Source organism: Bernardetia sp. MNP-M8, from assembly GCF_037126285.1.
In the GTDB taxonomy this organism is placed as follows: Bacteria; Bacteroidota; Bacteroidia; order Cytophagales; family Bernardetiaceae; genus Bernardetia.
In genome coordinates, this window is record NZ_CP147012.1 from 346,028 (window position 1) to 403,698 (window position 57,671).

Here is a 57,671-nt window from a genome sequence, read left to right on the forward strand (position 1 = left end):
ATTTTGTGTGATGTTTCAATTTTTAAGACAACTACCATTTGAATGGAAGGGCGATAATATAGAATTTAATACAATAAAATATGTTCGTGAAAAATTTCCTGATGCATCTATTCTTTGTCAGCAAGTAAAAAAGAGGAAGACAAAAGAGCGAAACTTTGAATTAGATGTAGAGTTTGAGTATGAAAGCTACAATTACATTACACACAATCATATGCAATCAGACAAAAATTGTGATTTAATCATTTGTTGGGTTGATAATGCAAAAACAGATAAAAGACTAAATCAAATGGAAGCAATAAAAAATATGCCTCCAGTTTTGAGTCTCAAAAATTGCTTTGAGACAGGTAAAATTGAAATAATACATTAAAAAATATAGACTTAGTATATATTAAGTTAGCAATTTCCTTTAGATTATGGATTATGACAAAATTTAACGAAGATTCAAGAGTAAAAATACCTTCTATTTTGCATTTATGCAGACTAGGTTATGAGTATGTTTCACTAAAAAATGCTGTTTGGGACATTAATACAAATATTTTCACAGACATATTTAAAGAAGCTATTTGTAAAATAAATCCTGAACTTGATACAGACCAAGCAGAAAGACTTTTAGTTGATACTTCTCTCCTACTTGATAATGAAGATTTGGGAAGAGCTTTTTATGAAAAACTTATTAGTGATTCAGGAACAAAATTAATTGATTTTGAAAATTTTGAAAATAATTCATTCCATGTTGTGACTGAATTACCTTATAAAAATGGGGATGAAGAGTTTAGACCTGATATTATTCTTTTAGTCAATGGAATGCCTTTAGTATTTATTGAGGTAAAAAAACCAAATAATCGTGATGGAGTTATTGCTGAACGAGAACGTATTAATAAACGCTTTCAGAATAAGAAATTCAGAAAGTTTGTAAATATTACTCAAATGATGGTTTTCTCCAATAATATGGAGTATAACAATGAAGAAGTTGAACCATTGAAAGGTGCTTTTTATGCATCTCCGTCTTATCATCAGCCCATTTTTAATTATTTCCGAGAAGAGCATAATTTAGACTTATCAAAGTTATTAGCAGATGAAAACGATGACCTTGAAAACTTTGTCTTGAAAGATAATAATCTTACTGTAGTCAAAAATTCTCCTGAGTTTTTAACTAATAAGAACCCCAATACACCAACAAATCGTGTATCTACTTCTCTATTCAGTAAAGACAGACTAGCATTTATGCTTAAATATGCGATTGCTTATGTGGACGAAAGTAAAGGAATTGAGAAACACATTATGCGTTACCCTCAAATTTTTGCTACTAAAGCTATTGAAAATAAACTAGAGAATGGAATTAGAAAAGGTATTATTTGGCATACACAAGGAAGTGGAAAAACAGCTTTAGCATATTATAATGTACGCTATCTAACAGATTATTTTCAAAATAAAAAGGTAATCCCTAAATTCTATTTTATTGTCGACCGTATAGATTTATTAGTACAAGCCAAAAGAGAATTTACAGCTAGAGGGCTTATAGTACATATTGTAAATTCAAAAAATGATTTTACAAAGTCTATCAAAACTACTACTGCTCTTCACAATCATTCAGGCAGAGCCGAAATAACAGTCGTAAACATCCAAAAATTTAGTGATGAAGCCAATGTAGTCGAAACAAAAGACTATGATATTAAGATACAACGTATTTACTTTTTGGATGAAGTACACAGAAGCTACAATCCAAAAGGTAGTTTTTTAGCAAACCTAACACAATCTGACCCCAACTCTATTAAGATTGGACTAACAGGAACGCCACTCATTACTAAAGATTACTACTCTAAAGATTTATTTGGCGATTATATCCATAAATATTATTACAATGCTTCTATTGCTGATGGATATACTTTGCGATTAATTCGTGAAGAGATAGCCAGCGATTATAAAGTGGTACTTCAAGATGCTTTAGAAAAAATTAAGGTACTTAAAGGCGATATAGAGAAGAAAAAAGTGTTTTCTCATCCAAACTTTGTAGAGCCTATGCTTGATTATATTGTCAATGATTTTGAAAAAAGTCGATTGACATTTACTGATGCTTCTATTGGAGGTATGGTAGTTTGCGATAGTTCGGAGCAAGCAAAAGCCATGTTTGAAATTTTTAATCAAAAATATGCTAATGGCAACAAAGGACAAGATGAGCAGACCAAGCGACATGAAACTTACAGAGTGAAAACAGCAGCTCTTATTTTACATGATATAGGCACGAAAGAAGAGCGAAAAGATTTGGTAGAAGAGTTTAAAGAAGGAAAAATAGACTTTCTCTTTGTGTATAATATGCTTTTGACTGGATTTGATGCCAAACGATTAAAAAAGCTATACATTGGGCGAGTTATTAAGCGTCATAACCTACTACAAGCTCTTACAAGGGTAAATCGTACCTACAAAAATTTCAAATATGGTTTTGTAGTAGATTTCGCAGACATAAAAGCAGAGTTTGATGCAACCAACAAAGCCTATTTTGATGAGCTACAAGCCGAACTAGGCGACGAAATGGAGTTTTACTCTGATTTATTCAAGTCAAAAGAAGATATTGAACAAGAAATAGCAGAGATAAAAGATATTTTATTCCATTTTAATACTACCAATGCTGAATTATTCTCGCAACAAATTACTCAAATTCAAGACCGAGAACAAGTATTACAAATCAGAAAAGCGTTAGGTAATGCTAAGAGTTTATACAATCTAATACGCTTGTTTGGGCATTATGATTTGCTTGATAAGATTGATTTTAAGAAATTAGGACAACTTTACAGAGAAGTAGATAATCATATAGCTTTATTAAATACACAGGAAGCCTTAAAAAATAATATTGACAATACTAACTTGCTCAATGTTGCTTTAGAAGATGTATTGTTTCATTTTACCAAAATATCAGAAGAGGAGCTGGTTTTAGCAGACCAACTCAAAGATATTCTAAGAAAAACTAGAGAAACTTTAGCAAATAATTTCGACAAAAAAGACCCAGAATTTGTTTCTTTGTATGAAGAATTGAAACGTCTTTTCGATAAGAAAAACCTTGATGAAGTTACGCAAGACGAAATGCGACAAAACATTGGCGCACTTTCTAAGATTTATGATAAAATCAAAGAACTAAATCGACAAAACAACTTACTAAAAGATAAATACAATAGCGACCCTAAATATGCTCGCATTCATAAAAGGTTGGTAGAAAAAGGGAGCTTAAATGCAAAAGAAAGCCAAATTTTTGAAGCTCTGATAAACGTAAAGAATGATGCTGATGTACATGTACTGCAAAATACACGTTTATTGGAAAATGAAAGCTACTTTAGTACCGAAATGATGCGATTGGTAATTGACCAATTCAAAAATAAAAATAAAATTAATTTGAATCCAGACTCTACCAAGTATATCAATAACTTGGTTGTGAATGAATACATTAACGAATTCTACGGAAGAATATGACCGACTTAGATTTTAAAGAAAAAACAACAAATCTCATTGATAGCCTAAAAAGCATTAGTGCTAATTATGGTTTAGGAAATGATGGCAATGAGTTTAAAATTATTACGCAAATCTTTTTATATAAGTTTTTGAATGATAAGTTTGCTTTTGAGCTAAAAAAGCTTGACCCAAAATTACAAGAAGCTAATAATTGGGAAGAGACATTAAAATCCTATTCAGAAGATGAGTATGAAATGTTGGTAATGCAGTTGAGAGCTGATGTAGCCAAGCTGAAACCAGAACATTTTATATCTGAACTATTTAGCCGACAAAATGAAAGCGATTTTGCTAAACTTCTTGATGATACCTTATTAGATATTGCTATTAGTAATAATGATATTTTTTCAGTAAAAACTGATGGAGGAGCTAAGGTAGTGCTTTTTGAGCGTATTACCCAATATATTAGTGATAGTGGTAAGCGTGATGATTTTGCGAAGGCTATCATCAATAAATTAGTAGGTGTGAACTTTGAGCATATCTTTAATCAGAAGTTCGACTTCTATGCTACTATTTTTGAGTATCTAATCAAAGACTACAATACCAATAGTGGAGGGAAATATGCCGAGTATTTTACGCCTCATGCAGTAGCCAAAATTATGGCTGCTATTTTGGTAAATGAACCTGACCAAAACGTAACAGTATATGACCCTTCGGCTGGTTCAGGTACGCTCTTGATGAATATTGCTCACGCCATAGGAGAAAGTAAATGTACCATATATTCACAAGATATAAGTCAAAAATCATCAAGTCTTTTGCGCTTGAATCTAGTTCTAAATGACTTAGTACATTCTATTCAGAATATTATACAAGGTAATACCATTTCTCATCCTTACCATAAAGATAAGGGGGGTAACCTAGAAAAGTTTGACTATATCGTTTCTAATCCACCTTTCAAACTTGATTTCTCGGATTATAGAGATGATTTAGATAGTAAGGAGAATAACGAACGCTTTTTTGCTGGCATTCCTAAAATACGAAAAAAGGAAAAAGATAAAATGGCTATTTACACGTTATTTCTGCAACATATCATGTATTCTTTGAGTAAAAAAGGAAAAGCAGCTATTGTAGTACCTACAGGCTTTATTACTGCACAGAGTGGTATCGATAAAAAAATTCGTGAGAAGATGGTAGAAAGCAAAATGTTAGCAGGGGTAGTACGTATGCCAAGCAATATTTTTGCGACTACTGGTACAAATGTAAGTATCATTTTTTTAGATAAAAGTAATAATGATAAAGTTGTTTTGATAGATGCTTCTAATTTGGGTGAAACCATTAAAGAAGGTAAAAATCAAAAAACTGTACTCACTTCTTATGAAGAACAGCAAATTATTGACACCTTCAATCAGAAAAAAGTAGTGGATAATTTCTCAGTTGTGGTAAGCTATGACGAAATCAAACAAAAAAACTACTCCCTAAGTGCTGGACAGTATTTTGAGATAAAAATTGAATATGTGGATATCACAACAGAAGAGTTTGAAGCTAAAATGAAAGGTTTTGAAAATAACTTAAGTAAACTCTTTTCTGAGGGTAAAGAATTAGAATTGGAAATTATGAATAATTTAAATCGTTTGAGTTATGAGAGTTAAACTGAAACAAGTAATTACTGACTTTATTGTCCCTATGAGAGACAAACCTAAAGTATTTGGTGGAAATATACCATGGTGTAGAATAGAGGATGTTGATGGTAAGTATTTATCAGAAAGTTTATCTAATCAAAATGTTTCCACAGAGACAATTAAGGAAATGAATCTTCGAGTTTATCCTATTAACACTCTTTTATTTACTTGTAGTGCATCTATTGGTACAACAGCTATAACAAAAAAGCCTTTATGTACTAATCAAACGTTCATAGGACTTGTGGGTTCAAATAAAATAGATATAGAATATTTATATTATTACCTAAATAAAGTTGGTTCTATGTTGCAAAGAGCTGCGTCAATTACAACAATTCCCTATCTATCTCGTAGATTCTTTGAAGAACTAGTAATTGACATTCCTTCCACCTTATCTATTCAAAATAATATAGCTAATACTCTGTCCTTATTAGATGCAAAAATCGAACTTAATAACAAAATCAACCAAGAATTAGAAGCGATGACAAAAACGTTATACAATTATTGGTTTGTGCAGTTTGATTTTCCAAATGAACAAGGTAAACCTTACAAAAGTAGTGGAGGAAAGATGGTGTACAATAAAGAACTAAAGAGAGTGATTCCTGAAAGATGGAAAACTGAGAGAATTACTGAATGTTGTAGGATAGTGGATTGTTTGCATTCTAAGAAGCCAGATTATAATTTTGAAGATGAAAGATATTATTTACTTCAATTAGAAAATCTAAGAGATGATGGGCTAATTGATTTAAGTAATAGATATTTTGTTTCAAAAAATGACTACGAGAAATGGACGAGTAGAATTGAAGTTACAACAAATGATGTTGTCATAACAAATGCAGGAAGAGTTGGAGCAACAGCACAAATTCCAAATAAATTAGTTTCAGGTATTGGAAGAAATATTACTGCTATCAGACCTTTATCAATTTCTCCAACTTATTTTTTTATGACATTCGATGGAATTGACATGAAACGTCAAATTGCTTGGAATACAGACCAAGGGGCATTCTTCACAAGTTTAAATGTAAAGGGAATTAAAAAATTATTTGTTGTTAGACCAGAAAGGTTGATTGAAACAAAATTCGAGAATATTGTTACACCAATTAGAAATAAAAGAGAGTTATTACAAAGTCAAAACCAACAACTCACTGACCTACGAGACTGGTTACTGCCTATGCTGATGAATGAACAAATAACAGTAAAAGAAACAGAGCTTGAAGAAAAAGAGTAATTTTATGAAACACAAAACCCACACTATGGAAGGTGTGGGTTTTTCTATGCTCAATACTCCACAGGCACACCGTCCAAATGCTCCCTAATAATTTTTAGTTCTGGTGTGCAGAACATTCTTCTATTTTTTCCCTCTATTTTGTCTTTGATAGGCAATAGCCATTTTTTGAGCGTTGCATAGCTTTCTATTCCATAATGTAACATTACCTCTTTTCTGTTGAGTGGTTTACACACAGGTAATGTACCTTGTAAATTTATTTTTTGCGCTTGCGTGTGTGTTTTGGTGCAAGGGATTGCAGAAGCACAAGCAGAACTGTCCATAATTTAAAAATCTAAATAAAAATAGTAAGTGGTTTATTTATGTTCTTTATTCTTATGCTAAGATACGGACTTTCAACGGTTTAGGCTACATTTTTAATTATCATTAATTGATAGAAATTGATAGTAATTATCATTCATAGTCAAAAAGTAACATAAAATGATAGAAAGTGATAGAAATTGATAAGCAGGTTTGGCAACTCTCGTAAGTTTGTATAGCAATAAAGGATAAAACTATCTTATTTATTTTTCATCAAACCACTTATTTTATTATGAGAAATCTTATTATTTTCACTCTTCTGCTCTTTCTTGTCGCAAGCATTTCATTAGATGCTTTTGCTGACAACTCCCCCACTCCAGACCACGATATTGTACTTATTGGTAATCCCCATGTTGGTACTGATTTGATAACTTCTTTTGGAGTTAATCATACAGTAATTCTAATCATTACTGATACCGAAATTTTCAATAGGGATAGTAGTCCAAGTATTCCAATTTTATCTACGATTGATTTTGTATTGCCCACGAGGAACGATACAAATATAAATAGGTCAGATTGCAATTACCCTACTACTTCTTTTGTACAGGTTATCGTACAACGGTCATTTTCGGAACTATCCACAAAAGATTATTCACAAAGGAATACCAATGTAGTCCCCATTGAGAAAGTCAATAGTCTACGAAATATAAAGGCAAGTTAGGAGCAAACACAAGCCAATAGAAAATATATACTTATAAAAATCTCCTATTCTTTACAGAAAGGGGTAGGAGATTTTTTTCATTTCTCATTTAAGTTCACTTACTATTTACTTTACATATCATGTCTATTCAAAATACACTTTCAACCGTTCATACGGAAGCCTTTTTCGGTAATTTAGGTGCATTTGCCAATACTGTTGGCACAGCACTTCAAGACAAAAAAATTACTCTAACCGAGGGTATGGGAATTGCTATTGCTTTAGTTCCTTTTGGCGAATCTGTCCAAAACTTCAAAGGAATGACTGTTCCAGAGCTTAAAGATTTATACCGTAGCGAGGTAGAAAACGTAGCTCAATCTTTTGCAAAACGTTTTGATTTACAAGACGATGAAGTAGAAGAGTTTATCGAAGATTGTGTACGCTATGTTCTTGCAACAGCAGCTTTATACAACTCTGGTAGCCGTTTATTCGGCAACAAAGCAGCCTAACGATTCAAAACACCAATTACAATGGAACAATTAGATAAAATTGTAATTGGTTGGGTTACACTTCAAAGTTTGGGAATTGGTGGCTTGATTTGGCGTTTTATTAATCTATTTTTTGATGTAAAAGAGCATAAAAAAAAGATACTAGAACTAGAAAATAAAATCAAACTACTTGAAGACAGTATCGATAAAAAGTTTGAAACACTTAAAACAACGTGAACTCGGTATTATTTAGGTACAAATATTCTAGGTTTTTCTGGGTAGAAATGATAAGCTACTATTGTAGCTGCCATATGCGTAAATGCGTTTATAGGCTTCCTATGTCTAGAATGTTCTACGTCAAAAACGGAAATTAAAATATCATTTACAGATTCAATAATGGCTCTTTTTCTAAGTGTGTATTTTTCTTTCAATGTGATGAGTTGATTCTTCATATTTTTTTTTGTTTTAGTTATCATTTTAAGTCCCTTTTCATAGAGTTGTTCCCAAAGTTTTGTCAAATATCCTTTATCACCAAAGCAATTTCCTTTCAAATTTTTTAATAAATTTTTGAGTAGATTGTGGTTATTATCAGCCTTATTTGCTGCTGTAATTTCAAAAGCCATTACCTCTCCTAAATGATTGATGACTAAGTGAAGTTTAAATCCAAAAAACCACCCCATTGACCCTTTTCCTCGTTTTGCAATGTCTTTGAACACTTTATGAGAGTGAATACGACGATTATCAGAAACAACTATTTTCTTAGAATCAATGAAGTAAGTACCTGTTTCTTCACTTTTAGCACACAGGAGTTTGGCGAGTACATACATAGGTAAACTTACCCTTTCTATTAATTCTAAAAATCGGTTATAGGAGCAAAGTTTAGGAAAATAAGGGACTAAATCGTTACACACAAAACGTTGATAATAGTATTGAAAATTCTTATAACCTGAGTAATTATAATATACTAAAATAGTCATTATTTCACTAGCTGATAACTGGGGAAGACGAGTAGGAGAAGGGGTGAAAGTGGAACTGCTTTTTGTTCCCACCCATTTACTAGATACATAAGATTGAGCTTGTAAACAGAACTCATCTACTAAATAAAAAATACCGATTAGGTGGTCTTCGTCGAATTTTATAGTTTTGTCAAACATAAGGCTAAAGAGGTTAAAGTTGAGTAGAGCTATTCAAAAATAACCTTTTTTAGCCTTTTTTGACAAAAATAACTGAAATAAGTAAATAAAACACTGAAAGTCAATTAGTTAAAATCCGAGTTCACGTTAAAACAAGCATTGATAAAGAGTTTGAACGTCTTGAAACAAGTATCGATAAAGAATTTGCAACACTTAAAACAAGTATTGATAATGATTTTACAAGCCTTGAAACAAGTATTGATAAAAAATTCGATAAACTAGAACAAAGAGAAACCAAGTTTGAAAGTAAGTTTGAGGAAATTTCTAAAACGCATCAAGAGATGCGAGAATCTCAACTTTTACAACAAGCTAGTTTAGACGAAATCAAAAAAACTTTGTCTATGCTTACCAACCAATTATTAGAAAAGAAAACGGATAGTATTAGTCAATAAATTAGTAGATAGATAATTTTAGAAAGATGCAAAGGAACGACACTACCTCTCTCATTTATGAAGACGACCATTTAGATTTAGAAGGATTAGATGGAAAGAAACGAAAAGCTAAAAAAGCAGCCAAAAAAAACAAGCGCAAGGCTAAAAAAGCCAAACGAAAAAAAAGGCGTAGGAAGATTTGGGGTTTTTTAAAACGTTTTAATCCTGCCTTATCTGCCATCCGAAATGGACTTTATGCAGCAGCAAAAATTGACATGAAAAAGATGTCTAGTCGTCTTCGTTACGGTTACCTCAGTCCCCAAGAAGCTCAAAAATTAGGAGTTGATTTGAACAAACTAGGCAAAATCAAAAAAACACTCACAAAATTAGAGCGCACAGTTGAGAAGTTAGGAGGGAAAAAGAAAAACCTCAAAAAAGCAATCTTGAAAGGACGTGGAAACAAAGACCGTAAAGTGCCTTTAAACGGTGTCGTTCCTTATCTATCTGAATTTGATTCTTACGAAAATGAAGTAAACGGATTAGGAGAAGTTGCTACAGCTACGGTAATAGCAGCAGCAACACCTATCATTCTGGCTACTTTAAACATGATGAAAAAAAGTGGAGTAGATACTGAAGAAGAAATGTATGATAGCTCACAAACCGATTACGACCCAGATGAAGAAGAATTACCAGAGGAATAATTATGAATACAGGTGCAAAAATAGCAGGAACAGCAGGAGCAGTAGGGGTGATATTTGGTACTTATTACTTAGCCAATCTAAAGAATACAGGTGATAAAATCGTACTCAAAACGAAGCCTACTGTATCTAAGGGCGTGGTTTACGTGGATGTAACTGTTCAGAACCCAAGCCAAACGAGTTTAAAAATTTCGCATCCTTTTGTAAAAGTCTATAAAAGTGCAGAAGATGTAAAAATCAATGAGCCGTTTTTATCCTCTCAAGTTGAAAGCCAAATACACACTATACAACCGAGTGCAGAAACACCTTTTCGTATTCGCATTGGTGGAATTACAGAGATTATTACAGCCGTTGCGACATCAGCCATTAGTATCATCAAAGATATTATAAAAGGTGGATTGAAAAACATGAAGGAAGTAAAAATATATCTTGTAACAGAGCTTACTGTAAATGGTCGTATTCCCTACAAAACCCAAGACGAATTTACAATTTCGCCACCTCCAAAAAAGTAAACAATGGCTTATAGACCACTACCCGATGAAGCAGTAGAGTACATAATGATTCATACGAGCGCATCACCACAAGAATACACATGGGAATGGTTACGCTACTACTTCTTAAAAATCCTCAAATGGACAGTAGAAGGCTACCATATTATTGTAGAAGACACAGGATTAGTAAAACGACTTGCACCACACGGTAGTCAGTCAAACGGAGTAAAAGCATTCCGAGCAAAGGATATTTATATCCACAATGGAAATACGATACACCTTTGTTGGGAAGGTGGAATGAATGGAGAGGATAACCGAACCGAAATGCAAGAAAAGGAGCTAATACGCACCTTAGAATGGTATTTATGGAAATATCCAAATGCTAAAATATTAGGACACAATCAAGTAGCCGTCAAGTTATGCCCTTGTTTTAATGTTATTGAATGGGCAAGAAAGATTGAGTACACAGATTTACACACTAACAAACGTCGTGTAGGCATTCCAGAAGAACGCATTTACAAAGGCGATAATTTTAAAGTTTTAAGTTACCATTTCGGCTATGACATCAAAAAACAAAAGGTCGCTTAAAAACGGCTATCAGTATGATTCCCTCATTGCCAAAGCTGATTTAAAAACACTCAAATTATCCAATTTTATCAATGTGGACGAAACCGTACAATCAATGAAAATGATTGTACAACAACGTCATAAAGATACGGCTCAACTCGCTCAACAGCTTAAAAGAAACACTATCCAAGATACGTGTAAAGCTATTTTTGATTTTGTTTATCAACACATTCAATATACCAAAGATAGAGCAGGATTTGAGGAAATACGCACACCAGCTCGCACATGGGCAGACCGTGTACACGGTGTTGATTGCGATTGCTACTCAGTCTTCATTGGCTCAATCCTCTATAATTTAGGGATTCCCTTTGCCTTCCGAGTAACGAAATATTCAGCCGATTGGCAACACGTTTATCCGATTGCTTACGATAGAGATGCACCCAATTATCAAGAGTTTCAAACTGACGAAAATGGAAGGGAAGTTCTTGTACGCACCAAAAAACCAAAATCCTACAATATCATTGATTGTGTAGTTGATGATAATGATTATGAAGTACCTTATACCGATAACAAAGACTACAAGATGAGTACATTAATGCTTAGTGGAATAGACACAGAAACTCAATATAATACAGAAACTTCTGTGATGGAAGATTTAGCAGGTTTGGGACGTGCAAAAAAGAAAGCAAAAGCCAAGAAGAAGGCAAAAAAAGCTACAAAGAGTAGTTCAAAAAAGGCAAAAAGAAAAACGGCGAAAGCAACTAAAAAAGCAGCCAAAAAACAGAAAAGAGCAACCAAAAAAGCAGCCAAGAAACAGAAAAAAACTACTAAAAAGAAAAAAGGACTTTTTTCTAAGGTCAAATCAAAGCTCAAAAAAGGAAAGGAAAAACGAAAAGTAAAACGAGCTGCCAAAAAAGAAAAAAAGGCAGCCAATCCAAAGAAAAAAGGACTTTTCTCAAAAATAAGAGCCAAGAAAAAAGCTAAAAAAGAAGCTAAAGCAGCCGAAAAACTCAAAAAAGCTACACCCATTCAAACGAGCAGTCCTACTATAAAAACGAGTACGCCTACTATAAAAATAGCTACTCCTCAAAAGCAAGTGATTGAAAAAGATGAGTTTGATATGCCAGAAGTTGATACACCAGAAGTAATTGAAAAACCTCAAGAGTGGATTTCAGACGATGGGGAAACGTACAACAATCAAGGTAGTTGGGGTGGCGATACAAAAACAGCTACTACAACAGCAGAACAAGACCCATTCTTTGATACTGCAAAGTTAGACAATGAACTCAAAGATGATTTTGCAGACGAAATGGAAACAACTGCAAATCAAATCAAGGAAACAGGTCTTACTATCAGTAAAGGAGCAGCTATGATTAAACTGCCAAATGATGAAGAGGACTATGATGATGAAGGCAATCCTCCAGTAAATTTAGATTTAGATGAAGATGAACCAGAGGAAGGCGAAGAAGCTGATAAAAAAGGTTTGCCAAAAGTCTTAGACCAAGCTCTTACTTATACCAAAGAAAACCCAGCTATTGTTGCAGGGGTAGCCGTTGGTGTTCCTGTTGGAATTTGGGGAGTGAGTAAAATAGTGAAAATGATAACAGGCTCTAAAGCTGTTGCACCACGTAGTCGCACAATGAACGGAGTTGATGGATTAGACGGATTAGATGGAACGAAAAAGAAAGGCAAAAAGAAGTCTAAAAAGTCAAAATCAAAGTCAAAAACTACCACTACCTCTGCACCCAAAACCCACTCTAAAGCACACCGAAAACACGGTAGAGCTAGTTTTAATGGATTAAAATAAAATCAACAATCTTTCAATTATGAGCAATATTTTAACAGCACAAAGCAAAGGGAAACTAAAAGAAAGTGGCGTTCAAACAGCCGTAACTCTTATGGCTACGATTGTAGGTGCTTTCACAGGACAGGCAATTGGTAGAACAGGTTTTTTAGCTTCTATGCCAGTCATTTTTGCAGGAGAATACTTTGACCAACCCTATGTAACAGCCGTAGGTGCAGGTATGGCAAGTTCATTAACTGCACCAAGTAGTGTAAACGGAATGGACGGATTAGATGGCACAAAGCTATTTAATTTAAAAGCAGCCGAAACACGAGTAAAAAACCACGCTAAAGCACTTCAAAGAGCCGTTTTTTTAGGCGAAGTAGAGCCAACAGGCGAATCTTACACCTACTATTTATCTGATAACGATATGGGTAAAAGTGTAGGTACTATTGAAAATCAATACCAACAATTAGAAGCTAGAGAAACTATGAGCAAAATATCCCCCTTCATTGAAGAATTAGGCGAAGCGTTAGCCGAATACGACGACTTTTTAGACGGTTATGAGGACATAGACCTCATGGAAACATTCGGTAAAATACGACACAACTTAGAAGGAATCAGCGAAGCTGTTATGAACAACCCAGAACTCATGGGAATTGATGACGGATTAGATGAGGAAACTATGGAGCAGATAGATGCTGTAATCGGAATGCTACACGGTGCATCTATGCAAGGCTTATCTGGAGATGATGAAGAATTTATCGAAAACATCTCTTATGAAATAGGCGCATTAGAAGGACTTTTAGGTATGGAAGATGATGAAGACGATGACGATGAGCTGAACGGTAGTGATGATGATGATGAGTTTGATTCTAATCTCAATGGTTCTGATGAGTTTTCAGAAAGTTCCATTTTATTTGGTCTAAATGACTATGAGGACGATGAAGACGATATTATGGACGGTTTATTTTAAGCTATAAAAAGCTATTCAATCAAAGAAAAACAACAAAAACAATTTTAATTTTCATTTAAAAACAGTTGCTCCCAACAGTAGCAACAACAACAATTTTCAATTATGGAAGAACTATTAGGTGTTCAAGGAAAAAAAGCTAGAGATGGTGGAAACAAAGGTTCTGCAATTGGTATAGCAACAAAAAAAGCTGTTCAGTTTGCTATGTCAAACTCAAGTTCAAGAGTTGCCTTTATGCAGTTCATGGAATCATCAGAATTTGATGCAAGTTTACGTGAGAAAATCCTCAAAAATGATGCTCGTTTGGCTGACAGTATGATTTATTCAGTACAGAAATTAGAATCTGTAACAAAAATGTTCCTTTCGTCTGACGTAAAAAGTATTGGTCTTACCAATTTGGATAATAATCGTTTGCCAAAAGGAGAAGCCTTTGTAGTTGATGGTATTACACTTTTACGTTTGCCAGTAACAGCATCAGGAGCAACTCCAACAGCCGACGAAATCAAAAAAGCAACATCAATCGCATGGAAAGGTATCACAGGCGATGCAACAGCCGTATTGACACTAAAAGCACACAAAAGAGAAATCGTATCTGATTTACCTTGTTATGCTTTTATCAATGCTGACAATGTACAAGTTTCTCACTACTCATTAGAGAATCCACGTCTTATAAAAGATGAAGGCGAAATTGAAGCAGAGCTTATGATGCCTACAATGAGTGGTGTACCTGCAAATACGTATGTTATGCTAATCTTGACAGGTACTCGTGTAATTCCTAAGTAGTAGGAAAAAGTTATTTAAGACCGTTTTGGTGCTAATAGGGAAAAAAAGGCACACGCACCGTAATTCGTGTGTGTGTAGCCTTTTTTTGATTAGCTCATTTATCAACTACTTACTTATTTATTACCATGAAAGTATCTTATAAACAATATTCCTTTGATGTTACTGACTCACGAATTGACAAACAATTTGATTTGCCTAGTGAAGCCAAAAAAGTAACAGGAATTAGGCTTGATAGTCCAGAAGAAACATTATTGAGCAACCGAGGAAGCGCACGAATTGAAGTCTCTAATCGTGAAATCTTTCCAGAAAATTTTCCTGCAAAATTCATCATGTTTGGCGAAGAAGTGCCAGCAAGTGAGAGGATACATTTGCTAGATGAACCTATCACAGCGCATACTATCAAAATTCGTTTTCAAGACGAACCAAGTCCAAGCAGTCCAACAACAACCGTTTATCCAGTTACTCTAATTGTCCGTTATGAAACCCTCTAAAACCTACGAACCAGTCAAATACATTGTACACCGTGTACAAATGGATTTGGACAAAGTAATAAAATCATCCTTCAGGATGCCAAGTGATGCCACAAAAATTGTAGGCATTACAGCAACATGCAATGAAACGAATGAATATTACAAAGTAGATTTGAGAACGATAGCAGAAATTAGTGTAAATCTTAACACAGAAGTTTCCTCTTTTTTTAGAGTGAATGTAAAACTTCCAAAAGGCAAATTAAAGAGAAAATTAGAACTTAATCGTCTTGTATTACCTGTTAAAGCAGGAGATATAATAAAAGTTATCAGTACAGATAAATTGAGTACAAAATACTATTGTCATGATGCTTTTAGTAATGGTTTTTCAAATGGTTTTGGTTCAATAGATAAATTTTGTCCAGACCCTAAATATACAGTTACACTTGTTTTAATGTATCAATAAAATGATAGACTACATAGAAAAGCGTTGCAAAGAAGTTGGCATGACCAATTACGCAGTAGATGTAAGATTGATGATTCTTGAACCAGAAGAGACAATAACCAAAGAACTACATTATGGCGAGTTTTGGGTTATCGATAATCCAAAAACAGATTTTGGAATACTCGTATTCTCTGGAGATGGATATTTTGGCGAATTTGGAAAACAAACCAACGAAGCTACACTTCAACATTCTGGAACTGTGAAAATTACAAACATTACGTACAACCGTCAAACGCTGCAATTTTGGCAAGTCGTAGATTTAGCCAAACAATAAAAGAAATTCCCTAAAAACCACCCAAAACGAAAAAAAACTATGGCTAGTTCAGTAGTAAACAAACCGTACTCCGACAAAACTCTTGAAATGTTACTAAAAGTAATAGAGCAAGGAAATAAAGAATATTCAATTACCATAGACAAAATGCCTATTGTTACACGCACAAATGACCCAGAATTATTTTATGATTTCATGGATTATTTAGAGCCTACAACGCAATTTGTAACTGTTAAAATTTATCAAGGCACAAGCAGACATTCTGATGCTACTTGTTTAATTATGCCACAAAATTCTTTAAATGGAACACCCCAAAAAGCAGCAGAAGAAGCAAATGAACCAAAATTAAATATTGCTAAAGCCAAATCAGATTGGGAAAAAGACAGAAGAATTGAAGATTTAGAGGAAGAAGTAGAGTATCTGACAAAAAAAGTCAAAACAATAAAGCGAAAAGCTGAAGAAAAAATTCAAGAAGTAAAGGACAAGCAAAATAGCCTTAGTGGTGTTTTAGAAACATTTGCACCAGCAGCAGCACAAATATTAGCTACTTCTAAACTCTCACAAGCGTACCCAGCACTAGGAATGCTAGGAAGTTTGAACCAAGAGCAACCAGAACAAGAAACACATTATAATCCTCCACCAATTAGTGAGGTGAAATTTTCAGCAGCGAGTGAACCATCACTCACAGAAAAACAACAAAAACAATTACAATTTTTTAAGCAACTAGAGAAGAATTTTGAAGAGGTTGAATTAGTAACCATTTTTGATTTTCTCAAACGAGCTGCACACGATAAAGAACTTTTAGAAAACCTTATTCCAAACGATAACGAAAACGAATTTTAAGCTATGACAACCTATAATTTTAATCAGTTCAATGCTACTTTTCAAGCTACATCTGACGAACAAGCATTACAATTAATTAACGCTTTTCATCAAATGCTCAACAAAAATGTAGATAATTTGGACGGACTTCTCACAATAGCACATCATATTAATTCTGAATCTAAACAATTCAAAATGATAAAAGCCTTAGCTATGAAAACCACAAAAACGAAGAAATAGCCTATGAACCCATTAGAAAATATAAAATCTTTCATGGAAGACCTAAAAAACCATGAAATAGAAAGTCTTAATCCTTCTTTTATTGAAGAGCATAAATCAGACATTCTTTTGACTGCACTTATAATAGGGATGCAGACTACCATTGATACAATTATAAATCAAACGGTATCTCATTGTAGAAGAGAAACTAACAGGCTTATCGAAAAAGAACACGAAAAAATGGTAAATGACAAAGACTATTTTGAAGGTATCAAAGAAGAAGTTGCTTGTCGTGAGAATCTTGATAATATAAATCCTGATTGGATTAAAAAATCGGAATTAGGATAGTAAAAAACTGAATAACGAAAAAAAGCTATGAATCCACTACTTGCAATAAAAGCAGCCGAAATATTACCTAAACTAGCCACATTAGCCTTTGTCATTGGAGTTCCTGTTACAACTGTTATTTTGGTTCGTAAGAGTGTACGTAAAGCACAGGAAAATAATAATTTTGGACAAGCTACTGATGCTGAAAAACCAGAATTTTATGCTATACAGTTCTATAATGCTCTTTTTACGGATTGGACTGACTGGAATGTAGATGAGGAAGAGTGTTATCGATTGTTGAAATTAATGCCTTCTAAGCGTTTTTTCAATGACGTAAACAAATCGTATCAGAAAATGGCAAAAGGAATACCACTAACAAAAGATTTAGTAAAAGTAGGTAGCGATGATTATAAAATTGTTGCACGACTAATTGAGCAAATTCCAAACTAGAAAAAATTATGAAAACAGGAGTTATTTTGGCGATTACAGCCGTAGCAGCAATAGGAGGAGGATATGCAGTAGCAACTTCCGAAAATGAAAAAATTAAAAAACTGATAGGGAAAGGAAAAATAGAGCCAGTAAAGACAATTCCACCAAGAACAAATACGAGTTACAATAGTGGATCATCTTATAGTTCAGCAAGTGGCATCACTTCAAGAAGTCCAAAAGCTGATATTATTCGTTTGCAACAGGCTCTTATTGCAGCAGGTCATTTACCAGCTACACAAAAGACAAAAAGTGGTGCAACAGTATCAAGTGCTGACGGAATTTGGGGGACTATGACCAGTACAGCATTAGCAAAAGCAGGATTAAGTTCTCCAGTAACAGAAGCTCAACTCAATTCTATCAAAAAAGGGAGCAGCTCATCAAGTTCTGTAAATGAATCACACGCTGATATTGCTTCTTACATTGCTAAAGAAATGAGGTCTTTCACAACAAACTATGATGGTATCTTATCTAAATTAAAAGATAAAACCTCTAGTGAAATTAAATCTATTGATGCAGCTTATCGTCAGTATAGTTCGAAAGGATTGAAGAAAGATTTTGAAACAACTGATAAAGGTGGAAAAGTATCATGGGACACGCTCAACTCACAGGCTATCCGTGATATTTTAAATGATTCTGGATTATCTGGAGTAGGTTATGGAATGGTACGTACAAGAAAAACCTGTACAATCCAAGACCCAAAAGGAAATGTAGTCGTAGGCAAAGATGTTATTTTGGGTAAAGTGATTGCAAAAGAAAAACACCCAAACGGCAAAGTATATATTCAAACTATCAACGGAGGACAAGTAATTGCTAATCCGAATGACCTTATAGACCATAATTAAAAATGGAAAAGAAACACACAAAAACGGACACCGTTTTAGAAATTTTATCTTATGCTATTCCAGTAGGACTAGGAATAAGACTGATTAAAATAGCTTTATCGCCTAAAAAATAATTGTATGCTTCTTCCTACATTTTTAAAAAAGTCTAAATGGAAAGTAAACGAAAGACCGTATGAATTGAATTTGGTCGGTTTTCGTTCTACGAACACCAAGGCAAACCGTTTTGATGATACGTTTGTGTGTTTTTTTAAAAATAGAAATGGATTTTGGGAAATAAACAGATACGACTGTACAACTGATACAGGAACATATTGGTTGAAAAATCCTATGACAGAAGGAGGAACAGCAATGCTTCAAGCAGGACAATATGTAAATGCTTATCAACTCGGTTCGCATCGTGGTAAATATGAAGCTCTTGTTCAGCGTGGCGAGGTTCTAATCCGAAGAGATTATAATAAAGATAATCGTTTGGATTTTATGAATGGTAAGTTGATGAAAGGTTATTACGGCATCAACATTCATAGAGCGAGTAGCAACGGTACAACAAAGTTTGTAGATGAGTATAGTGCAGGTTGCCAAGTTCTAGCAAATGCCAATGATTTCAATGAACTTATCTCACTTGCAAGGAATCATGCAAATATGTATGGTAATCAATTTACTTATGGACTGATTGATAACCGAATGCAACAACGTACAATACTAAGAAGAACGGCATATGCTACTAGCCTTTTTGCATTAGGAGCTGTCGGTTTGAGTATCTACGAAAAGCAAAAATTAGTAGCTTAAAAATCCCTCCCCAAAGCACTAAAAGATAACTTCCTATAAATGAAATTTTGGGTGAAGTGTTTAGAGAAATTCAACTTATTTTTTATTAAAAAAACTATCAAAATCATGTCATATTCAGAAAGACAAATTATTTCTATTGAAGAGTTAGGAAGAAGATATAATCCAAATAACAATCTTTTAGATTCGGTTATTCAAACAGGTATTTCTCAAAAGTTATTGCCAGACAATTTTCGAAGTATAATTGGTAGAAATACTGATACTTCGGTATGGCGAGCATCATATAGCAGAGCTGAAGATAATGGATTCGTGTTTGCGAAATATGGCGAGCCAGATACAGACTTCTACAAAAGTTTTTCCAAAAGAACTGATACACAGATTATGAATACAAATATTTCTATTTGGAAAAATAAGATGTATAGAAGTTTTTATTCGCAAGCTATTGTTTCTTTAAATAAAGTAAGAGAATCTGCACCTTCTCTAATTCCTACTTTCTCAAAAATATTTATGTACATACTTCGCAATAAAATTGGTATTTCTGAGAAGATACAGAAAGTTGTCATGCAGAATAGTGGATTAAGTGGTCTTAGTGGTGGACAAATCGCACCAAAGGATAATAAGTGGGTGAAACCAGTTGCAGTCGTAGCGATTGTAGGAACTGTTCTTGGTGTTGGCGTTTGGAAAAAAGACGAAATCATGGCAGCCGTGAGTGGTAAAAAATCAAAATCTGTAAATGGTCTTGATGGATTAGACGGAACGAAAAAGAAAGGCAAAAAAGCTACTTCAAGAAAAGGAAAAAAAGGAAAAGGCTTAGGCAATGCAGGAATGACAAAAATAAAAGCCATTCAAGCAAGAGCTAGAAAACTGCAAAAAGAAAGTGGCTACACCATGAAAAATGTGAAGGAAATAGAATTTAAAAACACTAGACAGAGCCGTCCAAAATTGTCATGGCAAGATGCCTTGAAACGTGCAGCTAGAGAATTAAGATAATGGAATACAACGAAGGAAAACGAACAGGCAAACAGAAGCTAAACGCATTTTTTACTCCAGAACAAATCTGTGAACAAATGTGGGAATTGGCAAAAGTTCATGGGTATGATGGTGGTTCTGTCTTAGAGCCGTCCGTCGGAACAGGAAATATGATTGTTCATGCTCTAGATAAAAGTAAAGTAGTAGGTTTGGAAACCGAAATAGAATATTTTGAAACAGTAACAAAACGTTTCCCTACCTCTACTTTTCATAATCTGTTCTTCGAACAACTTTTTTTACAACCTCCACGCTATCGTAGCGATTATGCAGGAAATACGACATGGCTTGCAGGTTATCCTTTCTCGCTCATAATCGGAAATCCTCCTTATGGAAAATTTACAGGTCGTTGGGCATCGTATTTTCCACGCAAAGGAGAGCCAAAGATGTCCAGTTATGAATTTTTCTTTATTTGGTACGGATTGAAACTACTCAAAAAAGAGGGTTTGTTAGTGTATATCGTTCCTCAAAACCTTCTCAATACAGGTTTTACAGCCTACAAAAAAGAAAAAGAAGCTATCCTAAAAGTAGCCAACATTATAGATGGTTATGAAATGGGAAGCCTTTTCAAAGACACTAAAGTTCCTACTCATATTATCGTACTCAAAAAGAAATAAATTTTATGGAACGTGAAGTCCGAATAGCAATAAAAAACGCATTAGACAAATGCAATGAAACAAAAACACCTAAAATCTGTGAGTTAAAAAGCACCCAAAAAGGCTATCTAAAAGTAGAATCTGACATTTTGGGCATCATGCTCAAAAATAATCTTAGTCCTTCCGAAGCTATTGCTCATGTTGAAAACTACTTAAATGATGTCGTCTAATTATTATAGTGAACGTATTGGTCTTATCAATCATATTTCTGCAAAAATGCAACGATATGGACAACATAAGGATAAAGAAACAGCACAGGACTATAAAGCATTGCAGTACGGTTTTATATCTGATTTTGTTCGTTCACAGTACAAAAAAGAGTTAGAAGAACTAGAATCAAAATATGATAAATCGGTAGAGCCTACACCAGAAGAGTTGTGCAGTTATGGAAACTTCTTTATAAAAAATCCCAATAAAACAGTAGGCAAAAAATTCCTTTCTACTTCATTTTACTTCTCTGTTCAGTCAAAGGCTACTTTACAGGAAAGTGTAGAAATGCTAAAGAGAAATATAGCGATTGAAAAATTAAAACTCATACAAGGCAAAAAAGGTACAGTTTCGCAACGAAACATAGACCTTTTTATGAATAAAAAGCCAGAAGACGATAATCAGCAAAAAATAAAACTCAAAATGAAAGCAAAAGCCTTACAGTTACGTCGTAAACGTGCCTTAGCATTACTCAAAATGGAATCAAAAGGATTGAGTGGTTTGGACGGTATTTTAGGTTGTTTAGGAGAAGTAGATAAAAAAGGTATTGAAAGTAATAGGAGCAAATTGGCTCAACTTATAGCAAAAGAAACGGATAGTAAAAAACTGATAAATACCTTTGAGGATAATTTTAAAAGGTATAATCAAGGAATTACCTTATCAGAAATCAAAGCATGGGTTTGGTACAAACAAAGTCAAGGCAGTCCGATGCGTGGTTGGGAAAAATACTTTATCAAAACAACTGGAAAAGTAGAAGAGGTACTCGTAACTACTCAACCTACACGTATCAAAGACAACCGTTTTGTTGATGAAACAACTGTTCCATCTGGGTCAATTTTAGGGAAACCTACTCGTTTCAAAAATCAATACGGTAAAGATAATTATGTAATTTTCACGGATAAAGAAGGTAGTTTAAAATGGGTAAACAAATCGCATGTTAAAGTAGAGCGTACACAAGCTACGGCAGACCCAAAAGAAATAGATAAATTAATTAAAGAAGGTGTCCTGTTTTTTGGAGAAGCTGACCTTTTGCCTTTGCCACTTTACACCTTTGGCAATATCTATGATAAAATACTCGCACTTGAAACGCATAAAGAAAAGATTGTATCTGAATATGGACAAGCTATATATGATAACCATGTTCGTGTTTTAGAAGAAGCAAAACCTCGCTCTTTATCTGTACTCAACCCAGATTCAACCAAACGTTTAAAAATTCTACCTTTTTCAGAGTTTGCACTCAAATACACCGTAGAAGAAGATAAAGACGGAAATCCAGTAGAAAAAAACCTAAATGAGTTTTTTAAAACGTGGTTAAACAGAAATGCTAATCTGATAGAAGTTGATGGTATTTCAGTAAGAAATATTATAGATATTTATTTAGATGGAGGAAGAAAGCCAAAAGAAGAAAAAGAGTTTTTAGAAAAATACACACGAGAAGAAGGGGATAGGTTATTTGATATTTTCCTAAACAAAGGAATATCTATCAATGACCAAAAACGTTTAGATATGTCTTGGAACAGACAATACAACGGTTTTGCAAAACTCAATTATAAAAGAGTTCCTATTGGATTAGCTACCTGTGCATTATTTAAAGGAATGCCTTTAACTTTCATGGACGCTCAACGAGAAGCGATTGCATTTATTGATGCAACAGGTTCTGGGTGTTTAGGGTATGATGTAGGTGTTGGTAAAACAATGGCTGCGATTCTTATTGCAGCACAAAATATTCAGAATGGAACGTATTTACGCCCTTTAATCGTAGTTCCTAAGCCTACGTATCAAAAATGGATAAATGAAATTGTTGGATATACTGACAAAAAAGGAAACTTCATTGAGGGCATTCTTTCTCATTTAGACATAAAAATCAATTCACTTGGAAACATGGGAAAAGGATATATCAATCCAAAAACCATAAACAAACAAGTAGAAGAAGGTAGTGTATCAATCGTTACGTATGAAGGACTAGCAAAAATTGGTTTTTCTGAAAGTTTAGAAGAAGAATTATTTAGCTCACTCGCTAAAATTCTACTTCATGTTGATGATAACGATACTGAAACCGAACGAGAAAAAGAAAAACAATTCGAAAGGTTGCGTTATCTAATTGGACGTAGTGCAAAAGGTACTATTGCTGATATAGATGTGATGGGTTTTGATTCTATTTTTGTAGATGAAGCACACAATTTCAGAAATGTTTTTGCTTATGTTCCAGCACAGGAAGGTACAAAACGATATAGTGTAAGTGGACAAGTATCTGGTAGAGCGCAATCATTATTCATGATATGTAATTACATACAGAATAAATTTGGTGGAAATATAATTTTACTTACTGCTACACCATTTAATAACAGTCCTTTAGAAGTGTATAGTATGCTTTCTTTAATTGCACTCAATAAAATGCAAAAGGCAGGGATAGGTTCTATAACGGAGTTTATGGAAACATTTATTCAAGAAACTAGCGAATATGTAGTTTCTTCTACAAATAGTTTGAAGCAACGACCTGTTGTAAAATCATTTCAAAATAAGCGTTCATTACAGTCTTTAGTTTTCAATTATATCAACTTTAAGACTGGAGAAGATGCAGGTGTTCGTCGTCCTGTTAAGATAAATTTACCTAGACTTTCCTACAAAGATACAAATGGAAATGTAGTTCAGTTAGCACCAAAAGACCAAATAACAACCTATTTGGAAATGACTGAACTTCAAAAGATTTATCAAGAGCAAGCCATAAGAATTGCAGAGAGTGGAAGTGGACTGAAAGAACGTGGTGCAAATACGCTAATCGGAATGAGTTTGAGCCGTAAAAACGCTTTCAGTCCGTTTATGATAAGTAAAGACAAGCCAGAAGATTATCAAGACTTTGTTGATAATAGTCCAAAGATAAAATACACCATGGAGTGTATTAAATCAATCCAAGAACATCATAAAAAGACCAATACGCCTATGTCTGGTCAAATTATTTATTCCAACATAGGCAAAGATTTTTTCCCTTTTATCAAAGAATATTTAGAGAAAAAATTAGGATTCAAAACTGGTGTTACCTTAAATAACCGAAAATTTGATGAAGTAGAAATAATTACTTCAGACGGAACAGCAGATAGAAAGGAAGCTATAAAAGAAGCGTTTCTAAATGGTACTGTAAAAGTGATCATCGGTTCTGCTACGATTAGAGAAGGGATAGATTTGCAAAGAAAAGGAACAACTATATTTAATCTTTACCCAGATTTTAATCCTACTGATTTACGTCAATTAGAAGGTCGTATATGGCGACAAGGCAATGAATTTGGCTATGTTCGTGTTGTTATGCCACTTGTTCAAAACTCTATGGACGTGTTTATTTTCCAAAAGCTAGAGGAAAAGTCAGCACGTATAAATGATATTTGGTCTAAAGCTGATGACGATAGCAATGTTCTTGACCAAGAGAGCCTAAACCCAAGTGCAATCAAATACGCATTATTCACAGACTTAAAAAAATTGACTGTATTGCGATTAGAGGAAATACAAAAGGATATATCAAAATCTAAGATAAAAATAGAAAATGAACTAAGTACCCTTTCTAAAATTGAAGCAGCACAAAAAGTAGCTAATTCTTCTAAAAGTAGAGTTATTGATAAGGTTGATTCTTTCAAAACAAAAGTAGTAAATTTTCTTGAACTTCATAAAGACACCAAAAAAGAGGAAAACGAACTCAATAAAACGATAACAAAATATAAATCTATTTTAGATTTAATTAATGTTTTTGATAAAGAAGACGATAAAGCTCTTGTCAAGTTGGGTGTCAAAATTCAACAAATAGACGATTATAGGTCATACAATTATTTTAGAGAGGACGGTAATGACCAATTAGGCTTGTTTAGGGCAGCTTTGACGATTATCTCACAATCTAAGGATATAATTTTGAGATATGAGAGCTTAGAAAAAGCCATTGAAACTATCCAAAAGTCTTTAGATAATCAAAATGAGGAACTTAAAAAACTCAATACGGCTGAATTTAAAAATGAAATTTTGAATGAAATAGTAGAAGAGAAAAAGAAACTCAATATTGAGGGACGTTCCCCACAAGATGCAGCGAAATACTTTGTTAGTCTAAATTATCTACTAGACTACAAAATGGCTGATGTAAATGATATAAATGGAAACCCACTTCCTACTGACAAACCAAAATCTACTCCTGTAAAATTGCTACACGATGGTAGCAAAGACAAACTAAAAATTAAACTAAAACTGAAAGCAAAAGCACTTCAATTACGTCGTAAACGTGCCTTAGCCTTACTCAAATTTGCAGCCTAATGACTTATCAAAACTACTTAGACAAATATAAAAGTGTCAATTTTAGTACAGCTAATTTTGATAAAGAAATTATAGAGGTGTTCAATGATGGACATGCTATGATTACCGAATTAGCAGAAAATGGATTGTTAGAAGATGAGGAACTTCAACAGGACATCAATGAGCATTATGATTTTTTTAATGAAATGCTTAAAAAACTAGGTTCTTCTACAAAAACGAAAAAAGAGAATCCACCAAAAAAATCTTCAGTAAAAAAGGGAGCTGCACCAAAAAAGACTCCAGTAAAAAAAACACCTGTTCAGAAGGAAAAAAAAGAAAAAAAAGCAACTACTCGTAAACCAAAACAAGAAGCTACACCAAAAAAACAGTTTCCTTCTCCAAAAAATGAATCTGAAAGTCAGCTCGCAATTACATTTGTAAAATCGTTTTTGTTGATGTTAGGAAAAGAAAAAGAACGTAAAAATGTACAAAATTTACTTAATCGTATTAATAAAGCTGCAAGTTCACAACAAATACGAGCAAAAAGTGTGCATTCCGAACCTATCAATTATATAGCTAAAAGTTTAGTTGATGCCTTAAATTCTGATTACAACAGGTTTAGATTTTCTTTAGATAAAGTAGGAAGTGAAGTTTTAGAGCCGTATATGAATGCAAAAGAAGCATTACCAAATGTTCTACTTCGTTCTTTCTACAACTCTCAAAACAAAAAATTTAGTAAAACACAGGCTAATCTTCTAAAACGATTAGAGAAAATTGAGGACACAGATAATCCGTTTTCGAAAGAAATTACTGAAGCTATAAAAGTTCTCAAAAAAGCAGAACAAAACAATTCTACTATCCAAGCTACAAAAACTACATTACGAGGTTTAGAAGGCATTTGTAAAAAAAAAGCTAGTCTAAACGGTTTTGAAAAAGTAAGTAGAAAAGCTGTCATAGCAGGAGCAGCTTCTGGAGCAATTGGTGGAATGATAGGAACAGTTTTGCAACAAAGTTTAGCAGGTGTTGATGAATATCAAGATAAGTTTCTATCTGGAGAAGAAATTTTAGCAAGCAAATATACGATTGTTCCGATGTCGAAAGAGTTTGTAAAATCAGGGTATGATGGAATACCAACCGATGCAACAATATTTGTATATGGAAAGCCTAAAAATGGCAAATCTACCTACTGCATGATATTGGCAAAGGCTCTTTCTATGAATGGTAAAGTTTTATATGTTGGAAACGAACAAATACGAAAAGGAAAAGCTGTAAAATCGTTTAAAGATTTGGTACAAATTGTTGGTACTAATCCTAACATAACCTATTCTCAACACATACCTTCAAATCTTAAAGGTTTTCCTTTTGTGATTTTAGATTCAGTCAATACATTGGATATTAGCTATGAAGAATGGTTACAATTAAGAAAAGAGAATCCAGACACTTTCTTTGTTTTAGTTTCTCATGTTTCTGCTTCTGGTAGGTTTAGAGGAACAGAACAAATGGCACATGATGTAGATGTTTTAGTGGAAGTGAAGAACGGTAGAGCTTATGTTACCCAAGGAAGATATGGAACAGGTGAGTTCCAAATTTTTGAAGAGAGAGAGGGAAAAAATGAAGAAAATGAATATGAATTTGAGAGAAATGAAAACTACTTAGTATTATGAAAATCTATCAAAAAAACGGCTTAGTCATCGTAGAAGATAAAGGAAGAATTGTAGATGTTCTACCAGCAGCCGATATAAGAATGACACCAGCTACAACAGGTATTTTAATTACTTCCGTACAACATAATTTTTACAGAAATGTAGAAAAAGTAAGCGATGAAGAGGGCAACGAATATCCTACTGTTGAATTAGCTATCCAATATCTAACTGAAAATTTAGGACTTTCTAAAACAGAAGAATCAAGAGAATTTTCAGACGAATTCTCTGATGAATTCGCTTAAAAAAACAACTATTAAAAACCACTTACTTAAAAAATATTATGGGACAAATCACAACCCTATCAAACGATTCTTTACTAGATAATGTCAAAAAAGGCGTTACAGCAGCTAAATTAAAAGCTATTCATACGCTTATTGATACTGAAATTACAAATAAAACAACTGAAATTTTACGACCTGTTTCAGTTGTTGGAACTTCTACAAGTTCTATTTTGAATGTTGCTAATCCTTATCCTTCAAATACGCTTTCAAAAATAGCTATCTACAAACAAATCTATGTCAATGGAGTGGACACAGAAATAGGATATGAGGAAAAAATACCTACAAAAATCACTAAAAATGTAGCACTTCAAAATGATAGTTACAAAATTGAAGGACTTGATGATGGAAAATATCATGTTGTATTCAATCCAGCAGCTACATTTATTCCTTATACGGTTTAATTAACCAATAAAGAATAATTAAAAAAAATACTTACTTAAAAATAATCGAAACAATGGGAGCAATAAAAGTAATATCCGACCAAGTCATACTTGATAATGACAAAGAACTTATCACACCAGCAGTAGTAAGACAAGTAAATGATGTGATTGATGCACAAGTAGAAGCTGCAAATACTTCTATCACTACAATCAACGAAAGTATTAATACTTTAAATAGTGGAGTTATTCCGAATGGGGGAACAACAGGACAGTTACTAGCAAAGGCATCAAATACGGATAAAGATACAACTTGGATAGACCCTACTGGTGGTGGAGCTAGTGGCGATTTTCTACCCATAATTGGAGGAGTAATGACTGGAGATATTGACATGAGTGGTAATTATATTTCAAGAGTAAATGGAATCTCAACGAATGATGAAACACTAGATGCCGTAGCTATTAATTTACAACAACGTCTTTTTCATTGTGCCAATGGCGTTCCTTTTGGTTATCACAGTGATTACTCTGCAAATTATACAGCAAGAAGTATTGTTGATAAAGCCTATGTAGATTCAAAAACTAAAACAGTATTTGCAGATATAGTAGCTGGAGTAATTGAAGTAGATTGTCCGTTTGCTGATTCACAAGGCATTTCTTCTAACATTGCTCATCTTGATATTTATCTCATGAATTTAGCAGGAAACCAAATTCTTTCACTTTCACATTTGAGTAAGTTTGCTTCTTTTACTCGTTCGGTAGGTCTTAATCCAATTTATACTATTACACTAGAAAATGACCAACCTCAAACTGGCACATGTCAAATTGTATTTACAGCAGCACCTTTCCTAATCATAGATGATTCTGGAGGGAATCAACCTCCACAGGAAGCAGGTTAATTTTAATTCAAATTCAAATCTTTGTGCTTTAGTATTTTATTCACTTATTTATTTCAATCAAAAAAAATGACAACAACAACAACAACCACCACAACTATTACTACTGTAGTAGAAGAGTGTTGCAACGAGCAAAACAAAACAGTAATAGGCGAATGTGTAAATAATGTAATTTACTTACCATGCCCTTTCACAGATGAAAATGGAGTATGTGATACTCTTTCTATTATCTCTGTGTATAAACAAAACTACACAGCTCAAAGTCCGAACGCCATGGTCTCCATGACAGAGCAAAAAATCTGTGCAATTGAGCGTGGTGTTGGATTGAATCTTGGTTATCGCATTGAGCTAGAAAATGTAGAAGATGGAAAGTACCAAGTCGTATTTGCTTCAGCTAAATATGTACCTCATGACCCTCCTGCTGGATTTGGAGGAGCGCAACCTATTGGTGATATAGGTTAGAACTAAAAAAAGGTAATTATACAAAAAGCTATGTTTGAAAAAATGTAGCTTTTTTTGTGTTTGCTTACGTGCTAAAAAAATGAAGCTGCGAGCTGGAGCAGCTCAACAGGCGAAAACACAATCTATCTTTAAAGTATCAAAAACAAAGATTTTAGAAAATTAAGGGTTTTATAAAATTTTTATTTTGTTTTATTAGAGAATGGAACTTACATAATAACAAGGGGATAAGTAAGTCCTATAAGTTTACTTATGGCTTAACTTTTACCTTTCTTAAAAAGTGGCGCAATTTCACGAGCTACACGGCTTTTTTTAATCTTAATGTAAGCTGTTTCTGTTATTCTAGTTGTTTTGTGTCCATAGGTATTGCTAATCGTTTCACTAGAAACTCCTTGCTCTGATAAAATATCTCCGTAGGATTTTCTAAAAAGATGACTTGTTACGTCTTTTTCTATTCCCAATCTACAAATTATAGCACGAATATTAGCATTATAATCGTTATTATGGAATTTTTTAATTTTGTAATCATGCTTTTCAAGAATTGCCTTTGCCTTTGGATTCAATGGAATTACACAAGGTTTCGGCTGTCGTTTTTCGGTCTTCTTTCGTGGCATGATAATCCACTCATTCCAGTCCAAATTTGGGTCATCGTCTATTGAAACATATTTTCTTTCCATTCTTGTTAATTCGGCATGTGCAAATCCAGTATAGGCTTGTAAAAGTATTCCATCTTTTGTCCTCTGCAAAATTTCAGATTCATTGCTTAAATCTAAATTTTCAATCATTTCTATTTCCTTTAATGTTAGAGTAGGTTTGTTAGCATTTTCAGAAGGCAGTTTTTTAATAGAGTAATCTACTAATTGATACTTAAAATAGCCTTTATCTTTTGCATATTTAAAAACCCTACATACATCAGCGATAATTCTACTAGCGTGATTTGTTCCACCAACAAAATCATAAATATAGGCTTCTAGTTCCTGCGCTACACCATTATTCCAAAATGAAGGGTTTTTATACTTATTCTTTCCGTAAGCAACAAAATCATTTACATGTCGGATTCTTGACACATCATTTTTATAAGTATCTTCTTCTATTCGTCCTATTTTTTTATTTATATCTTCATTATTATAAAGTCTTATCATTGATTTACGTAAGGCTAACCATTCGTTAGCTAAAACTTCAAAAGATTCAATCGGACTTTCTACTTCATCTATAATTTCAGAAACTAACTGTTCTGCACTATGAGGAATAGCAAAAGGATTATTCTTATTTAAAATTAATAATTCATAATGTCTTTCTGTTAGTTTGGCTTCTAAATCAGCCAAATGAGCATTAAAAATAGGGTTTTTTGTCCTTTTGGTTATTATATTCCACTCTTTACGAGGACAAGATATACCTAAAGGACGATTTGCTTTTACTCCATTAACTGTAACTCTACAATTAATATTTTTTCCATCTCGTAACCAAAACAGAATATTTATTTTCATTTTTTTTAAACATATTTTTTTCAAAATTAAATAATAAGAGAGAGTAAAAGTACAAACGTAACCATTAAAAAAAAACGTAAACTTGTACGTAACCATTCTTTTAAAAAACCTCTTATTTACATAAAAGCCCAAACAAAATACATTGTTTGGGTTTGATTTTTCCATTTCAAAACTATAAAATATGCTTAATTTGTTTTTTTTTTGACTACTTGCCAAGTGGGTAGGATTCGAACCTACGACTTTCGGGTTGGAATTTTAGAAGTAAGCCTAATTTGACCTTTTACAAGATAATTTTTAAGCTAAAAGACCGATGCTCTAACCACTGAGCTACCACTTGGATATTTTTCTAAAAAACTATATAAAAATTAGGTAATCTGACAACTTGTTTTTTTTTCGTAAAAAATAAGAAGTAAGTTATCATTGACCTGAATATTTTAAAACATCTTTACAAAATCAATTAAAGAAAAAAAGGTAATCATACGACTGATTTCAACCAAAGAATTTAGAAGTAAGTCGTATTTGACCTTTAGATTTTAAATATATCCAAAAAACAAAATTTGGAGAGCAGGTAGGATTCGAACCTACGACCCACGGCACCCAAAGCGTAGAAGTAAATTTTATTTGACCGATTTCAAATAAAAACGATAATTATAAAATTAACGTTGCTCTACCAACTGAGCTACTGCTCTCATATATCATAAAAAAATACAGATAATTTTCAGACAGTAAGGACTCGAACCTAAACCCTCCATAGGAGAGCTCAACCAATAGAAGTATATCTGAATTGACCTAGTATTTTTTTGATTGTAATAACTTTTTAATTACAAAAAAGTGGGTCAGACAGGAATCGAACCTGTGTACATAAGTGCAGTAAACTTTATTTGACCGATAAAGCGATAATTATAAAACTTCTATTGCCTATCCTCTTGGCTACTGACCCTTTTTTAATTTATAGAAACACTACGCATAAAAAATGAAAATAGTTTCCTTGAAGTAGAAAAAATAAAAAAACCTACTCTATTCTTGTATAGAGCAGGTGTTATAAGTTGCAATATATGTTTGCAGTTTTACTTTCTACTTACCAAAAAAACCCCAAAAAATATACACGCTGCCCAAATGAGCTTTGTAGTGGTAAGAGAATCTTTATCTAAAGCTATCGCTATAAAAGTAGCCAAAACAGGCTGTAAGTAAATATAAATTCCGACTACACTAGAGGAAACACTTCGCAATGCCCACGCATTTAATAGATAAGCCAAAAAAGTAGTAAAAAGTACAATATAGCCTAAACCTACATAAATCATTGGTAGCATTTCTGTAAAATTAGTTGTTCCCAAATCGGAAAAACCAAAAGGCAAAACAAAGGGCAAAGCAAGTGTAAACATCCATTTACTAATTGAGAGTGCAGAATATTTCTTCAAAAGTGGCTTTGCAATCACTAAATAAACGGCATAAGAAGTGGCGTTGAGAAGAATAAATAAATCACCCAAATTAAAGTCAAAAGCAAGTGCAAAAGGAAGTGTAGAATCAGAAACTGTTTTACTACTAATCAGCATAGCAGCTCCTAAAAGTCCCAAAGCAACTCCCAAACCTTTCAGAAAAGTAAATTTTTCACCTCCACTTATTGCCGAGACTACCAAAACCAGCAAAGGTGTAGTGGTCATAATTAAGGCTGCATTAATAGGTGTAGTTCGTGCTAATCCTTCAAAAAATAAAAGTTGATTTACGACCACTCCAAAAATAGCACTCAAAAGTAAAATGATTTTTTCCTTTCTATTAGATAGAATAAGTTTTTTTCCTCCTACCAAAATCCAAAATAAAAAAGCTGCTCCCAAAACACGCATTAAAATAGTCGCCGAAGGAGAAATATAAAGAGGCATTACTTCTTTTGCAATGGTATAATTTGCACCATAAATCAGTGCAACACCAAAAAGAGCCAAATGAACAAGGATAGTTTTATCTATCTTGGGGAGTTGTATTTTCATACGACAAAAGTAGTAAATTGTAATCTAGCTTTTGAGAAAGTGATTATGAAATAACCTATTTTTTACTTTAAAAAATCAAAAAACACCATAAAATCCGTTCCAATTTTGAAAAAAAGCGAAAAATTTTTAAATTTATCTAAACGACTTTGTCTTTTTTTCGTTTATAGAATATATAAAGTAGAATTGAATTCAGAATTTTACATAAAAAGACTTTTAATTATTTGAATACACTTTAAATAATGACTTAATACACTCACTTTTTCAACTTTTCTATCCCTATGCAAAAATTAACAGTAAAACAATCACTTAGTCAGAAATTATCGCCTCAACAGATACAGTTTATAAAATTATTACAAATTCCGACAGCAGAATTAGACTCAAGAGTGGAGGAGGAGCTAGAAAGCAATCCTGCTTTAGAAGAAGGTAGAGAAAAAGAGAAAGAAAAAGAAGACGATAATAGTGATGATTATGATGAAATGGATTATTCAGAAACTTCTTTGGAGTCTCTTAAAGATTCGACGACAGATATAAATATCAATGATTATTTAAGTCAGGATGATGTAGCAGGTTACAAAATGCAAGGTGACGGAAACTATCAAGAAGAAGATAGAGATATGCCTATTTCTTCTATGACTTCGCTTATTGATGAACTTACTCGCCAACTTGGATATTTGCGCCTAGATGAGCGTATGCACACTATCGGAATGCAACTCATTGGCAGTATTGATGATGATGGCTATATTCGAAGAGATGTAGATGCAATTGTTAATGATCTTGCTTTTATACAAAATATTCAAACAGACAGACCAGAAGTAGAAAAGCTATTACGTAGAATTCAGCAATTTGACCCCGCAGGAATAGGAGCTAGAGATTTACAAGAATGTTTATTAATTCAGCTAAAAAGACAAGAAAGAGTAAAAAAAGAAGACGAACCACTAACAGACGAAAACAAAGGAGAGTTTAAGGTTTTAGAAGATGCTATTCATATTATTTCGATGTGTTTTGAAGAATTTAAGAAAAAACATTTTAAGAAAATTCAGCGCAAACTCAATCTTTCAGAAGATGAATTAAGAGCTGCAATGAATGTTGTATTAAAATTAAACCCAAAACCAGGTGGTTCAGGTTCTGGAATGGTAAAAGTGCAATATGTAATTCCAGATTTTACGATAAAATATAATAATGGAGACCTAGAACTTTCACTCAACTCTAGAAATGCGCCACAGCTTCATGTTAGTAGAAATTATACTAATATGCTAGAAGGTTATGATAAAAGTGATAAGAAAGATAAAAAACTAAAACAAGAAGTTTCTTTTGTAAAGCAAAAATTGGATGCTGCAAAATGGTTTATTGATGCTATCAAACAACGTCAGCATACATTATTAAAAACAATGAGTGCAATTATGGAATATCAAAGAGAATTCTTTTTGGAAGGAGAAGATTCAAAACTCCGTCCAATGATTTTGAAAGATATTGCAAATGAAATTGGGATGGATATTTCAACAGTTTCTAGGGTTGCAAATAGTAAAGCTGTTCAGACGGACTTTGGAGTTTTTCCATTAAAATATTTCTTTTCTGAAAGTATTCAGACCGATTCGGGTGAAGATGTAAGTAGCAAAGAAGTGAAAGCCATTTTGAAAGAACTCATTGAAGACGAGAGCAAACGCAAACCCTATTCAGATGACAAGCTAGAAAAATTATTGCGTGCTAGAGGGTATCAAATTGCAAGAAGAACAGTTGCCAAATACAGAGAACAACTTAATATTCCAGTTGCTAGACTTAGAAAAGAGGTTTAACATCTGATGGTTGTCTGTGAGGACACCGACAACGGCTATAACTTGCTGTTGTTGGTGTCCCATCAACGACATAGTACAAAAATTGTCAGAGAACCATAAAAATTTTATCAGTAGTTTTTGGTAATTCAAAATAACTCTGACAATAGTTTAATAAAAATTCTTATTTTCCCTTAACCTTCCAAAACAGCCTCTTTAAGCACTTTTTTTGCTTCACGAGCCTTAATAGAACGGTAATGTTGATGAAGCATATAATAAATCATACACTCGTGTTTTCTCTGACTTGCTCTAAAAAATCTATTCAAAAACATGTGGATATAACTGGCTATCAAATCCTCTAAAGGTAATTCTAGTTCTGAATTTTTACGTAATTCTTTAATTGCCAAAATTACATTTTTTATACTTTCACTCCTTTCCTCATAAATCTGAATATATAGAGTAGAAGTATTTTTATCTAAAATATTTTCAATTGACTTTCTATTATCTCTATATTTTTTGGCAAGTAGTTTTATTTTTGAAGAACCTTCGATAGCAAATTCTTTTAAAAATGCGACAGATAAAAATTCCATAATTGATTTTTTCTGACTAACTGTAAGTCCAAAATCATTTAACAGAAAATCAACACCTTGCATTCCTACTTTCCAACGCAAATTATCATCATTGATAGTATTCAAAATCTCAGAAATAGCTACACTATCTCTAAAGAATAGATATTCACTATTGATAATATTTTTAGTTCCGTACCTTTCTATTTCACGTTGATAGGTGTCAATCTGAACTTTCCAAACCAATTCATTTTTGATGTAAGCATCCAAATTTTGATACATCGTGCTTATCAAACTTTCATAGAAATTGCCAGTGCCTTTAAATCGTACTCGTATATGATGTTCAGGGTCAGCATATCTGATAAAGAACCATTCTTTTATTTTTCCTTCTTGTACTAGTTTTTCTGATAGAGGATAAATAATAGTTGTCAGAATTTCCTCAGCTGTTTTTACTCCTGTATAGATTTTGAAATACAACCATTCTGAACCTACACAAAAATCTCTTTGTACATCAGAACTTTCGTTAGTTTTACTTATAACTAGATTCGTACTTTCTGCTACTTTTTTATTTTCAATTTCATTCTCAAATGGAATAATAAATTCATTAGTATAACCATTTCCTTTTTCGTCTTTGATAAACAAATTATCTGAAGTATAGAGCATTTCCTCTACCGTGACTTCTGTTTTTTTTCTTAATTCTTGCCAAAAAACAGCTATATTTTCATCGTTTTCTGTAAAGAGTGGCAAAATATTATCTCCATCACCAAAAGTTAGGTATTGAGGAATTTGTTTATCTTTAAAATAATCTCGCAATTTTAAGACAGCTTCTTCAACAGAACTTTTCTTGCTCAAACCAACGTGTTTCAAATTGATTTTCCATTGAGCAGAACAAAGTATGACCTTTCCAAATTCTACTCTAGGCAAATAGGATTCTGAGGCTAATTCTCCCCAATCAAAAGTCAAATCATTGGTTGTTCCCTGCGCCTGCAAATCACACAAAAAACGATAAACAGGAACTTCTCCAAAACTATAATTATGAGCATTTGCCATTCTAGGCTCTATTTCTTTATTGTATTTTTTCGAACGAAGTTTTATTTTCTCTTCTGAAATAGAAACTAAAATATCATTTAAATAAATAGGAATTGCCTTTTCAGATGGTAAAACGCCAATCGGAATTTCATAGTTTCGCAGTTGAGGACGAGCAATAATATTTCCTGTACGAGATTCTGGCAAATGAATTATCTCGGCAAGAATTTTATCTTTTACTAATTCTTGTTCTCTTTTTGCCATCTCTAAAACTTGCTTCTCTGTATTTTCATCAGCATAACAAAAACGTCCTAACAAATTTATGGCAGAAGAACCTGAAGTAGCTACATGTTTTATTTTGTACTCTCCATTTTCTATTTCCTTCTGAGAAGAAGCGAGTATATTTACTAATGAGGAATAAGTCAGAGGTCTATTATTTCCTTTTTCATTGGCATCAATTCCCAATATTTTTAAGTCACTATTTTGTATCTGAATAAAATTACTTTTGTTCTTGAGAGCTTCAATAAATTTTTTCCTTAATACAGCAGCCCATTTATTATTTTTATTTTCTTGATTTACAATTGTCATTCTACGCAAAGGCATTCCTTCCAATAAAGGTGCAGCATCATTTTGAGATTGTGTTCTGACAGGATAACCCAAGCCATTTTCTGGGTCAAGTACCTGCATCAAAGGAACTTCTCTTTCTTCATATCTTTGTAAAAAAGCATCTTTAAAACTTTCTAAAAGTTGTTGTTCTTTAAAAATTTCTACTTTACTTAAAAGATTTGTAGCTTTTGCAATCTCTCTTTTGATAGAATAATTTAATTTGGATTCTTGAATAGCCAAAACAGTATCTACTTGAAATAAGGTATTAATTTCAAATGGAATTTCTAATGCTTTTACTCTTTTTGAAAAGGCTACTAAATCTGTAGGTTCAAGTTTGTTTTCTTTATAATACCTATTCAAATCTATCAATAAGGCTTCTGATTGTCTCAAAAACTCTATTTCTTTTAGGTGTGGATGTAAAGAAAAAAGATGTGTAAGACTAGTTCTGATAATTTTTTCAAAAGAATCTCCTGTAACTTTCAAATCTAGCTCAGTAATCAAGATTTGTTCTCTTACTAATTCTTGGATAAACTCTGTAGATTCTTCTAAAGTAATATCAAACTTCAAAAGCATTTCAGCAATTTGATGTATTTGCTTTCCTTCTTCACAGAAATTGATTATTTTATCTAAAAACTCATCCCATTCTACTTTTGTAATGGCATATTTTCTATGAGTTGAATTTGTTTTATAATGCTCTATAAATCTAAAATCTTCGGCTTGTCGGTATAATGTCGTGTTTGGATATAATTTTAATAGTGCAACTAATTCAGGAATTTGATGTAGTTTTTCCACCCAATTTGACAACACAGACATATCCAAAGAAATATGATATTTCTTCACTCCTTGATGAACAAAATCTCCTGTTTTGTCACTCAATTCTCCTGCATGTATTCCTGAAAAAGCACCAAAAGGCGTACAACGAAAACGAGAACGCAAATCATATTTGGTTTTAGAAATTTGATACTTTTCTAACTTATCTTTTTTTATATTCCCTTTTTTATACTCTTGAATAGTAGAATGAAATTCTGGAGAAGACAAAAATATAGCATTCTCATCGGCTTCTTGTTTGCTAAATAAAGGGTTGAGAGGGGAACGTAAAAAATAATAATTCATTTTGACTATTTTATAAAACTAAGTTATTTTATTTAAGTATCAAGAATTGTGTTTTGTAGAAATAAGTATTTCTTGAAACAGACTAGGAAGTGTGTTATACATTTGGAAAATCAGTTAAGAAAAGACTATCCCAACCTTTTTGTATTTTATTGTCAAGATGCACTAACAGAACACCAGAAAGTCCTTCTAAAAGAGAAAAATCACTTTGCCAAACTATTTCATTTTCTTGATTAGGAATAGGTAGTTTTGTATCAAATTTATCTTTTTCTAAAACTTTGGTAATTTCATTTTCAAGTCTTTCTATTTCAGTTTGTAATTCTTTTTTAGGAAATACTTCATTGATTCTCTTAAAAATTAGACAATTTCCAGCCAAGCCATGACACAAACCCAAATCAAAAGTAATATTGTCTACATCAGTATTATTGACTAGATAATTTCTTTGGTTATCTTTCAAAGATATAGCATTATCTAATGTATCTGAAAGAACTGATTTTATTTTTTCATTTTCAGGAAATACTAATAAAGACCAAGTTAATGCAATAGAAACAGACAAATCGCCATAACACCAAGCTAATCTACTATATTCTTGTTCTGTATTCATGGGAAAACAGTAATGATTATTTTCTAATTTATGTGCTAAAACATGTTCAGTCAATAAAGCAATAGTAGTTTCAATGTCTTCTTTTTCTTTTATCTTTAGAGAATCTTTAAGATAAAGAAATCCCTTACAAAGTCCTGCAATAATTCCACAAATTCCATGTGCTAAACCAAAATCATTTAATTTATCATTTTGATAAAGTTGTAAGGAAATAGTTTGAAGTAAAAATAAAGTTTGATATGTTTTTTGTTTTTGTTCAGAAGCAATAAAAAAATTGAGAACTGAAACAAGACCTTCAAATGTATCATAATTTAGCTCTTTACTCATTTGAAGTGCATTATCATAAATATCATCAGCAAAATCAGCTACAAATTCTGTCTTGTGAGAATTGAAAACAGATGGGTTTACTTTATCTAAATAAGTGAGTAAAAGTCCAATTCCAGAGAGTCCATAAATATTTGAAGGAACAAAAGATGCGTTTTGTACTTCTACATAAAATTTTTCTAATAACTCCTCTGTTTTTGTTGAATCTATATTTGAGAGGAGATATAAACTTCCTAGATTTCCTATAAGGCTTGTGTTTTGAAAAAAAATATCACTTTGAATATCAAAATAATTTAAAATATCATTATTATCCATATACTTCATTTTCTATTAATTTGCTTAAATGATGTAGATTTTCTTCTTTCAAAGAAGCATGTGATAAATCACAGAACACAAAATTTTCTACTCCAGAATCTTTAGTTATTTTTTCAAATTCTTCGTGACACTTTTCGTAAGAACCTGTAATATTTGGTTTCCAAGTTGAGCCATTCCCTAAAAAATTATTCAATTTCAATTCTGCATTTTCATTCGTATCGCTACAAACTCCTGCACATGCAATAACTACATTAGGAATACGCTCATTTTTTTCATAAAAAACATCTCTAAATTTTTTGATAGCCTCTGCTAATTCTTGACTCCACTCATTTCCATGAAATAAAGATATACAATAATCAAGATTATGTTTGATGGCACTTTGCATTCCTCCAGTGCCACTACTTAATGTCCAAAGCACTGGATTTTGAGTTCCATAGGGAGGAACTGGGATTTGAGTATGCTGATTTCGTGCAAACAATATCAAATCTTCATATTTTTTTTCTAAATCAACATCTTTAATATCTATATCTAATAAATGCTTGGCATAAGTTTCTGTAACAGAACCTCTTGCTAATCCTAATTCTATTCTATCACTATAAAGAGCAGAAGCCAAACGAAAATTACTTGCGACTCTATACGAATTATTTACAGATATAATAACACCTGCCGAACCTACTTTTATTTTTTCTGTAAAGCCAGCAGCCATAGCGACCATTAAATCTGTATTTCTCCAAGCTGTATCAGGCGCATGATGCTCAGCTAACCAATACCTCTCAAAACCTAATTCTTCAGCAAGTTGAACAGCAGAAAAAGTATTATTCAATACATCAGCAGAACTTTCTGTTTCTAGTGAAATGAGTCCTAAATCAAGAATTCCTAGTTTCATATTATTTTGCTTTATATTTTGTATAAGGTTGGCAATTATTGAGAAAAATAACAGCATCACATACTTCTTGTATCTCCATTTCTGTATCTTGATGTCCAAGTATCCTTGAATTAATTTTATCTTTCTGTTCTGTTTGAGGAATATCAAGCTGTGAAGAAAAATTCATTAAATAGGATTCTGTTTTTTCTTCTTTGCTTTTTTGTAATGCTACATATTCTAATGTATTTTCTTTGGGAGCATCAATCTTTGCATTTCCTATACCTACATATCTTTTTCCAGAAAAAGCAGAATAAGCTACAAAAAAGTATTTTTCTTGGTACTTTTCTTTAAGTCTTACACCAATATTTACGAAACTACTATCTTGATAAGATGAGTAATATATTTTTTTTGGTTCTTTCAAAAGGTGTCCAGAAGCTCCCCATAAAATCATTTTTTGGTTTGGATATTCTTTTTTCAGAAATTCTATATTATTAAGCATATAATAATCTCTTCTATTCCAAAATCCCATACTGTTTTTATCTTCTCTATTATCACGTAGTTGAATAATATTATATAACTGTTGCAGTAAAAAACGTTCGTCTTGTGTTTTATTATTTTTTGCTTCTAAAGAAGCTACTATTTTTTTTGTTGGAGGAAGAAGTTCTGAAATAACTTTATTTCCATTAATAAATAATACTTTCAGATTAGCAATATTTGACTTTTCTAAATTAGTGTAATACTTTTCTTTTTCTTTTTTAGGTAATAGCTCTTCATTAACAAGATAGTTATCTAAAGCTGGAAGAAGATATTCCATTGTTGTTTTGCCTGAGTAATTACTATCAAAACCAGTAATGATAATAGAATCTCCTTTTGCATTTTGCTCTTCTACAAAATCAAATAATGCTACTAATTCTTGACATTCAAAATTCGCATACATACCATTAAATAAATCTTGTGGTTTTTTCGATTGTAAAAATCTTTTATAAGAATGATACATTTCAAATGTATTGGATTCAAAGGCAATGACTTTAAAGTCTTTTTTCTTAACTAATTCTTTTATCAAATCTATACGATGTGTATTGATAGTTCCCTCATAATGATTTGGATCACCTAATGCTACTATTTCAATTTCTTCACTAAGATTATCTGCAATTTTTTCATTTATTTGAGCTTGGCTCATTTGGTTATATAATAATAAATTCAATACTAACAATACCAGTATTTTATACCACATAAAAATTATTTTGATTCTATACTAAAAATTTAATTCAAAAAAGAAGATAAATTTCTTGTCTAGCTTCTTTTTTTTATTCCGACTAAACAGGAGTGCAAAGAACAAATTTACATGAATTTAAAGAAAGCACTCACCCTCATTTATAGAACCACAAACTAATTAAATTAAATAACTTCTTCTTAAAGCTAATTCTTCTCCACTATTTAACAGATACTTTACTTATTTTTCGCCTGTCAAAACAAGTTTTTTTTATTTAAAATAAAATAAACAGTAAGGCAACCACACCAAAATTAACAAAGGCTCTTTAATGAAAATAGAAATTATTTTTTAAAGTTAAAAACTTCATTTAAAGCTCAATAACAAGGGGGAGAAAATTTTGGTACAGTTGTCTTAAATTTAGAGAAGCCAAATGAGAATCAGCTTCTATCAGATTACAAAGGAATACAAACAATTGCTTTACATGAATGAGAGCAAACTTTTCTAGATCCACAATGGATTAAACGACTTCCTGTCAAAGCTAATTCTGCAGGTGCTTGTCCACCGTTGATAGATGCTTGTTGCTCGTCTGTCAAAACAACAATTTTTTCTTTTTTTAATTTCAACTTCATCTTTAAATAGATTAATAAGGTTAGTTAATTTTCCTACTCTTTTAAAGGCTTTTCGGATTTCGCCATTCATCAAAATTAAATAAATTATATTTCTGATATGGCAAATGTAAAAATCATTTTCTTAAAACACAAATAAAAGACTATTTATTTTAATAAAAAATCACTTGAAAAATAAATTAATCATAGTTCAGTCACTACAGTTATTTTAGTACTTTATATCTTTTTTTAACAAAAAAACACTCTTTCATTAGTTAATCAGTCAAAAAATACGTTTTATTTATAAAAAATATAAATTATCACTGTTAATTATCACTCTTTTTTACGTTAAAAATAAATCAAATATTTCACGACTAGTTTAAAAATCAAATTTTACTTATACAAAAAACACAATTAATTTATATCAAAAATATTATATTTATTTTTCTTGTAAAAAAGGTCAAAAAAAAAGCCTATACTTTTGCATAGACTGTTTTTTGAACTGTATGTATTTTTTTTAGAAAATATTTTCTAAATCTTCTTTTTTATACTTTAGATTTCGTTCTACAAAGACAGAATTATGATCTTCTTTTTTGAGCTGCAACATATTCTTAGAAAAAAGCCTGTTTATAAAAGCAATTGGAGTAAGGAAGACAAAAAAGACAATAGAAAGTAAAATTTTTCCATTTATCACTCCTAAAACACCTGCAAACTTGAGCCATACCCAAGCTATTTTTTCAGCAAGCCAATTCCAAAAGAGCGCAATCACTCCAATTCCAAAAGGAATATACAACAAAACATCTATCTTAAAGACAAAATAAAATACCATAAAACCAACCATAATGGCTAATAAGGCTTCGACTACTTTTACTCTTTGCATAATTTAATTTTTAAAATAAGGTATAAATAAAAGGAGCAATAGCAGAACCACCACCAATAACAATAAGAACGCCCAAAAGCATCAAAATAATAATCATTGGAGCAAGCCAAAACTTTTTACGTTGCATCATAAATGCCCATAAATCTTTTAAAAAATCCATATTCTTTCTATTTTTAAATGAGTTTATTTTTAGTGTAAATCAAATTTTCAGTACAAAACACTCTAAAGAGTATTTTACAGAAATTATAATTAGTCTAATGCAAATTCTGTACGCCAATCATCTTTTTCAGCCCATTCAGGTTGAAGTTTTTTATCAAAAATAAAATCTCCAATTACTAAATAATCCATTTCTGTACGCATCAAACATTTATAAGCATCTTCTGGTGTACAAACGATAGGTTCTCCACGTACATTAAAACTTGTATTGACTACCAAAGCATATCCTGTTTGCTCTTCAAAAGCACTAATGAGTTTCCAGTATCTTGGGTTTGTTTCCTTATGAACAGTCTGAATACGAGCCGAATAATCAATATGGGTAATAGAAGGCAAATCACTTCTGAGAAAATACAACTTTTCCATTAAAGGCAATGAATTGTAATTATCTGGAAATTTATTTTGACGAGATTCTTTGACAGGCTGCACCAAAAGCATATATGGAGAAGGTGTTGTTTGCTCAAAATACTCTTCTACTTTTTCAGCCAAAACTGAAGGTGCAAAAGGTCTAAATCCCTCTCTATATTTAATTTTCAAGTTTAATTTTTTCTGCATTTCTGGGTTACGTGCATCTCCTAAGATACTTCTACCTCCCAAAGCTCTAGGACCAAACTCCATTCTTCCTTGAAACCAACCAATTACATTTCCTTCTGCTAAAAGAGAAGCTGTTTTTCTAGCTAAATCATCAAAATTAGCATACTTTTCTGAAACAGCATTGTATTTTTTGCCCATCTTCTGAATATCTAATTCTGAATATTGAGGTCCTAAATAACTACCCTGCATTTGGTCTAAAGTATCAGTAATCTCTCTTTCTTGTCCGAAATAAATATGATAAGCTGCTTGTGCGGCTCCCAAAGCACCACCAGCATCACCTGCTGCTGGCTGAATAAAAATATTCTCAAAAATATTCTCTTTTTCTAGTTTTCCATTTGCGACACAATTTAGAGCAACACCACCAGCCATACAAAGATTTTTTGAACCTGTCAGGCGTTTTGCTTCATGTGCCATCAAAATAACTACTTCTTCTGTCACTTGCTGAATAGCCAAAGCCAAATCACAATGCACTTGATCGATTGGAGTTTCTGACTTTCTTGTGGGCACACCAAAAAGCTGTTCCCATTTTTTTTCTTGAATCATGCGTAATCCTGTCGCATAATTGAAATACGATTGGTCTAACCAAATAGAACCATCAGGATAAACATGACAAAGAGTTTCTTTTATTTTTCTTACAAATTCTTTGGTTTGGTCTGCTTCTGGATTTCCATAAGGAGCAAGTCCCATCAATTTATATTCTCCTGAATTGACTTTAAAACCTGTATAATAGGTAAAAGCAGAATACAAAAGACCTAAAGAATGAGGAAATTGTAGTTCTTTTAGAATTGTAATATCTTTTCCTTTTCCATGACAAATAGAAACAGTTGCCCATTCTCCAACACCGTCAATTGTAAGAATGGCTGCATCTTCATAATTTGAAGGATAGAAAGCACTTGCAGCATGTGATAAGTGATGTTCGGGAAAGAGAAGTTTAAAACTTTTTTTGTCGTAGTCTTCTATTTCTTTTAGCTCTTGATAAATCATGCGTTTCAAAAACATTTTTTCTTTTAGCCAAACAGGAATTGCCGTCAAAAAAGAAAGTAAGCCTTTTGGAGAAAAAGCATAATAGGTTTCTAAAAGGCGTTCAAATTTGAGAAGAGGTTTGTCATAAAAAACAATCGCATCTAGTTTATCAAGTGTAAGTCCAGATTCTTCCAAACAGTATTTTATAGCCTGTGTAGGAAAATTTGGATCATGTTTTATTCGTGTAAAACGTTCTTCTTGAGCTGCTGCAATTATTTTTCCGTCTTGGAGAAGTGCTGCTGCCGAATCGTGATAAAATGCTGAAATGCCGAGAATATTCATTTGCTAATAGTAATGTAGAAATGTATGAACTGCAAAATTAGGATTTATTATTAGAACTACATACTTTTGAATAGAGTTTTTACTACAAAAACAAATTTCTACTGAAAAAACTAAATCTATAAAATGTTTAAAAAATTAAACCCTAGCCTTTCCTTTTTACTTATTGCAGTGCTTCTTTGGCTCTTACAATACGGATTTGATATAGCTATAGGAGATGGTGACGGGAAAATCATATTTTGGGGTACTTATGTTTTTGTAGGTTTCATGCAAGTATTTTTGATTCTCTCAGCATTGCTTTGGTTACCCGAAGTAATACGAAGGCTGAAAGGAAATTTTGCTTCTACTTCTAAAGATTTTTTGAAACGAAATGCAGGAAGTGTATTTATTTGTTTTATTCTATTTTTTGTAATTCTGATAGACTTTTTTGGGTTTGCATTCTTTAATGAAAAAGAAGTAGAAAGAATCTATAAAGCGAGTCATTACAGAACACCACACCCTTGCTTTCATCACGGACTTGTACAAAATATGGCAGTAGAAGGAGTTTGGGGAGATATTAAATATCCTCTTTACACAAATTCTTTTGCCTTTAAAGACTCTTCTGTTTTTGAAGCAAAACAGAATTTGGATAAAAAACAAGTTGTCTTTATTGGAGATTCTTTTACAGAAGGAGTAGGAGTAATTTATCAAAATACTTTTTTTGGACGAATGAGACAAGAGTTTTCAACCAATAATCAAATAGAACTTTGGAATGCTGGCTGTGTTTCTTATTCTCCTCTTGTTTATTACAACAAAATAAAATATTATACCGAAGTAGAAAACTTTAAGATTGATTATTTATGGGTTTTCATAGATGGCTCAGATATTCAAGATGAAATAAATTATAAAGACTTTGAACCTAATTGCAATGAAAAATTTGTCCCTAAAGCAGGAACAATAGAGTATTACCGTTATAATAAAAAAGATGACAATTCTCTTTTGGATATTTATAAAAATCACTCATTATTGGTGAGATTAGTTTCTAATACTTATAATAAGTTTTTTGCTGACCCAGAAGCAGATGAAAAAATAAAGTATATAAGCAATAGACTATCTTGGATAGATAACGATGCTGTTTATCAAGAATGGGGAAAAGAAGGAATTAAGCTTGCTGAAAACCACATGCAAAAACTAGTAGAACTGTGTAAAGAAAAAAACATCAAACTTACTATTGCTGTTTATCCGTGGGCTACTATGATAAATAATCATAAAAGACAGTTAGAAACATGGGAAAGGTTTACACAGAAAAATAATATTCATTTCATCAATTTATTTCCAGTTTTTGAAGAAAAGGTAAAAGAAACTTCTTTTGAGCAAGTAAATAAAAAATATTTCATACAAGGAGACGGACATTGGAATGCAGAAGGACACAAATTAGTAAAAGAAGCCATAAAAACTCCTTTTGAAAAAATCGTTTTAGGAATAGAAGAGATTGATAGCTTAAGTACAATTACGAATTAAAAATTACGAATTACGACCTGTCAAAGCAGCAAAGCTAATTTAAACTACTGATTATTAGTTGATTAAAAAACAGTATTTAATTTCAATCCCTTAGAAAGTGTAATACAATAGCAATTCTTATTTTTTATCTTGATTTAATTTTCATTTGGTAGGTTTTTGGTTCAATTAAAATTTTTAGAAAAAAAGGCTTTTCTTACCTTTGCGTATGCAAGAAAAAATTATTATCCTAGATTTTGGTTCACAATATGCACTTTAGGATGCCCAATAAATAGTAATCACTTACTAGTAAGCAATGACTGTGAAAATATACTTTTTGAATTTATCTAAATAATATGGGCTTAGAAAAACAAATTTTATTCTTCTTTAGTGCTTTAGGAGCTTTCAATGGGTTTTTGTTAGCAGCTTATTTTGTTTTTTTTTCCAAGAAAAAAAATTCTGATTATTTTTTAGGAGGTCTTCTTTTTGTTATCAGTGTTCGGATTACTAAATCCATATTTTTATTCTTTAATGATAAAATTTTTGATATTTTTATACAGATTGGGCTTTCGGCTTGTCTTTTAATTGGTGTTTTTCTTTACTTTTATATAAAGGCAAGTAGTGATAATGATTCAAAAAAAATAGAAAATAAAAATAAATCAACTTATTGGTGGATTCACGTATTGCTTTGGCTTATTTGCATCTCTATTTTCAATTATTTCTATTCCTACTCCGAAAACCGTTTGCTTTGGAATTATTTTGTCAAAATGATTTACCTACAATGGTTTGTTTATATTTTGCTTAGTGCTTGGGAGTTGAGAAATGAGCTTAAAAAATTATTTACAAAAAACACAAAACTTAGTGAAAGCCAAATTTGGCAAGTAAATATTTTCTTTGGGGTGTTGTGTATTTGGACTGCTTATGTTTTTGGTTCGTATGCCTCTTATATTGTAGGAGCTTTATCTTTTTCTTTTGTTTTTTATATTTTAGGACTGTTTTGGTTTTTAAAACGCTCTAATTCAACAGAAGTAAAAAATAAAATCAGTAAAGACCAACAATTACATAATTTAGAAAGTAACAAAGAAAAAGCTACTCCAAAACCTATTGAAAAATATGCGAATAAAAAAATAGATGAGCAAGAAGCAAATCAACTGAAAACAAGGATAGAAAGAATAATTGCAGAAGAAGAATTATTCAGAGATCCAAACCTCAAGCTCCCTGATTTAGCCGAAAAAATCAACGTCTTGCCTCATTATTTATCACAATTTCTGAATGATAATCTAAACAAAAGTTTTCCTCTTTACATAAATGAACATCGAATTGAGGCTGCAAAAAAGCTTTTACTCTTAAATGATTCATATACACTAGAAGCCATTGGCTACGAATGTGGATTTAATTCAAAATCTACGTTCTTCTCTACTTTCAAAAAGATAACTAACTACACACCAGATAGTTACAAGAAAAAGTATAAAAAATAATTCTCCTTTTCTTCCTATCAAAATGTCCTAATTTATAAACTCGTACTACAGATTTATAAACTAAAACCTATGTCTGATTTTTAATTTCTATTCTTGTGTCAAATCTAATTTAAGAATCTAAAAATTAAACTTTTGACATTATGAGTACAGTAAAATTTGTATTATTCGTCTTGCTATGCTTCAAACTGACTAGCACTTTTGCACAGCAAAAAATTCTCTTTGTTACTTCAAATCAACATTATTATGGAGATACAAATATCAAAACTTCCAATCACTTTGGAGAAATCGTCGTTCCTTACGATATATTTACAAAAGCAGGTTTTATGATTGACTTTGTTAGTCCTGAAGGAGGAGCTATTCCTATAGGTTATATCAACACATCTGATAGTATTCAGGAAAAATATTTGTATGATGGTTTTTTTATGAATAAACTCAAAAACACGGTAACACCAAATGAAATTAGGACTGAGGACTATGTAGCCATTTTTTATAGTGGAGGAGGAGCAGCGATGTATGGCGTGGCAGAAAATAAAACTCTGCAGAACATTGCCCAAGAAATCTATACTAATAATGGAATCATCTCAACAATATGTCATGGAAGTGCAGGCATTGCTTATTTAAAAGATAAAAACGGCAAATCACTTTATGCAGGAAGAAAAATAACAGGTTATCCAGATAGTTTTGAGAAAAAAGAAAAGGAGTATTACAAAACTTTTCCTTTTGCCATAGATGAAGCTATAAAAAACAATGAAGGAGTTTTTATTTATTCTGATAAAGGAAATGATGAGTTTTATAGTGTTGATGAAAGATTTGTAACAGGGCAAGACCCAAGTTCAGCTACAAAAATCGCAGAAGAAGTGATAAAACTAATAAACCAAAACTTCAAAAACAAGAATAGAATAGTGCAAAAGAGTGAGCTAGAGCAAATTAGAGCCACCTTAATAGATTATATCGAAGGAACAGGAAACGGAGAACCAGAAAGACTTCGAAGAGCATTCCATCCAGACTTTAATCTCTATACAGTAGCTGAAGATACTTTATGGATTCGCTCGGGAGAAAAATATATTTCTGCAATAAAAGAGGGCAAAAAAACGAGTCGAATAGGACGTATTATTTCCGTCGATGTAGAGAAAGATGCTGCCATAGCGAAAGCCGAAATAGTAATTCCAAACTGGAGAATTTTTACTGACTACTTTCTACTACTCAAATATGAAGGTACTTGGAAAATTGTACATAAGAGTTACTCTTGGCAAGAAATAGTTGAAAAAGAAAATTAATATACTATTCAAATATAATTCAAAACCATTAGTTTCAATTAAATTAAAAAAACTATGAAATATTTATCATTTTTTATTCTTCTCGTTATCTGTAATAATAAATTATTTGCTCAAACAGAATCAAAACTTGAAACTCAAATAGATTCTCTTTTTTCAGAATATAGTGGAAATACAGCAGGTGTAGCAGTAGCTGTTGTACAAGATGGAAAAACAATTTTTCAGAAGGGATATGGTTTAGCCAATCTTGAATACAATCTTCCAATAAATATAAATACTCTTTTTAATATCGGTTCGGTTTCAAAACAGTTTACTGCCTTTGCTATTTATTTACTTCAAGAAGAAGGTAAGATTTCTTTAGAAGACGATGTAAGAAAATATATTCCAGAACTTCCTCAATATGATAAAATAATCAAAATAAAACACCTCTTGGCACATACGAGTGGACTAAGAGACCAATGGGCTTTGCTTACCTTAGCAGGCTGGAGACTGGAGGATGTAATTACAGAAAATCAGATTTTGAAACTTGTCAGTAAACAGAAGAAACTCAATTTTGAAACTGGAACTCAATTTATGTACAGCAATACAGGTTATACACTTGCAGCAGTAATAATAGAACGAGTTTCAGGGAAGAGTTTTGCACAGTATTGCCAAGAAAATATTTTTAATCCTTTAAAAATGACCAATACCCTATTTTATGATGATTATAATAAATTAATAAAAAATAGAGCTTATTCCTATGAAAAAGTAGAGGGGAATTTTAATAAGCGTACACTCAGTTATACTACAGTCGGTGCAACCAGTCTTTTTACAACAGTTGAGGATTTAGCTAAATGGGTTTCGAATTTTCATAACCCTCTAGTAGGAAATGCGAAGTTAATAAAAAAATTTAATGAAATATCTTATCTTGATGACAATAGTCCTGTTATTTGGGCGCACACACCAGAACAAGATTTGTATTATGCTAAAGGTCAGTTAAGTTATGAGTATAAAGGTCTGAAAGTTCTTAGCCATGGAGGACATGATGCAGGCTTTAGAGCAGTACTGACGAGGTTTCCAAAAAAAGAATTTGCAGTCATTACGCTGAGCAATAATGAACATTATACTACGATAGAAAAGAGTTATCCTTTAGCTGAAATATTTTTAAAAGATTACCTCAAAGAAACAAAAAAAGATACTTCTAAGACAAATCCAGATAATACAGAAGAGAAGCCCTACTCTAATCAACTCAATTCTTATGAAGGAATTTATTATAACGAAGAATTAGCTACTCAATATCAAGTCAAACTAAAAGATGGACAGTTAGTAATGACGCACCCAAGATTAGATGATATTTCATTAACAGAAACAGGAAAAAATAAATTTGATGGAATAAATAGTTTTGCTTTTGAACTTGAATTTTTTGAAGCAAATGATAAAATAGAAGGCTTCTATATTTCTAATTTTGGGGCAAAAAATATGCAATTTGACAAAGTAAAACCTACAATAAAAGAAGTAACTAGTATTGATCAGCAACTAAAAGCATATAACAACAGAGATATAAATGCTTTTTTAGATACTTACCACGAAGATATTGCCATTTATAACTTTCCAAATCAATTATTAGGAAAAGGAAAAGAGTTTTTAAGAACTACCTACCAAGATTTATTTCAAAAATCTCCTAATTTGAATTGCCTAGTTACAAGTAGAGAAGTGCTAGGAAATACTATCATTGACCAAGAATTAGTTACTGGTTTTTATGGAGACCAATCATTAGAAGCTATTGCTATTTATAAAATGAAGGAAGGAAAAATAGCAGAAGTCTATTTTATTAAAAAGGAAGAATAAAGTTTTCAGAAAAAAACGCTTTTCTTACCTTTGCGTATGCAAGAAAAAATTATTATCCTAGATTTTGGTTCACAATATACACAGCTTATCGCTCGTCGTGTTCGTGAACTCAACGTATTTTGTGAAATACACCCTTTTAATAACATCCCTCAACTTGACCTTTCATCTGGTGAAATTAAAGGAATTATTCTTTCAGGGAGTCCGTATTCGGTGCATCAAGAAGATTCGCCTAGAGTACCACAAATTTCAGAATGGCGCAAAAAACTACCTATTTTAGCTGTTTGTTATGGCGCACAACTTTTAGCTCATACCCACGAAGGCGAAGTCAAACGCTCAGAAACTCGTGAATATGGCAGAGCAAAACTAATTCCTGTTACAGAAAATCCACTTTTGGAAGGAATCACAGCCGATTCTCAAATTTGGATGTCTCATGGAGATAGTATTTATTCTCTCCCAGATTCTATTGAAGTGATTGCCAAAACAGCGAGTATTCCTGTGGCAGCCTATCATTTTAAAGGCGAACCTACGTATGGTTTGCAATTTCACCCCGAAGTAACGCATTCGACAGACGGCAAAAAAATTGTAGAAAATTTCTTAGTCAATATTTGTAAATGTTCGCAAGACTGGACTCCTGCTGCTTTTGTAGAGGATACTATTCAATCTTTGAAAGAGAAATTAGGTAATGATAAAGTTGTTTTGGCTCTTTCGGGTGGCGTAGATTCTACAGTTGCTGCTGTTCTTTTACATAAAGCAATTGGAAAAAATCTATATGGAATTTTTGTTGATAATGGTCTTTTGAGAAAAGGAGAATTCGAACAAGTTTTGGAAACCTATCACAAAATGGGCTTAAATGTAACTGGCGTAGATTCAAAAGAACGTTTTTATCACAAGCTAAAAGACAAAACCGACCCAGAAGACAAACGAAAAGCAATCGGTTTTACATTTATTGAAGTTTTTGATGAAGAAGCAAAACGAATTCAAGATGTAAAATGGCTCGGACAAGGAACAATTTATCCAGATGTAATCGAATCTGTTTCTGTAAAAGGTCCTTCTGCTACTATCAAATCGCATCACAATGTGGGTGGACTTCCTGAAAAGATGAATCTCAAAATTGTAGAGCCTTTACGTGATTTGTTTAAAGATGAAGTTAGAAGAGTAGGCGCAGAGCTTGGCATCGATAATTTTATCTTACAACGCCATCCTTTCCCAGGACCTGGATTAGCTATTCGTATTTTAGGAGCAGTTTCAGTAGATAGAGTAGATATTTTGCAAGAAGTAGATGCTATTTTTATCAATGGACTCAGAGATGCAGGTTTGTATGATGAGGTTTGGCAAGCTGGTTCTATTCTTTTGCCTGTCAATTCGGTTGGTGTAATGGGAGATGAACGTACCTACGAAAATGTAGTGGCTTTGCGTGCCGTTACAAGTTTGGACGGAATGACAGCCGATTGGTGTCATTTGCCTTATGAATTTTTAGCTGATATTTCCAACAAAATTATCAATAATGTAAGAGGTGTAAACAGAGTAGTTTATGATATTAGCTCAAAACCTCCTGCTACTATTGAATGGGAATAGTTTTGAATTAATTAGCGAGTGATTTGTATGATTTGGCTTCGCCGAGCTATCGGTTTTAAAATGAAACACAAGATAAATACAACTGAAAGTCAGTGAAGCTAAATAATAATAATAATTTTTTAATATTTATTTTATTTTTATTGTATTATCCTGTAATTATCATAGTAATCATACAAATCACTTGCTAATAATTTTTTACTCCCTAAACAAATGGTATTTTTATAAGGTAAAACTAATTTACATCTAATTCATCAAAACAGAAAAAATCTAGTGTCGTATTCTTGATAGTGTTTCCTAATTCTCTCGCTTTTTTCCAATCTTTACAGGCTTTATCAGGTTGTTGAAGGTCTAAAAGCAGTTTAGCTCGTTGCACATAATATTCTTTTTTACCATCATTGTAAAGAATAGCTAAGTTTAAGTTTTCCATTCCTTTGTCCTGATTATTTAACTTAAAAAATAAATTAGAACGAGTATAATGAAAATCTGATTCTGTTGGATTTTCATTGATTAGAATGAAGTTATTTTTTAAAGCTAAAACATAATTTTTGACTTCATTTTCTAGTTTTGCTATTATTTCAACTCGTTTTTGGTTTGGATTATCATTCCTCTGGATTATTGTTTCAAAATCTTTTTGTGCCAAATTATCATTTTGAAGATTTGCATAAGCCAAAGCTCGCTGCTCATAATAGACAGGTTTTGTAGAATCTTGTTTTATCAGAGTAGTATAAATTTCAATAGCTAATTCGTATTCTTTGAGACTATTATAATATTCATCAGCTATTTCTTGAGCTGTTTTTTGTTCGTATTTGCTTAGGTCAAGAGCTGTAGAAAAATCTGTAATTGCACCCTCTTTTTCATTAATTTGACCATAAGCAATTCCTCTTTCCAAATAAAAATCACTTTCCTGAATGAGTGCATTTTCAATTGCCTTTGTATAATCTTTCAAAGCTCCATTCGGAAAACGAAAATGCTCACTATATAACTTCGCTCGCAAAAAATAAGCTGTTGCAAAAGAATTATCATAGCCTATGGAATAACTAAGTTCATCTATTGCTTTATCATACTCTTTAATTTCGATACTTTGAAGAGCTTGATAATAATGAAACCGACTCATAAAATTATGAATAGAATTGACTAGCAAAAACATATAAGCTATAAGTCCGATAGAAATTAAAGTAGAATAAAGATTGGTGTTTTTTGGGTCTTTTTGGCGTTCTGTGTGATAACGTTGAAAATTTTGCTCAGCTTCTTGGGGACGATGATTGACATAATAACTATATGAATAAGCAAAACGAAGTGTTGTATCATATTGCTGTTTCATAACTGGATTAGACAAAACTTGATAGGCTTCATTAATCCTTTTGAAAAGCTCTTCTGCAATTGGGTTATCAGGGTTTTTATCTGGATGATATTCGACTGCCAAGCGTTTAAAGGCTACTTTAGCTTGCTCTTGAGAAGCAAGTTCTGGAATTCCCAAAGTAGTATAATGATTTTGCATTGCTCGTTTATCGCTTTTTTATTCTTTTTATATTTTTCTTTTATAAATCTTTATTCTGCTCTTTTTTAGTCATAACTCATTAATAATCATTATGTTTATTGTTTTTTTTAGAGCAGTTTATTTAATTTACATTACGGATATAAAAGATACGAAAATTTTGATAATTGTGCTACTTATTTTATCTTTTTAACGCTAGAGAACAATTACAAATTACGGCTATATTTTTTTATTTCTAAATCTATCTATGATAAGTATTTCAATCCCACTTGGGTACGATTAATTTATTTGAGGTTTTTTATAAAGCTATAAGAATGCGCTAGTTTCAATCCCACTTGGGTTCGATTAATTTTTCCTACCTGCCAATTTTTTAACCCGGGAATCCATGTTTCAATCCCACTTGGGTTCGATTAATTTGTTGGGTAGAACCTAATTTTTCAGATGTTCTAACGCTGTTTCAATCCCACTTGGGTTCGATTAATTTTGCAAAACATTACCTCACTCAAATTACATAATTTTAGGTTTCAATCCCACTTGGGTTCGATTAATTTCTTGGAAAAGTACAAACACCTGACCAACAATTATTTGTGTTTCAATCCCACTTGGGTTCGATTAATTTACCCCTGAAATTGCTGAAGCTGTGTCAATAGCAATTGTTTCAATCTCACTTGGGTTCGATTAATTTCAGGTTTGTCGAAAGATGTCCACGCTAATTCAAATGTTTCAATCCCACTTGGGTTCGATTAATTTAAACCCTGTTTACACGTCAGAAGACAAAAAGAATTAGTTTCAATCCCACTTGGGTTCGATTAATTTGGTTTTGAGAAAAACACTTTGCCCATCTGTAACGGTGTTTCAATCCCACTTGGGTTCGATTAATTTACACAAAACAATCATACTACCAACTAAGTAACAGCAAGTTTCAATCCCACTTGGGTTCGATTAATTTCAGGTTTGTCGAAAGATGTCCACGCTAATTCAAATGTTTCAATCCCACTTGGGTTCGATTAATTTTTAGATTATATAAGAGCTAAAAACACACTTCTTTTTGTTTCAATCCCACTTGGGTTCGATTAATTTCGAAGAAATTATAAAACTTCTACCAGGACAAACATTGTTTCAATCCCACTTGGGTTCGATTAATTTCTTCTGACAGCTTCTGAAAGTCTATCTATTGAGCCAGTTTCAATCCCACTTGGGTTCGATTAATTTCTTACTTTAATAGTCAGATTAGAAATTTTAGTACCTGTTTCAATCCCACTTGGGTTCGATTAATTTCCGTTACAATTTCAGAAAAAAAGTTGGTTTCTGCAATAGAAACCTAATTTTTATTTTAAAAAAATACCAAGTTTGTCGTCGCAGTCCAGTAGTAAGAAAACCCCTAGAGTACGACGACACACATAAATCATTGATAATCAGAAAATTAACAATTAAAAATATTTTTTTTACCTGTCAAAGAACAATTTTTAAAGACTTAGACGACCCTACAGCCTTCTATCGCTCAAAATAGCACTTTTTCTCTTCTACAAAATTCTAGTTATAGATTACGTATTTCAGACTAGATAAATAAGTCGGTAATAAGTAATTGAACTAAATTATTTACAGCTTATTTATTAAGCATCTTTTTTAGAATGAAACCCATAACTTTAGTTATGGGATAGTTAGAGTGTGTTTTCTGCTTTTTTTCCCACGATTAAAATCGTGGGTTTTGTTATATGTAATTCTGCCCAATTACTTATGAAATTGGAGTTAGTTATAACCCGTAAAATTAAAAGGTGTAATCTCTAAAAGTTCATTTTTTATAGCATCAGAAACATTTAAAGTCTTTATAAACTCATGAATTGTTTCCTCATTCATTGTTTTTCCTGTGCGTGTGAGTGCTTTTAAGGCTTCATAAGGCTTTGGATAACTTTCTCTTCTCAAAACTGTCTGTATAGCTTCTGCCACAACAGCCCAATTGTTTTCTAAATCAGCTTTTATTTTGGCTTCATTTATCTCTAATTTAGAAATACCTTTTTGAAGAGACTTGAGAGCAATCAGAAAATGCCCAAACGGAACACCCAAGTTTCTCAAAACGGTTGAGTCTGTCAAATCACGCTGTAACCTAGAAATAGGAAGTTTGGTAGATAAATGTTCGAAAAGAGCTGTCGAAATTCCTAAATTTCCCTCTGCATTTTCAAAATCTATTGGATTGACTTTATGAGGCATTGCCGAAGAACCCACCTCATTCGGATTTATTTTTTGCTTGAAATACCCCATCGAAACATACGCCCAAATATCTCTACTAAAATCTATCAAAATAGTATTGATTCGCTTATAAGCATCTAGTCGTGCTGCCAAAAAATCATAATTATCAATTTGTGTAGTCCATTCTTGGCGTTCCAAACCCAAATGAGCAGCTAAAAAATTCTTTCCAAAACTTCTCCAATCTGTTTTTGGATAAGCTACTTTGTGGGCATTAAAATTTCCAGTCGCTCCTCCAAATTTACCTGTATGAGGAAGTGTTTTGAGGCTTTCAAATTGTTTTTCCAAACGATACGCAAAAACCTTTATTTCTTTTCCCAAATGAGTAGGCGATGCAGGCTGTCCGTGTGTATGAGCCAACAACGGAATTGATTTCCATTCTTCTGAAATAGAATTTAATAGTTCTATACTCGTATTTATCTCTTCAAAAAGAACTTTTTCTTCAGCTTCTTTTAGTAAAATGGGATTGGCTGTATTGTTTATATCTTGTGAGGTTAGACCAAAATGCACAAATTCATTATAAATTCCTAAATCTAGCTTTTCTAACTCTTCTTTTACAAAATACTCAACTGCCTTTACATCATGATTAGTAACTTTTTCAGTTTCTTTTATTTTTTGAGCATTCTCTAAAGAAAATTCGGTATAGATTTTTCTTAGGTAAATAAGCTGTGTTTCGGAAAGCTCTGGAAGTTGTGATAATTCTGTTTTAGGAACTTTACAAAGCGCAATAAAATATTCAATTTCTACTTGTACACGAGCTTTGATAAGCGCATATTCTGAAAAATAATTTTGTAACGATTTTGTATGACGTTGGTAACGTCCATCAATGGGAGAAATGGCTGTAAGCATGAACCAATTTAGAGTTTAGAATTTAGAATTCAGAAATAATACAAATGCAAAATTTCTTGATACTAATACCGTGTAACAAAAGTTTATTTATATTTTACTATCGTCGGTAGCGACCGATAATGGCAGAATTATAAATTGAACAGGGTTTTAACCCTGTTTTACACATGCAAGGAAATGCAAATAATTTTTATTATACGGTACTAATACACTGTTTCAAAAGTTTTATTGCATTTTGTTGTGCATTCAGTTCCTCAGAACTGAATGTTTCGCTTCCTCAGAAGCGTGATTTATTTGCTTGAATCACGCTTCTGAGGAAGCATTTCGTTCAACTCTAGGGAGTTGAACACAAAAAAACATTGTAAAACTTTTGAAACAGTGTACTAATTTAAAAGCTAAAACTAAAAATAAGCATAGTTAATTCTAAAATCTGAATTACCTTCGCTGATTTGAGAGGTCTAACTTCTAAATTTATTTACTACAAATATAAAACTTCTGACCTCCAAAATCTAAATTTATTTTACTTCTAGGTTTTGGCTTGGCTGTTTATTCTAAATTCTAAGCTATAAACCCTAAATTTATTAAGGTTTTATGGTTAAAAATATCGACCTTTGTAAGATTTTAAAACTAAAAAAACATAAACCATCAAAAAACTATGAAGGTTACTTTTTCAACAATTGCTACCTATTTTTTTCGTGGTCTGCTTATTACAGTTCCTC

General features: G+C 32.3%; 52 protein-coding genes, 3 tRNA genes and 1 CRISPR repeat array (2 of these 56 running past the window's edge). Of the genes, 38 read left to right on the plus strand and 17 right to left on the minus strand.

What is annotated here, in order from left to right; genetic code table 11:
- The 4 genes in view from V9L04_RS01495 to V9L04_RS01510 are tightly spaced (at most 53 nt apart) and all read left to right on the plus strand, a layout consistent with a single transcriptional unit that may run on beyond the window.
- Positions 1-367, plus strand: the final stretch of a protein-coding gene (locus V9L04_RS01495; protein WP_338792293.1) for a hypothetical protein. The gene continues 677 nt to the left of window position 1, outside the view; only the last 367 of its 1,044 coding nucleotides appear in the window; its start codon lies beyond the left edge, outside the window; the stop codon is at positions 365-367.
- 53 nt (positions 368-420) lie between these two features.
- A complete protein-coding gene (locus V9L04_RS01500; protein ID WP_338792294.1) occupies positions 421-3,462 on the plus strand; it encodes a type I restriction endonuclease in 3,042 nt (1,013 codons plus the stop codon).
- Positions 3,459-5,087, plus strand: coding sequence for a class I SAM-dependent DNA methyltransferase (locus V9L04_RS01505; RefSeq protein ID WP_338792295.1), 1,629 nt, complete (start codon positions 3,459-3,461; stop codon positions 5,085-5,087). The genes V9L04_RS01500 and V9L04_RS01505 overlap by 4 nt, the downstream gene beginning before the upstream one ends.
- Complete coding sequence (locus V9L04_RS01510) at positions 5,077-6,342, plus strand: restriction endonuclease subunit S (RefSeq protein ID WP_338792296.1); 1,266 nt, start codon at positions 5,077-5,079, stop codon at positions 6,340-6,342. The genes V9L04_RS01505 and V9L04_RS01510 overlap by 11 nt, the downstream gene beginning before the upstream one ends.
- 50 nt (positions 6,343-6,392) lie before the next feature.
- Here the strand turns inward: V9L04_RS01510 and V9L04_RS01515 are convergent, their stop codons facing one another.
- Complete coding sequence (locus tag V9L04_RS01515) at positions 6,393-6,662, minus strand: hypothetical protein (protein WP_338792297.1); 270 nt, start codon at positions 6,660-6,662, stop codon at positions 6,393-6,395.
- 269 nt (positions 6,663-6,931) lie between these two features.
- Between V9L04_RS01515 and V9L04_RS01520 the strand changes: the two genes are divergently transcribed.
- The 3 genes from V9L04_RS01520 to V9L04_RS01530 all read left to right on the plus strand — a co-directional run bounded on the left by V9L04_RS01520 (position 6,932) and on the right by V9L04_RS01530 (position 8,061).
- Positions 6,932-7,360: a hypothetical protein gene (locus V9L04_RS01520; RefSeq protein ID WP_338792298.1), complete on the plus strand. Its 429-nt coding sequence runs from the start codon at positions 6,932-6,934 to the stop codon at positions 7,358-7,360.
- 119 nt (positions 7,361-7,479) lie between these two features.
- Positions 7,480-7,845, plus strand: a complete 366-nt coding sequence (locus V9L04_RS01525) for a hypothetical protein (RefSeq protein WP_338792299.1) — start codon at positions 7,480-7,482, stop codon at positions 7,843-7,845.
- 21 nt (positions 7,846-7,866) lie between these two features.
- A complete protein-coding gene (locus V9L04_RS01530) occupies positions 7,867-8,061 on the plus strand; it encodes a hypothetical protein (protein ID WP_338792300.1) in 195 nt (64 codons plus the stop codon).
- Between the two features lie 8 nt (positions 8,062-8,069).
- Here the strand turns inward: V9L04_RS01530 and V9L04_RS01535 are convergent, their stop codons facing one another.
- Positions 8,070-8,978 carry an IS982 family transposase gene (locus V9L04_RS01535; RefSeq protein ID WP_338792301.1) on the minus strand — a complete coding sequence of 303 codons (909 nt, stop codon included), beginning with the start codon at positions 8,976-8,978 and terminating at the stop codon, positions 8,070-8,072.
- A gap of 457 nt (positions 8,979-9,435) precedes the next feature.
- Here V9L04_RS01535 and V9L04_RS01540 point away from each other — a divergent pair, with 457 nt between their 5' ends.
- From V9L04_RS01540 to V9L04_RS01655, 24 genes are all read left to right on the plus strand, one after another.
- On the plus strand, positions 9,436-10,089 hold the full coding sequence (locus tag V9L04_RS01540; protein ID WP_338792302.1) for a hypothetical protein: 654 nt from the start codon (positions 9,436-9,438) through the stop codon (positions 10,087-10,089).
- Between the two features lie 2 nt (positions 10,090-10,091).
- Positions 10,092-10,598 (plus strand): hypothetical protein, encoded by a 507-nt coding sequence (locus tag V9L04_RS01545; RefSeq protein WP_338792303.1) that lies wholly within the window; start codon positions 10,092-10,094, stop codon positions 10,596-10,598.
- Between the two features lie 3 nt (positions 10,599-10,601).
- Positions 10,602-11,165: an N-acetylmuramoyl-L-alanine amidase gene (locus V9L04_RS01550; protein WP_338792304.1), complete on the plus strand. Its 564-nt coding sequence runs from the start codon at positions 10,602-10,604 to the stop codon at positions 11,163-11,165.
- Positions 11,137-12,951 carry a hypothetical protein gene (locus tag V9L04_RS01555; RefSeq protein WP_338792305.1) on the plus strand — a complete coding sequence of 605 codons (1,815 nt, stop codon included), beginning with the start codon at positions 11,137-11,139 and terminating at the stop codon, positions 12,949-12,951. Before V9L04_RS01550 ends, V9L04_RS01555 begins: the two co-directional genes overlap by 29 nt.
- Before the next feature lie 19 nt (positions 12,952-12,970).
- Complete coding sequence (locus V9L04_RS01560) at positions 12,971-13,903, plus strand: hypothetical protein (protein WP_338792306.1); 933 nt, start codon at positions 12,971-12,973, stop codon at positions 13,901-13,903.
- A 102-nt stretch (positions 13,904-14,005) separates the two neighbouring features.
- Positions 14,006-14,683 carry a hypothetical protein gene (locus tag V9L04_RS01565; protein WP_338792307.1) on the plus strand — a complete coding sequence of 226 codons (678 nt, stop codon included), beginning with the start codon at positions 14,006-14,008 and terminating at the stop codon, positions 14,681-14,683.
- 125 nt (positions 14,684-14,808) lie between these two features.
- A complete protein-coding gene (locus V9L04_RS01570; RefSeq protein WP_338792308.1) occupies positions 14,809-15,174 on the plus strand; it encodes a hypothetical protein in 366 nt (121 codons plus the stop codon).
- Positions 15,161-15,616 (plus strand): hypothetical protein, encoded by a 456-nt coding sequence (locus V9L04_RS01575; protein WP_338792309.1) that lies wholly within the window; start codon positions 15,161-15,163, stop codon positions 15,614-15,616. Before V9L04_RS01570 ends, V9L04_RS01575 begins: the two co-directional genes overlap by 14 nt.
- Before the next feature lies 1 nt (position 15,617).
- Positions 15,618-15,929 carry a hypothetical protein gene (locus V9L04_RS01580; RefSeq protein WP_338792310.1) on the plus strand — a complete coding sequence of 104 codons (312 nt, stop codon included), beginning with the start codon at positions 15,618-15,620 and terminating at the stop codon, positions 15,927-15,929.
- Between the two features lie 39 nt (positions 15,930-15,968).
- Positions 15,969-16,769 (plus strand): hypothetical protein, encoded by an 801-nt coding sequence (locus V9L04_RS01585; protein ID WP_338792311.1) that lies wholly within the window; start codon positions 15,969-15,971, stop codon positions 16,767-16,769.
- A 3-nt stretch (positions 16,770-16,772) separates the two neighbouring features.
- Complete coding sequence (locus V9L04_RS01590; protein WP_338792312.1) at positions 16,773-16,988, plus strand: hypothetical protein; 216 nt, start codon at positions 16,773-16,775, stop codon at positions 16,986-16,988.
- Between the two features lie 3 nt (positions 16,989-16,991).
- Entirely contained in the window at positions 16,992-17,315 is a 324-nt protein-coding gene (locus V9L04_RS01595; RefSeq protein ID WP_338792313.1) for a hypothetical protein, read from the plus strand.
- Positions 17,316-17,342: 27 nt separating this feature from the next.
- Positions 17,343-17,744, plus strand: a complete 402-nt coding sequence (locus tag V9L04_RS01600; RefSeq protein WP_338792314.1) for a hypothetical protein — start codon at positions 17,343-17,345, stop codon at positions 17,742-17,744.
- Positions 17,745-17,752: 8 nt separating this feature from the next.
- The gene (locus V9L04_RS01605; RefSeq protein WP_338792315.1) at positions 17,753-18,625 is read left to right on the plus strand and encodes a hypothetical protein; all 873 of its coding nucleotides are present in this window, start codon (positions 17,753-17,755) and stop codon (positions 18,623-18,625) included.
- 117 nt (positions 18,626-18,742) lie between these two features.
- Positions 18,743-19,411, plus strand: coding sequence for a hypothetical protein (locus tag V9L04_RS01610; RefSeq protein ID WP_338792316.1), 669 nt, complete (start codon positions 18,743-18,745; stop codon positions 19,409-19,411).
- A 105-nt stretch (positions 19,412-19,516) separates the two neighbouring features.
- Complete coding sequence (locus tag V9L04_RS01615; protein WP_338792317.1) at positions 19,517-20,398, plus strand: hypothetical protein; 882 nt, start codon at positions 19,517-19,519, stop codon at positions 20,396-20,398.
- Positions 20,398-21,051 (plus strand): N-6 DNA methylase, encoded by a 654-nt coding sequence (locus V9L04_RS01620; RefSeq protein WP_338792318.1) that lies wholly within the window; start codon positions 20,398-20,400, stop codon positions 21,049-21,051. The genes V9L04_RS01615 and V9L04_RS01620 overlap by 1 nt, the downstream gene beginning before the upstream one ends.
- Before the next feature lie 5 nt (positions 21,052-21,056).
- A complete protein-coding gene (locus V9L04_RS01625) occupies positions 21,057-21,260 on the plus strand; it encodes a hypothetical protein (protein WP_338792319.1) in 204 nt (67 codons plus the stop codon).
- Positions 21,247-25,584, plus strand: coding sequence for an SNF2-related protein (locus V9L04_RS01630; RefSeq protein ID WP_338792320.1), 4,338 nt, complete (start codon positions 21,247-21,249; stop codon positions 25,582-25,584). Before V9L04_RS01625 ends, V9L04_RS01630 begins: the two co-directional genes overlap by 14 nt.
- Complete coding sequence (locus tag V9L04_RS01635) at positions 25,584-27,227, plus strand: hypothetical protein (protein WP_338792321.1); 1,644 nt, start codon at positions 25,584-25,586, stop codon at positions 27,225-27,227. Before V9L04_RS01630 ends, V9L04_RS01635 begins: the two co-directional genes overlap by 1 nt.
- Positions 27,224-27,508: a hypothetical protein gene (locus V9L04_RS01640; protein ID WP_338792322.1), complete on the plus strand. Its 285-nt coding sequence runs from the start codon at positions 27,224-27,226 to the stop codon at positions 27,506-27,508. Before V9L04_RS01635 ends, V9L04_RS01640 begins: the two co-directional genes overlap by 4 nt.
- 38 nt (positions 27,509-27,546) lie before the next feature.
- Positions 27,547-27,948 carry a hypothetical protein gene (locus tag V9L04_RS01645; protein ID WP_338792323.1) on the plus strand — a complete coding sequence of 134 codons (402 nt, stop codon included), beginning with the start codon at positions 27,547-27,549 and terminating at the stop codon, positions 27,946-27,948.
- 53 nt (positions 27,949-28,001) lie between these two features.
- The gene (locus V9L04_RS01650; protein WP_338792324.1) at positions 28,002-28,823 is read left to right on the plus strand and encodes a hypothetical protein; all 822 of its coding nucleotides are present in this window, start codon (positions 28,002-28,004) and stop codon (positions 28,821-28,823) included.
- Positions 28,824-28,889: 66 nt separating this feature from the next.
- Positions 28,890-29,282, plus strand: coding sequence for a hypothetical protein (locus tag V9L04_RS01655; protein WP_338792325.1), 393 nt, complete (start codon positions 28,890-28,892; stop codon positions 29,280-29,282).
- Positions 29,283-29,536: 254 nt separating this feature from the next.
- Here the strand turns inward: V9L04_RS01655 and V9L04_RS01660 are convergent, their stop codons facing one another.
- The 5 genes from V9L04_RS01660 to V9L04_RS01680 form a co-directional block, all read right to left on the minus strand.
- On the minus strand, positions 29,537-30,766 hold the full coding sequence (locus tag V9L04_RS01660) for a tyrosine-type recombinase/integrase (RefSeq protein WP_338792326.1): 1,230 nt from the start codon (positions 30,764-30,766) through the stop codon (positions 29,537-29,539).
- Positions 30,767-30,978: 212 nt separating this feature from the next.
- A tRNA-OTHER gene (locus V9L04_RS01665) sits at positions 30,979-31,103 on the minus strand.
- 223 nt (positions 31,104-31,326) lie between these two features.
- Positions 31,327-31,455 (minus strand) — tRNA-OTHER (locus V9L04_RS01670).
- Between the two features lie 143 nt (positions 31,456-31,598).
- Positions 31,599-31,706, minus strand: a tRNA-OTHER gene (locus V9L04_RS01675).
- 127 nt (positions 31,707-31,833) lie between these two features.
- On the minus strand, positions 31,834-32,748 hold the full coding sequence (locus V9L04_RS01680) for a DMT family transporter (RefSeq protein ID WP_338792327.1): 915 nt from the start codon (positions 32,746-32,748) through the stop codon (positions 31,834-31,836).
- Positions 32,749-33,026: 278 nt separating this feature from the next.
- Here V9L04_RS01680 and rpoN point away from each other — a divergent pair, with 278 nt between their 5' ends.
- Positions 33,027-34,541, plus strand: a complete 1,515-nt coding sequence (rpoN, locus tag V9L04_RS01685) for an RNA polymerase factor sigma-54 (RefSeq protein WP_338792328.1) — start codon at positions 33,027-33,029, stop codon at positions 34,539-34,541.
- 170 nt (positions 34,542-34,711) lie between these two features.
- On the opposite strand, the gene V9L04_RS01690 is transcribed toward rpoN, so the two are convergent.
- The 8 genes from V9L04_RS01690 to V9L04_RS01725 all read right to left on the minus strand — a co-directional run bounded on the left by V9L04_RS01690 (position 34,712) and on the right by V9L04_RS01725 (position 44,740).
- Positions 34,712-37,828, minus strand: coding sequence for a lantibiotic dehydratase (locus V9L04_RS01690; RefSeq protein ID WP_338792329.1), 3,117 nt, complete (start codon positions 37,826-37,828; stop codon positions 34,712-34,714).
- 94 nt (positions 37,829-37,922) lie between these two features.
- On the minus strand, positions 37,923-39,074 hold the full coding sequence (locus V9L04_RS01695) for a lanthionine synthetase LanC family protein (protein ID WP_338792330.1): 1,152 nt from the start codon (positions 39,072-39,074) through the stop codon (positions 37,923-37,925).
- Positions 39,058-39,951, minus strand: a complete 894-nt coding sequence (locus tag V9L04_RS01700; RefSeq protein WP_338792331.1) for an LLM class flavin-dependent oxidoreductase — start codon at positions 39,949-39,951, stop codon at positions 39,058-39,060. The genes V9L04_RS01695 and V9L04_RS01700 overlap by 17 nt, the downstream gene beginning before the upstream one ends.
- 1 nt (position 39,952) lies before the next feature.
- Positions 39,953-41,110 carry an erythromycin esterase family protein gene (locus V9L04_RS01705; RefSeq protein WP_338792332.1) on the minus strand — a complete coding sequence of 386 codons (1,158 nt, stop codon included), beginning with the start codon at positions 41,108-41,110 and terminating at the stop codon, positions 39,953-39,955.
- A gap of 485 nt (positions 41,111-41,595) precedes the next feature.
- Complete coding sequence (locus V9L04_RS01710; RefSeq protein ID WP_338792333.1) at positions 41,596-41,772, minus strand: class I lanthipeptide; 177 nt, start codon at positions 41,770-41,772, stop codon at positions 41,596-41,598.
- Positions 41,773-42,265: 493 nt separating this feature from the next.
- Positions 42,266-42,628 carry a hypothetical protein gene (locus V9L04_RS01715; protein WP_338792334.1) on the minus strand — a complete coding sequence of 121 codons (363 nt, stop codon included), beginning with the start codon at positions 42,626-42,628 and terminating at the stop codon, positions 42,266-42,268.
- Between the two features lie 10 nt (positions 42,629-42,638).
- Positions 42,639-42,788 carry a DUF5989 family protein gene (locus V9L04_RS01720; protein ID WP_338767018.1) on the minus strand — a complete coding sequence of 50 codons (150 nt, stop codon included), beginning with the start codon at positions 42,786-42,788 and terminating at the stop codon, positions 42,639-42,641.
- An 89-nt stretch (positions 42,789-42,877) separates the two neighbouring features.
- On the minus strand, positions 42,878-44,740 hold the full coding sequence (locus V9L04_RS01725; protein WP_338792335.1) for a carbamoyltransferase: 1,863 nt from the start codon (positions 44,738-44,740) through the stop codon (positions 42,878-42,880).
- A gap of 123 nt (positions 44,741-44,863) precedes the next feature.
- On the opposite strand from V9L04_RS01725, the gene V9L04_RS01730 reads away from it, so the two are divergent.
- From V9L04_RS01730 to guaA, 5 genes are all read left to right on the plus strand, one after another.
- Positions 44,864-46,237: a hypothetical protein gene (locus V9L04_RS01730; RefSeq protein ID WP_338792336.1), complete on the plus strand. Its 1,374-nt coding sequence runs from the start codon at positions 44,864-44,866 to the stop codon at positions 46,235-46,237.
- A gap of 332 nt (positions 46,238-46,569) precedes the next feature.
- The gene (locus tag V9L04_RS01735) at positions 46,570-47,691 is read left to right on the plus strand and encodes a helix-turn-helix domain-containing protein (protein ID WP_338792337.1); all 1,122 of its coding nucleotides are present in this window, start codon (positions 46,570-46,572) and stop codon (positions 47,689-47,691) included.
- A gap of 140 nt (positions 47,692-47,831) precedes the next feature.
- Entirely contained in the window at positions 47,832-48,968 is a 1,137-nt protein-coding gene (locus V9L04_RS01740) for a nuclear transport factor 2 family protein (protein WP_338792338.1), read from the plus strand.
- Positions 48,969-49,022: 54 nt separating this feature from the next.
- Positions 49,023-50,792: a serine hydrolase gene (locus V9L04_RS01745; protein ID WP_338792339.1), complete on the plus strand. Its 1,770-nt coding sequence runs from the start codon at positions 49,023-49,025 to the stop codon at positions 50,790-50,792.
- 36 nt (positions 50,793-50,828) lie between these two features.
- Positions 50,829-52,367, plus strand: a complete 1,539-nt coding sequence (guaA, locus tag V9L04_RS01750) for a glutamine-hydrolyzing GMP synthase (protein WP_338792340.1) — start codon at positions 50,829-50,831, stop codon at positions 52,365-52,367.
- Positions 52,368-52,599: 232 nt separating this feature from the next.
- On the opposite strand, the gene V9L04_RS01755 is transcribed toward guaA, so the two are convergent.
- The gene (locus V9L04_RS01755) at positions 52,600-53,865 is read right to left on the minus strand and encodes a DnaJ domain-containing protein (protein ID WP_338792341.1); all 1,266 of its coding nucleotides are present in this window, start codon (positions 53,863-53,865) and stop codon (positions 52,600-52,602) included.
- 253 nt (positions 53,866-54,118) lie between these two features.
- A CRISPR array of direct repeats spans positions 54,119-55,140; the repeat unit is 30 nt; unit sequence GTTTCAATCCCACTTGGGTTCGATTAATTT.
- A 471-nt stretch (positions 55,141-55,611) separates the two neighbouring features.
- Positions 55,612-56,955 carry an adenylosuccinate lyase gene (purB, locus tag V9L04_RS01760; protein ID WP_338792342.1) on the minus strand — a complete coding sequence of 448 codons (1,344 nt, stop codon included), beginning with the start codon at positions 56,953-56,955 and terminating at the stop codon, positions 55,612-55,614.
- A gap of 652 nt (positions 56,956-57,607) precedes the next feature.
- On the opposite strand from purB, the gene V9L04_RS01765 reads away from it, so the two are divergent.
- Positions 57,608-57,671: the start of a DUF502 domain-containing protein gene (locus V9L04_RS01765; RefSeq protein WP_338792343.1), read on the plus strand. 539 nt of this gene lie beyond the right edge of the window; only the first 64 of its 603 coding nucleotides appear in the window; its start codon is at positions 57,608-57,610; its stop codon lies off the right edge, out of view.

Excerpts from the sequence above, each read along its gene's own strand:
- V9L04_RS01550 (WP_338792304.1), top strand. The coding sequence starts at position 10,602 with ATGGCTTATAGACCACTACCCGATGAAGCAGTAGAGTACATAATGATT.
- V9L04_RS01515 (WP_338792297.1), bottom strand. The coding sequence starts at position 6,662 with ATGGACAGTTCTGCTTGTGCTTCTGCAATCCCTTGCACCAAAACACAC.
- V9L04_RS01655 (WP_338792325.1), top strand. The coding sequence starts at position 28,890 with ATGACAACAACAACAACAACCACCACAACTATTACTACTGTAGTAGAA.
- V9L04_RS01565 (WP_338792307.1), top strand. The coding sequence starts at position 14,006 with ATGGAAGAACTATTAGGTGTTCAAGGAAAAAAAGCTAGAGATGGTGGA.
- V9L04_RS01535 (WP_338792301.1), bottom strand. The coding sequence starts at position 8,978 with ATGTTTGACAAAACTATAAAATTCGACGAAGACCACCTAATCGGTATT.
- V9L04_RS01715 (WP_338792334.1), bottom strand. The coding sequence starts at position 42,628 with ATGCAAAGAGTAAAAGTAGTCGAAGCCTTATTAGCCATTATGGTTGGT.
- V9L04_RS01645 (WP_338792323.1), top strand. The coding sequence starts at position 27,547 with ATGGGACAAATCACAACCCTATCAAACGATTCTTTACTAGATAATGTC.
- V9L04_RS01500 (WP_338792294.1), top strand. The coding sequence starts at position 421 with ATGACAAAATTTAACGAAGATTCAAGAGTAAAAATACCTTCTATTTTG.
- V9L04_RS01610 (WP_338792316.1), top strand. The coding sequence starts at position 18,743 with ATGCTTCTTCCTACATTTTTAAAAAAGTCTAAATGGAAAGTAAACGAA.
- V9L04_RS01620 (WP_338792318.1), top strand. The coding sequence starts at position 20,398 with ATGGAATACAACGAAGGAAAACGAACAGGCAAACAGAAGCTAAACGCA.
- V9L04_RS01555 (WP_338792305.1), top strand. The coding sequence starts at position 11,137 with ATGACATCAAAAAACAAAAGGTCGCTTAAAAACGGCTATCAGTATGAT.
- purB (WP_338792342.1), bottom strand. The coding sequence starts at position 56,955 with ATGCTTACAGCCATTTCTCCCATTGATGGACGTTACCAACGTCATACA.
- V9L04_RS01505 (WP_338792295.1), top strand. The coding sequence starts at position 3,459 with ATGACCGACTTAGATTTTAAAGAAAAAACAACAAATCTCATTGATAGC.
- V9L04_RS01705 (WP_338792332.1), bottom strand. The coding sequence starts at position 41,110 with ATGAGCCAAGCTCAAATAAATGAAAAAATTGCAGATAATCTTAGTGAA.
- V9L04_RS01690 (WP_338792329.1), bottom strand. The coding sequence starts at position 37,828 with ATGAATTATTATTTTTTACGTTCCCCTCTCAACCCTTTATTTAGCAAA.
- V9L04_RS01625 (WP_338792319.1), top strand. The coding sequence starts at position 21,057 with ATGGAACGTGAAGTCCGAATAGCAATAAAAAACGCATTAGACAAATGC.
- V9L04_RS01740 (WP_338792338.1), top strand. The coding sequence starts at position 47,832 with ATGAGTACAGTAAAATTTGTATTATTCGTCTTGCTATGCTTCAAACTG.
- V9L04_RS01640 (WP_338792322.1), top strand. The coding sequence starts at position 27,224 with ATGAAAATCTATCAAAAAAACGGCTTAGTCATCGTAGAAGATAAAGGA.
- V9L04_RS01575 (WP_338792309.1), top strand. The coding sequence starts at position 15,161 with ATGAAACCCTCTAAAACCTACGAACCAGTCAAATACATTGTACACCGT.
- V9L04_RS01630 (WP_338792320.1), top strand. The coding sequence starts at position 21,247 with ATGATGTCGTCTAATTATTATAGTGAACGTATTGGTCTTATCAATCAT.
- V9L04_RS01680 (WP_338792327.1), bottom strand. The coding sequence starts at position 32,748 with ATGAAAATACAACTCCCCAAGATAGATAAAACTATCCTTGTTCATTTG.
- V9L04_RS01595 (WP_338792313.1), top strand. The coding sequence starts at position 16,992 with ATGAACCCATTAGAAAATATAAAATCTTTCATGGAAGACCTAAAAAAC.
- V9L04_RS01725 (WP_338792335.1), bottom strand. The coding sequence starts at position 44,740 with ATGAATATTCTCGGCATTTCAGCATTTTATCACGATTCGGCAGCAGCA.
- V9L04_RS01735 (WP_338792337.1), top strand. The coding sequence starts at position 46,570 with ATGGGCTTAGAAAAACAAATTTTATTCTTCTTTAGTGCTTTAGGAGCT.
- V9L04_RS01710 (WP_338792333.1), bottom strand. The coding sequence starts at position 41,772 with ATGAAGTTGAAATTAAAAAAAGAAAAAATTGTTGTTTTGACAGACGAG.
- V9L04_RS01510 (WP_338792296.1), top strand. The coding sequence starts at position 5,077 with ATGAGAGTTAAACTGAAACAAGTAATTACTGACTTTATTGTCCCTATG.
- V9L04_RS01525 (WP_338792299.1), top strand. The coding sequence starts at position 7,480 with ATGTCTATTCAAAATACACTTTCAACCGTTCATACGGAAGCCTTTTTC.
- V9L04_RS01540 (WP_338792302.1), top strand. The coding sequence starts at position 9,436 with ATGCAAAGGAACGACACTACCTCTCTCATTTATGAAGACGACCATTTA.
- V9L04_RS01615 (WP_338792317.1), top strand. The coding sequence starts at position 19,517 with ATGTCATATTCAGAAAGACAAATTATTTCTATTGAAGAGTTAGGAAGA.
- rpoN (WP_338792328.1), top strand. The coding sequence starts at position 33,027 with ATGCAAAAATTAACAGTAAAACAATCACTTAGTCAGAAATTATCGCCT.
- V9L04_RS01650 (WP_338792324.1), top strand. The coding sequence starts at position 28,002 with ATGGGAGCAATAAAAGTAATATCCGACCAAGTCATACTTGATAATGAC.
- V9L04_RS01695 (WP_338792330.1), bottom strand. The coding sequence starts at position 39,074 with ATGAAGTATATGGATAATAATGATATTTTAAATTATTTTGATATTCAA.
- V9L04_RS01605 (WP_338792315.1), top strand. The coding sequence starts at position 17,753 with ATGAAAACAGGAGTTATTTTGGCGATTACAGCCGTAGCAGCAATAGGA.
- V9L04_RS01585 (WP_338792311.1), top strand. The coding sequence starts at position 15,969 with ATGGCTAGTTCAGTAGTAAACAAACCGTACTCCGACAAAACTCTTGAA.
- V9L04_RS01560 (WP_338792306.1), top strand. The coding sequence starts at position 12,971 with ATGAGCAATATTTTAACAGCACAAAGCAAAGGGAAACTAAAAGAAAGT.
- V9L04_RS01545 (WP_338792303.1), top strand. The coding sequence starts at position 10,092 with ATGAATACAGGTGCAAAAATAGCAGGAACAGCAGGAGCAGTAGGGGTG.
- V9L04_RS01570 (WP_338792308.1), top strand. The coding sequence starts at position 14,809 with ATGAAAGTATCTTATAAACAATATTCCTTTGATGTTACTGACTCACGA.
- V9L04_RS01530 (WP_338792300.1), top strand. The coding sequence starts at position 7,867 with ATGGAACAATTAGATAAAATTGTAATTGGTTGGGTTACACTTCAAAGT.
- V9L04_RS01755 (WP_338792341.1), bottom strand. The coding sequence starts at position 53,865 with ATGCAAAATCATTATACTACTTTGGGAATTCCAGAACTTGCTTCTCAA.
- V9L04_RS01730 (WP_338792336.1), top strand. The coding sequence starts at position 44,864 with ATGTTTAAAAAATTAAACCCTAGCCTTTCCTTTTTACTTATTGCAGTG.
- V9L04_RS01660 (WP_338792326.1), bottom strand. The coding sequence starts at position 30,766 with ATGAAAATAAATATTCTGTTTTGGTTACGAGATGGAAAAAATATTAAT.
- V9L04_RS01590 (WP_338792312.1), top strand. The coding sequence starts at position 16,773 with ATGACAACCTATAATTTTAATCAGTTCAATGCTACTTTTCAAGCTACA.
- V9L04_RS01745 (WP_338792339.1), top strand. The coding sequence starts at position 49,023 with ATGAAATATTTATCATTTTTTATTCTTCTCGTTATCTGTAATAATAAA.
- V9L04_RS01720 (WP_338767018.1), bottom strand. The coding sequence starts at position 42,788 with ATGGATTTTTTAAAAGATTTATGGGCATTTATGATGCAACGTAAAAAG.
- V9L04_RS01635 (WP_338792321.1), top strand. The coding sequence starts at position 25,584 with ATGACTTATCAAAACTACTTAGACAAATATAAAAGTGTCAATTTTAGT.
- V9L04_RS01580 (WP_338792310.1), top strand. The coding sequence starts at position 15,618 with ATGATAGACTACATAGAAAAGCGTTGCAAAGAAGTTGGCATGACCAAT.
- V9L04_RS01600 (WP_338792314.1), top strand. The coding sequence starts at position 17,343 with ATGAATCCACTACTTGCAATAAAAGCAGCCGAAATATTACCTAAACTA.
- guaA (WP_338792340.1), top strand. The coding sequence starts at position 50,829 with ATGCAAGAAAAAATTATTATCCTAGATTTTGGTTCACAATATACACAG.
- V9L04_RS01700 (WP_338792331.1), bottom strand. The coding sequence starts at position 39,951 with ATGAAACTAGGAATTCTTGATTTAGGACTCATTTCACTAGAAACAGAA.
- V9L04_RS01520 (WP_338792298.1), top strand. The coding sequence starts at position 6,932 with ATGAGAAATCTTATTATTTTCACTCTTCTGCTCTTTCTTGTCGCAAGC.